Origin of the sequence: Massilia sp. Root418, assembly GCF_001425265.1 — a bacterium.
Lineage (GTDB): Bacteria > Pseudomonadota > Gammaproteobacteria > Burkholderiales > Burkholderiaceae_D > Rugamonas.
The window spans coordinates 57,317-114,987 of record NZ_LMEC01000020.1 but is presented as its reverse complement, the minus strand read 5'-3'; the positions used below and the strand labels follow the sequence as shown (position 1 = coordinate 114,987).

Annotated in this window: 50 protein-coding genes and 1 pseudogene (1 of these 51 cut by a window edge); 40 read left to right on the top strand and 11 right to left on the bottom strand. The window is 60.9% G+C overall.

Going from position 1 to position 57,671, the window contains the following annotated elements; all coding sequences use genetic code 11:
- Window positions 1–1,581, top strand: partial view of an ATP-dependent helicase gene (locus tag ASC94_RS13060; RefSeq protein ID WP_056395239.1) — the 3' portion only. 252 nt of this gene lie to the left of the window's left edge; only the last 1,581 of its 1,833 coding nucleotides appear in the window; the start codon falls outside the window, past its left edge; its stop codon occupies window positions 1,579–1,581.
- 341 nt (window positions 1,582–1,922) lie between these two features.
- On the opposite strand, the pseudogene ASC94_RS34290 reads toward ASC94_RS13060, so the two are convergent.
- The 3 genes and pseudogenes from ASC94_RS34290 to ASC94_RS13055 form a co-directional block, all read right to left on the bottom strand.
- Window positions 1,923–2,148, bottom strand: a pseudogene (locus tag ASC94_RS34290) (DNA translocase FtsK); the annotation flags it as partial.
- Window positions 2,149–2,219: 71 nt separating this feature from the next.
- Window positions 2,220–2,408 (bottom strand): hypothetical protein, encoded by a 189-nt coding sequence (locus ASC94_RS32605; protein ID WP_157201437.1) that lies wholly within the window; start codon window positions 2,406–2,408, stop codon window positions 2,220–2,222.
- A 484-nt stretch (window positions 2,409–2,892) separates the two neighbouring features.
- A complete protein-coding gene (locus ASC94_RS13055; protein ID WP_056395237.1) occupies window positions 2,893–3,588 on the bottom strand; it encodes a hypothetical protein in 696 nt (231 codons plus the stop codon).
- Window positions 3,589–3,996: 408 nt separating this feature from the next.
- On the opposite strand from ASC94_RS13055, the gene ASC94_RS13050 reads away from it, so the two are divergent.
- From ASC94_RS13050 to ASC94_RS13040, 3 genes are all read left to right on the top strand, one after another.
- Complete coding sequence (locus tag ASC94_RS13050) at window positions 3,997–4,512, top strand: hypothetical protein (protein ID WP_056395234.1); 516 nt, start codon at window positions 3,997–3,999, stop codon at window positions 4,510–4,512.
- A 15-nt stretch (window positions 4,513–4,527) separates the two neighbouring features.
- Window positions 4,528–5,541, top strand: coding sequence for a toprim domain-containing protein (locus tag ASC94_RS13045; protein ID WP_056395232.1), 1,014 nt, complete (start codon window positions 4,528–4,530; stop codon window positions 5,539–5,541).
- 153 nt (window positions 5,542–5,694) lie between these two features.
- Window positions 5,695–6,762, top strand: a complete 1,068-nt coding sequence (locus ASC94_RS13040; RefSeq protein WP_056395231.1) for a DUF932 domain-containing protein — start codon at window positions 5,695–5,697, stop codon at window positions 6,760–6,762.
- A 103-nt stretch (window positions 6,763–6,865) separates the two neighbouring features.
- Here the strand turns inward: ASC94_RS13040 and ASC94_RS13035 are convergent, their stop codons facing one another.
- Entirely contained in the window at window positions 6,866–7,564 is a 699-nt protein-coding gene (locus tag ASC94_RS13035; protein WP_056395230.1) for a S24 family peptidase, read from the bottom strand.
- A 317-nt stretch (window positions 7,565–7,881) separates the two neighbouring features.
- Between ASC94_RS13035 and ASC94_RS13030 the strand changes: the two genes are divergently transcribed.
- From ASC94_RS13030 to ASC94_RS32600, 6 genes are all read left to right on the top strand, one after another.
- Entirely contained in the window at window positions 7,882–8,211 is a 330-nt protein-coding gene (locus ASC94_RS13030) for a flagellar transcriptional regulator FlhD (protein WP_056395229.1), read from the top strand.
- 10 nt (window positions 8,212–8,221) lie between these two features.
- A complete protein-coding gene (locus tag ASC94_RS13025; RefSeq protein WP_056395228.1) occupies window positions 8,222–8,833 on the top strand; it encodes a FlhC family transcriptional regulator in 612 nt (203 codons plus the stop codon).
- Between the two features lie 74 nt (window positions 8,834–8,907).
- The gene (gene mobH / locus ASC94_RS13020; RefSeq protein ID WP_056395226.1) at window positions 8,908–10,725 is read left to right on the top strand and encodes a MobH family relaxase; all 1,818 of its coding nucleotides are present in this window, start codon (window positions 8,908–8,910) and stop codon (window positions 10,723–10,725) included.
- A gap of 26 nt (window positions 10,726–10,751) precedes the next feature.
- Window positions 10,752–12,659 carry a conjugative transfer system coupling protein TraD gene (gene traD / locus ASC94_RS13015; protein WP_056395224.1) on the top strand — a complete coding sequence of 636 codons (1,908 nt, stop codon included), beginning with the start codon at window positions 10,752–10,754 and terminating at the stop codon, window positions 12,657–12,659.
- Entirely contained in the window at window positions 12,656–13,294 is a 639-nt protein-coding gene (locus ASC94_RS13010; RefSeq protein ID WP_056395222.1) for a DUF4400 domain-containing protein, read from the top strand. Before traD ends, ASC94_RS13010 begins: the two co-directional genes overlap by 4 nt.
- A 398-nt stretch (window positions 13,295–13,692) precedes the next feature.
- The gene (locus tag ASC94_RS32600; protein ID WP_157201435.1) at window positions 13,693–15,597 is read left to right on the top strand and encodes a hypothetical protein; all 1,905 of its coding nucleotides are present in this window, start codon (window positions 13,693–13,695) and stop codon (window positions 15,595–15,597) included.
- Between the two features lie 517 nt (window positions 15,598–16,114).
- Here ASC94_RS32600 and ASC94_RS13005 read toward each other — a convergent pair.
- From ASC94_RS13005 to imuA, 4 genes are all read right to left on the bottom strand, one after another.
- Window positions 16,115–16,921 carry an SOS response-associated peptidase family protein gene (locus ASC94_RS13005; protein WP_162251422.1) on the bottom strand — a complete coding sequence of 269 codons (807 nt, stop codon included), beginning with the start codon at window positions 16,919–16,921 and terminating at the stop codon, window positions 16,115–16,117.
- A gap of 183 nt (window positions 16,922–17,104) precedes the next feature.
- Window positions 17,105–20,275: an error-prone DNA polymerase gene (locus tag ASC94_RS13000; protein ID WP_056395218.1), complete on the bottom strand. Its 3,171-nt coding sequence runs from the start codon at window positions 20,273–20,275 to the stop codon at window positions 17,105–17,107.
- A gap of 3 nt (window positions 20,276–20,278) precedes the next feature.
- Entirely contained in the window at window positions 20,279–21,751 is a 1,473-nt protein-coding gene (locus ASC94_RS12995; RefSeq protein WP_082616490.1) for a DNA polymerase Y family protein, read from the bottom strand.
- A complete protein-coding gene (gene imuA / locus ASC94_RS31870) occupies window positions 21,684–22,430 on the bottom strand; it encodes a translesion DNA synthesis-associated protein ImuA (RefSeq protein WP_082616489.1) in 747 nt (248 codons plus the stop codon). The genes ASC94_RS12995 and imuA overlap by 68 nt, the downstream gene beginning before the upstream one ends.
- A gap of 1,013 nt (window positions 22,431–23,443) precedes the next feature.
- Here imuA and ASC94_RS12990 point away from each other — a divergent pair.
- The 30 genes from ASC94_RS12990 to ASC94_RS32580 all read left to right on the top strand — a co-directional run bounded on the left by ASC94_RS12990 (window position 23,444) and on the right by ASC94_RS32580 (window position 54,426).
- Window positions 23,444–23,755 carry a hypothetical protein gene (locus ASC94_RS12990; RefSeq protein WP_056395216.1) on the top strand — a complete coding sequence of 104 codons (312 nt, stop codon included), beginning with the start codon at window positions 23,444–23,446 and terminating at the stop codon, window positions 23,753–23,755.
- An 85-nt stretch (window positions 23,756–23,840) separates the two neighbouring features.
- A complete protein-coding gene (locus ASC94_RS31865) occupies window positions 23,841–25,412 on the top strand; it encodes a DUF262 domain-containing protein (RefSeq protein ID WP_082616488.1) in 1,572 nt (523 codons plus the stop codon).
- Between the two features lie 286 nt (window positions 25,413–25,698).
- The gene (locus ASC94_RS12980; RefSeq protein WP_056395213.1) at window positions 25,699–26,202 is read left to right on the top strand and encodes a hypothetical protein; all 504 of its coding nucleotides are present in this window, start codon (window positions 25,699–25,701) and stop codon (window positions 26,200–26,202) included.
- 131 nt (window positions 26,203–26,333) lie between these two features.
- Window positions 26,334–26,846, top strand: coding sequence for a lytic transglycosylase domain-containing protein (locus tag ASC94_RS12975; RefSeq protein WP_082616487.1), 513 nt, complete (start codon window positions 26,334–26,336; stop codon window positions 26,844–26,846).
- On the top strand, window positions 26,843–27,490 hold the full coding sequence (locus tag ASC94_RS12970; RefSeq protein WP_056395209.1) for an OmpA family protein: 648 nt from the start codon (window positions 26,843–26,845) through the stop codon (window positions 27,488–27,490). The genes ASC94_RS12975 and ASC94_RS12970 overlap by 4 nt, the downstream gene beginning before the upstream one ends.
- Before the next feature lie 200 nt (window positions 27,491–27,690).
- The gene (locus ASC94_RS12965; protein ID WP_056395207.1) at window positions 27,691–28,050 is read left to right on the top strand and encodes a hypothetical protein; all 360 of its coding nucleotides are present in this window, start codon (window positions 27,691–27,693) and stop codon (window positions 28,048–28,050) included.
- Between the two features lie 18 nt (window positions 28,051–28,068).
- On the top strand, window positions 28,069–28,368 hold the full coding sequence (gene traL, locus ASC94_RS12960; RefSeq protein WP_056395206.1) for a type IV conjugative transfer system protein TraL: 300 nt from the start codon (window positions 28,069–28,071) through the stop codon (window positions 28,366–28,368).
- Window positions 28,369–28,377: 9 nt separating this feature from the next.
- A complete protein-coding gene (traE, locus tag ASC94_RS12955; RefSeq protein ID WP_056395203.1) occupies window positions 28,378–28,941 on the top strand; it encodes a type IV conjugative transfer system protein TraE in 564 nt (187 codons plus the stop codon).
- Complete coding sequence (locus ASC94_RS12950; protein WP_056395201.1) at window positions 28,931–29,746, top strand: type-F conjugative transfer system secretin TraK; 816 nt, start codon at window positions 28,931–28,933, stop codon at window positions 29,744–29,746. The genes traE and ASC94_RS12950 overlap by 11 nt, the downstream gene beginning before the upstream one ends.
- A complete protein-coding gene (locus ASC94_RS32595; protein WP_056395200.1) occupies window positions 29,743–31,119 on the top strand; it encodes a TrbI/VirB10 family protein in 1,377 nt (458 codons plus the stop codon). The genes ASC94_RS12950 and ASC94_RS32595 overlap by 4 nt, the downstream gene beginning before the upstream one ends.
- Window positions 31,103–31,912 carry a DsbC family protein gene (locus tag ASC94_RS12940; protein ID WP_056395198.1) on the top strand — a complete coding sequence of 270 codons (810 nt, stop codon included), beginning with the start codon at window positions 31,103–31,105 and terminating at the stop codon, window positions 31,910–31,912. The genes ASC94_RS32595 and ASC94_RS12940 overlap by 17 nt, the downstream gene beginning before the upstream one ends.
- Window positions 31,878–32,468 carry a TraV family lipoprotein gene (locus tag ASC94_RS12935; RefSeq protein ID WP_157201434.1) on the top strand — a complete coding sequence of 197 codons (591 nt, stop codon included), beginning with the start codon at window positions 31,878–31,880 and terminating at the stop codon, window positions 32,466–32,468. The genes ASC94_RS12940 and ASC94_RS12935 overlap by 35 nt, the downstream gene beginning before the upstream one ends.
- An 18-nt stretch (window positions 32,469–32,486) precedes the next feature.
- Window positions 32,487–35,048, top strand: a complete 2,562-nt coding sequence (gene traC, locus ASC94_RS12930; protein WP_056395195.1) for a type IV secretion system protein TraC — start codon at window positions 32,487–32,489, stop codon at window positions 35,046–35,048.
- The gene (locus ASC94_RS12925) at window positions 35,045–35,398 is read left to right on the top strand and encodes a hypothetical protein (RefSeq protein WP_157201433.1); all 354 of its coding nucleotides are present in this window, start codon (window positions 35,045–35,047) and stop codon (window positions 35,396–35,398) included. The genes traC and ASC94_RS12925 overlap by 4 nt, the downstream gene beginning before the upstream one ends.
- Window positions 35,395–35,928, top strand: a complete 534-nt coding sequence (gene traF, locus ASC94_RS12920; RefSeq protein WP_056395191.1) for a conjugative transfer signal peptidase TraF — start codon at window positions 35,395–35,397, stop codon at window positions 35,926–35,928. Before ASC94_RS12925 ends, traF begins: the two co-directional genes overlap by 4 nt.
- Window positions 35,929–35,938: 10 nt before the next feature.
- The gene (gene traW, locus ASC94_RS12915; RefSeq protein ID WP_229417258.1) at window positions 35,939–36,619 is read left to right on the top strand and encodes a type-F conjugative transfer system protein TraW; all 681 of its coding nucleotides are present in this window, start codon (window positions 35,939–35,941) and stop codon (window positions 36,617–36,619) included.
- Window positions 36,620–36,738: 119 nt separating this feature from the next.
- Window positions 36,739–37,680: a TraU family protein gene (locus ASC94_RS12910; protein ID WP_229417314.1), complete on the top strand. Its 942-nt coding sequence runs from the start codon at window positions 36,739–36,741 to the stop codon at window positions 37,678–37,680.
- The gene (trbC, locus tag ASC94_RS12905) at window positions 37,667–38,311 is read left to right on the top strand and encodes a type-F conjugative transfer system pilin assembly protein TrbC (RefSeq protein ID WP_082616485.1); all 645 of its coding nucleotides are present in this window, start codon (window positions 37,667–37,669) and stop codon (window positions 38,309–38,311) included. Before ASC94_RS12910 ends, trbC begins: the two co-directional genes overlap by 14 nt.
- A 29-nt stretch (window positions 38,312–38,340) precedes the next feature.
- Window positions 38,341–39,624 carry a conjugal transfer protein TraN gene (gene traN, locus ASC94_RS12900; RefSeq protein WP_229417257.1) on the top strand — a complete coding sequence of 428 codons (1,284 nt, stop codon included), beginning with the start codon at window positions 38,341–38,343 and terminating at the stop codon, window positions 39,622–39,624.
- Entirely contained in the window at window positions 39,624–40,019 is a 396-nt protein-coding gene (locus ASC94_RS12895; RefSeq protein ID WP_157201432.1) for a hypothetical protein, read from the top strand. The genes traN and ASC94_RS12895 overlap by 1 nt, the downstream gene beginning before the upstream one ends.
- A gap of 20 nt (window positions 40,020–40,039) precedes the next feature.
- Entirely contained in the window at window positions 40,040–40,852 is an 813-nt protein-coding gene (locus ASC94_RS12890) for a conjugal transfer protein TraF (RefSeq protein WP_229417256.1), read from the top strand.
- 9 nt (window positions 40,853–40,861) lie between these two features.
- Window positions 40,862–42,280, top strand: a complete 1,419-nt coding sequence (locus ASC94_RS12885) for a conjugal transfer protein TraH (RefSeq protein WP_082616483.1) — start codon at window positions 40,862–40,864, stop codon at window positions 42,278–42,280.
- Window positions 42,281–42,299: 19 nt separating this feature from the next.
- Window positions 42,300–45,116 (top strand): conjugal transfer protein TraG N-terminal domain-containing protein, encoded by a 2,817-nt coding sequence (locus ASC94_RS12880; RefSeq protein WP_056395183.1) that lies wholly within the window; start codon window positions 42,300–42,302, stop codon window positions 45,114–45,116.
- 886 nt (window positions 45,117–46,002) lie between these two features.
- Window positions 46,003–46,998, top strand: a complete 996-nt coding sequence (locus tag ASC94_RS12870; protein ID WP_157201431.1) for a S49 family peptidase — start codon at window positions 46,003–46,005, stop codon at window positions 46,996–46,998.
- A 643-nt stretch (window positions 46,999–47,641) separates the two neighbouring features.
- Complete coding sequence (locus ASC94_RS12865; protein WP_082616482.1) at window positions 47,642–50,002, top strand: DUF6531 domain-containing protein; 2,361 nt, start codon at window positions 47,642–47,644, stop codon at window positions 50,000–50,002.
- Window positions 49,999–51,402, top strand: coding sequence for an RHS repeat protein (locus ASC94_RS12860; protein WP_082616481.1), 1,404 nt, complete (start codon window positions 49,999–50,001; stop codon window positions 51,400–51,402). The genes ASC94_RS12865 and ASC94_RS12860 overlap by 4 nt, the downstream gene beginning before the upstream one ends.
- Window positions 51,399–52,910: an RHS repeat-associated core domain-containing protein gene (locus tag ASC94_RS34160; RefSeq protein ID WP_082616480.1), complete on the top strand. Its 1,512-nt coding sequence runs from the start codon at window positions 51,399–51,401 to the stop codon at window positions 52,908–52,910. Before ASC94_RS12860 ends, ASC94_RS34160 begins: the two co-directional genes overlap by 4 nt.
- Window positions 52,864–53,346: a hypothetical protein gene (locus ASC94_RS32590; RefSeq protein WP_157201430.1), complete on the top strand. Its 483-nt coding sequence runs from the start codon at window positions 52,864–52,866 to the stop codon at window positions 53,344–53,346. Before ASC94_RS34160 ends, ASC94_RS32590 begins: the two co-directional genes overlap by 47 nt.
- A gap of 130 nt (window positions 53,347–53,476) precedes the next feature.
- On the top strand, window positions 53,477–53,854 hold the full coding sequence (locus ASC94_RS32585) for a hypothetical protein (protein ID WP_157201429.1): 378 nt from the start codon (window positions 53,477–53,479) through the stop codon (window positions 53,852–53,854).
- 266 nt (window positions 53,855–54,120) lie between these two features.
- Window positions 54,121–54,426, top strand: coding sequence for a hypothetical protein (locus ASC94_RS32580; RefSeq protein ID WP_157201428.1), 306 nt, complete (start codon window positions 54,121–54,123; stop codon window positions 54,424–54,426).
- A gap of 1,330 nt (window positions 54,427–55,756) precedes the next feature.
- On the opposite strand, the gene ASC94_RS32575 is transcribed toward ASC94_RS32580, so the two are convergent.
- From ASC94_RS32575 to ASC94_RS12845, 3 genes are all read right to left on the bottom strand, one after another.
- The gene (locus ASC94_RS32575) at window positions 55,757–56,026 is read right to left on the bottom strand and encodes a hypothetical protein (RefSeq protein ID WP_157201427.1); all 270 of its coding nucleotides are present in this window, start codon (window positions 56,024–56,026) and stop codon (window positions 55,757–55,759) included.
- Between the two features lie 99 nt (window positions 56,027–56,125).
- Window positions 56,126–56,377, bottom strand: a complete 252-nt coding sequence (locus ASC94_RS31850; RefSeq protein WP_082616479.1) for a hypothetical protein — start codon at window positions 56,375–56,377, stop codon at window positions 56,126–56,128.
- A complete protein-coding gene (locus ASC94_RS12845; RefSeq protein WP_056397773.1) occupies window positions 56,370–57,437 on the bottom strand; it encodes a PRTRC system protein D in 1,068 nt (355 codons plus the stop codon). The genes ASC94_RS31850 and ASC94_RS12845 overlap by 8 nt, the downstream gene beginning before the upstream one ends.
- Between the last annotated feature and the right edge of the window lie 234 nt (window positions 57,438–57,671).

Genomic DNA, 57,671 nt, shown 5'->3' with positions numbered 1-57,671 from the left:
GGAACCCTTCATAGCTTTTGCCTGGTCATGCTCTCGGAGCGAGGCAAGTTCGTGGGCGTCGAGGGAACGCCCAATATCTTCGAGCAGTTTAAGGACCGCAAGGATGTGTTGATCAAAGCGATCGCGGACGATCCTTTGCTGGACCAAGAGATCAACAACGTCGAAGACGCCAAAGAGCGAGGCAAGCGAGTTGATGATTGGCTGCAGATGATCTCCCGCATCAAAGCCCACCCCATCACCTGCGCGGTTCTGGACGACGAGATGGAGCAGCGCGTTGTGGACGCCTACGACGCGGGCATGCGGGCATGCAACGCATACGACTTCGACGATCTGTTGTTGCTTACGTATCAGCTTCTCACCAACAATCCCAAGCTAGCGGACTTTTATCGGCGCCTGTATCGGTTTATCTGCATCGACGAGGCTCAGGATCTCAACGAGGCACAATACGCGGTGGTGTGCGCTCTATGCGGGGAATCCTTCAAAAATGTGATGCTGGTCGGAGACCCCAAGCAATCCATCTATGGGTTTAATACGTCAAGCCCGAAATACATGAAGCGTTTCGGAGAGGACTTTGGGGCGAAGCGAATCGAGCTCACAGAGAACTTCCGATCCTCGCGCGCGGTTGTGGAGAAAGCGAAGTCCTTGGACCCCAACTATTCAGTAGCTGGCCAAGTGCCAATAGCTGGCGTGTGCGAATCCATGGTCGGCTCCACCCCGGAGGACGAGGCCCGAATCATTGCCGACAAAATCGAAGAGCTCTTCGCTTTGGGACATCCCGATGTGGAGGGGCAGATCACGGCGTCAAGCTGCGCGGTGCTGGGGCGGACGCGCTTCGCGTTGATAGAGGTGGAGAAAACTCTGAAAGCCCGCTCAATTCCGTTTTACAAGCGCCTGACCGCCAACCATGAGAACGAGTCGGATTTGGTTGAGGATTTTCAACTGGCGCTACGGTTGCTGGCGAATCCAAGAGACAGGTTGCACTTTGCCGCGCTGGCTAAGCGCTGGGGCGTGAGCGCTCCGCGCGATGTGATCGAGGCGATCCCCGCTATCGAAGCGATGGCGAGCTCGTCGTCTGAGGCGCGGGCTCCGCGCGTAACGGAGGCGATTAGGGCGGTGATATGCGACGCGTTAAAATTCGACCTTATGCCCGCGTTTGAGAAGTTGAGGAATTACGCTGACATGCTGGAGGAAGCCCCGCGCCAGGCGATCTATGAGGACGCCGCGGTGTTCAGCTTGGAATGGGATCAGTATCTCAGGGCGGGGCGGCCCGGTCGCTCCATCGCGAGCTTTATGAGTAACAAGGCGTTGGGTTCGACCCAAAAAGCGACCCGTGAGGGGGTCGGCCTCTTGACCGTCCATTCGGCGAAGGGCTTGGAGTTCGACGTGGTGTTCTTAGCGGGGATGGCAGAGGGGACGTTCCCTGATTTTCGAGCTCGGCCCGGCCCGACGATGGAGGAGGAGAAGCGCAGCGCTTTTGTGGCGGTCACTCGGTCTCGGCGGTTGCTGTATCTCACTTTCCCACGCCTAAGGCAAATGCCGTGGGGGGATTGGCGCCAACAAGCCCCATCACGTTTTCTTTGATAATCGTGTTGAGTTACTGAAAGCTGACCCGTTTTCCCCCTAGTAATTTGCAAACGAATCTGACCCACGTTTGAAGCACAATCCACCTGTCTCATCGGCAGGAGATCGGAGTGATCGACGTGGCATTGCTAGGCATAATTCGACGCTGGCAAGCGCCAGGCTGTGGAAATTGAGGCGATGCGAGTGCGGGATAATCGGCTCCTGTTGCTCGCGGCCGCACGCCATCAGGCGGACCGACCCGGCCGGCGACTGATCGCCGACCAGCCAACTGGTCGGGCCCGGAATTCCACCGCAGTTGGCGACTGGCGAGTGCTTCATGGATTGAAGGGAGGTCAGGGCGGTCATGCCGCGCTCCCGGCCGCAGCCAGCAAGTCGCGATTGCCGTCCGGCTGCATCGCCCCGACCACCTAGCCGCCCATCATCTCCAGTAGCCGCGCCGCCCGGTTGTAGCCGATATGCAGGTGGCGCCGCACCGACGATATCGACGCGCTGGTTGGTGCGCACCACCGTGACGGCCTGCGCACACAGTGGATCGCTGGTGCTGCCGTCGCCGACGGGCACGTCGCCCAGGACTTGGCCATTCAACGGGCGCTGCTCGCGCACTGGCTCGTTGCCCTTGGCTGACGCGCTTGGCTCCATCATTTAACCAGTAGCATCTGGCCGGCGGACGAGCCGGCGGGCAGCGACTTGGCCAGATCGATGGCACACTTGATTGGGCTTTCGCCGGTCGCCAGCATCTGTTCGCGCACTCGCTCATCGCTGTGCGCAGCGTTGGCGTAGGCCAGCACGAGAAATCCCGAGCAGGCGACGGCGCGGAGCCAGTTCATGACAGCACCCGGATGGTTACTCACAGCGCGCCGGCGGCGTAGGCGGAGCCCAGCAACGCGCCAAGGTTGCCGATGGCCGGGTACGCTGGCCAGGCGGCACGGGGCGAGTGCGACGCGGGCATTTCAGGTCCCACTGGTTCGGCAATTCGTCCCGTCCCTGGCTAGCCGGATGGTTGCCGCACATGGCGACCGCTGTTGCGCGTTGGCGGCTGAAGACAAAGCGCTGGATACAATCCTACTGAATCCGCAGTGTGCGTACCTGGCGCCTCTGAAGGGGATCAAGCCGCTCTGGTGCGAGCTGCGCCAACAGACTATCTACAGAGTCAGATCGTACGAGTGGCGGATGGCGCCTTTTGATAGTGGGCGTCCTTGTTGAGGACGTGTGCCCTGCGCGGACCGTAGAGGCGAAGGTTAAGTGCGTCGTGTGATGTGCGAAATAACGCGCCGGCATCGCCTACCGCTGCAGCGGCGAGTGACGTGCGGATTATGACTCTATCAGATTGCCAGTGCCCGCCAGTGGTGCCCGTGAGGCATGCGGGGTATCGGCGGCCGCTGCAGGTAATTGGGCGGAAGGCGTGAGTACGGTGTTCGCTCGGCGCTCCAGCGACGCCCGGATCATGCGCGCCACTTTGGTCGTTCCGCGCACCGTCTTCTTGATCCTCGATTTCTCGACAAGCAATTGGCTGGGTGTGACGGCCTCGTCGATGCACAATGTTTCCAGCATCGGCATGAGCTGGTCCACCTTTTCAATCAGCTCCAGCAGTCTGCGATCCAGCATCGAGAACACCTTCGCTTCGAACCGTAATGGCTCGACATCATAGGTAGCGAGGGCGCTGATGCCGTGCGCCGTGCATTTGGCTTCCGTATCGACCAGCGCCTGGTTCAAGCGCGCGAGCCGGCTATCTAGCATGGTGCGTAGTTCCTGTTCGATGCGTCCCACTTCGGCGTCGGCCACTTTCATGCGGGCAAACACGGTGATGTAGTGGAAGTTGATCTGGGTGATCTCAAAGCAGCGCAGATACAGGCGCTTTCCTTCGGGGCTCGAGAGGGTAACGCTCACCTTCCTACTGGCCGATTCGATGCGGTCCGTTTTCGCCGCCGCTTGGCGCGCCAGTAGCTTGCGATTGGTGGCGCTATGCTCCGCGCTGACGAGGACTGGGGTGTCGGCATGCGAGTTCATTGGGTCACCTTCCGAAATAGGGACGTTGGCAGAAGGTACATGGGTATCGCGACGACTCATAGCGGAAACGTCGCCGAAAACCATACCGTTTTCGCCTTACTCCAACCAGCATCGATCATCGGGTGTATCGGTGCAAATCCGGTGCACAAAATTTGACGCGCGTTGCCATGCCGCCTAGATTTCCTTGAGCGGCACAATTGTGTTCCAGTCTGCAAAAACTGCATTGTGCGGATGGGGCGCCGACTTCAGATTCTTCCGATGGTAGCTGGCAGCCCATCGAACGCGGCATTCGCCGCGGCAGCATAGCCAGCATCTCAATTATGGGTATCCAACCCCTATCACCCCCCATGGGACAAGCTCCCGTGCGGGCGATTGTCCCGTTCATTCATTTTTGTTACGGAGGCAATCATGGAAGAAGTCTTCCTGAGCAATCAATCCGATTCCGGCGTGGCCCCAGTTGTGCCCGACGAGCGGCTCGACGAAGGGCCTGTCGAGGAGTTCACCGAGGAGGAGGTCGTGTGCCTGCACTGGTGGCTGCTGCGCAAGGTGCGCCTGCTTGGTGTAGCCAGTACGCCCTTGAGCGAAAAGTTTGAGATCGTACGCTGGGTATTCACCGATCCGTCGCGTGACCGCCAGCCGTTCTCGTTCGTGAACTGCCTGCGCGTGGTCGCGTGCAGCCCGTTGTCCCAATTGCCCTATGTCGGGGCGTGCGATGCCGAAGAAGTCCGTGCCTGGATTGGTGCGCAGTTGCGGCGCTGGTTCGAGGCGTCGTTGGCAACCTATCCGGCTTGGGTGCGGCACGCCGTGATGTCGAACCCGGAGTGGATCGCCGATCGCTTGGCCGCCAATCCGCAGTGGATCAACGAGCAGATGCGCCGCCACGATGAACGGGGCGACCTGTTCTCGCAGGACCACGCCGCGTGAAGCAAAGGAGGCGCTATGACAAAGCATCAAGACGATTTCGAGCGGCGCTTTCAGGCGGCGCGTGCCAATGCCTACGGGCGCTGGACGCCGTTGCTGCTTGCGCTGGGCGTCGATGAGAAGGTACTGAACCGGCGCAACCAGCCATGCCCGCTCGCGGCATGCGGTGGCACGGATCGGTTCCAGTACACCGACAAGTTCGGCGACGGCAATTACATTTGCCGCGGCTGCGGCGCCGGCGGCGGCTTCAAGCTGCTGATGGGCTATTTCGGATGGGGCGCGGGCACCGCGTTGCGCCATGTCGAGCGCAGCCTCGGGTTGTTGCCGGCCTCGCCGCAGGTGCCGGGACCGGTCAAGGATGCGCGCAGGCTGGTGCATCGAATACTGGCCGAAACCGGACCGATCGCCGCGGGCGACGAGGTGGACCGCTACCTGCGTTTCCGTGGCCTGGGTATGGACGGCTACCCGGAGACGCTGCGCATCCATCCGGCGCTGGGCTACTACGAATTGGAGCAGGGCACCGGCAAGGCGCGTCTCGTGCGCCACTTTCCGGCCCTGGTGGCCGTGGTGCAGGACCAAGGCGGACAGGTGGTGTCCCTGCTGCGCACGTATTTGCAGGATGGCCGCAAGGCGCTGGGGACGCAGTCCAGGAAGCTCCTGTGCGGCGGCGTCAACGGCGCGGCCATCAGATTGGGCGAGCCTGATGGCGAGCTGGCGGTGTGCGAGGGCGTCGAGACTGGCTTGGCGATTCTGAAGCGTACCGGCCAACCGGTGTGGGCCGGGATTTGCGCCAGCAACCTAGAACGCGTCTGGGTACCCGACCAGGTGACCCGGCTGCGCATCTACGGCGACAACGATGCCGACGCCATGTTCGACGGCCAAGCCGCCGCATATGGTCTGGCGCGGCGCTACATGAAGTGCTGCCGCCACGGGGAGGGCCGTCAGGCCGAAGTGTTCATCCCCCGTATCGCCGGCGCCGACTGGGCCAACGTGTTCGAGCGCTGCGCCGCGCAGGAGGGATTGGCGGCGTAGCACGCGCCAGGAGGTTGATGTAGGCAGGCCGCAAGGCCAAGGAGGTGGCGCATCCGCGCCGATGCGGCAGCGATGCCGCGTATTGCAACCCTGCGGGGGACCGTCCCCGGCAGGGGAGGTCCGTCCGCTTTTTTTGATGACTGGAGAAATATCATGAAAACAGGACGTTCCCTGATGGACCTGGCGGCAGAACTTGAACGCCAGGCGGCGGCCAAGCGCGATCTGATCGTGCCGGCCAAGAAGATGCGCGGTGAAACCACCGCTGCCGGGCAGTTTCGTCTGGTGATCGACGAGGCCGGCGGCGAAGCGCGCTATCCGCTGTGCGACTTTGTTTGCGGGCAGCTGGCCAAGAAGCTCGACATTCCGCTGACCTACTTCAAGCGCATGCGGGAATATTATCCGGAGCTGCTGGACCAGAATGTCAACGGCTGGCTGCGCATCAATAGCCCCGATAGCTATTTGGTGCGCACGCTGGACGGCTATGCCCGCGCATTTTTGTCCACGCGCTACCGCCGGCTGGACAACTTCGATTTGGCGAAAAGTATCGTCCCGGTTCTGCAGCAGCTGCCCGGGGCGCGCTTCGAATCGGTCGAACTGACCGCCAGGAAGTTGTACATCAAGGTGGTGAGCTCGAAGATTCAGTGCGAGGTGGCGCCGGGCGACGTGGTGCAGGCCGGGGTCATCGTCAGCAATTCGGAAATCGGTTGCGGCACGCTGCGGGTCGAACCGCTACTGTTCCGCCTGGTGTGCAGCAACGGCCTGATCATGGCCGACCGTGCCATGCGCAAGAACCACGCCGGACGCAACCTGGTATCCGACGATGACGAGGTGCTGGTGTACCAGGACGACACCCTGGAGGCCGACGACAAGGCCATTTTCCTCAAGGTGCGCGACCTAGTGCAGACGGCGGTGTCGGACGTGACGTTCGAGCTGATCTCGGAGAAGATGCGCAAAACCATGGGCATCAAACTGGTCGGCAACCCGGTCAAGGCGGTCGAGTTGCTCGCCAACCGCTATGCCTTGAACGAGGCCGAGTGCGCCGGCGTGCTGCGGCACCTGTTCGGCGAGCGCGAGTTGACCGGGTACAGCTTGGTCAACGCGGTTACCGGTTACTCGCAGGAGGTCGACGATTACGATCGCGCGACCGAGTTCGAGGAGCTGGGCGGTAAATTGTTGGCGCTGTCGGCCGCTGAATGGCGGCCGATCGCCGAAGCGGCATAGCTTGTGATGCAGTAGGGAAGGGACCGGGCTGCCGGACGCGCTTGTCGGCGCGCCCGGCACGGCCCGGGACCTGCTGCAATCGAAACGAGTTGCTGGGCGAGGCCTAGAGTGCGGTGACGCTGACCACTAGCAGCACGCGACCCAGTACCGTCAGCTTGGCGGCGGCGCCGTCGGCGTCCTTGAGCAAGCTGTCGGCGTAGCGGGCGTTCTCGCAGCGCAGCAGCAGGCCTTCGCCGATGCGCCGTTCGACATGCCGGACCAGGGTCTGGCCGTCGTAGGCGAGCAGGTAAATGCCGTTGCAGGAGATGCGTGCCTGGGTAGCATCGTAGAAGAACGGGGTTCCGTCGGGGATGAGGGGGGCCATCTCTGCTCCCCGCATGATGCCGGCCTTGCGGGCGGTGCTGGCGCCGATCGGCGGCAGCAGCGCGCCGATCCAGTCGGCCGATGGTGGGCCGTCCGGATACAGCTCGGCCAGGAGTGGCTGGGGCATGCGGTCGTACGGGCAGTCCAGCCGGTGCTGTAGCAGGCCAAGCAGCCACTGGGTATCCACATTGAGCTGCAGGGCCAGGACCGCCAGTGAAGCCAGGTCCGGTAGTCCCGGCTGGTCGGCGTCGATCCAGCGCGCCACGGTCTGCACGGCGCGGCCGGTCAGGATGCTGAGGTAACTAGCGTACTGGTGGGCGGGGATGTCGCGTGCAGCCAACTCAGCAATAAGCCGGTTGCGCAGCCCCGGCACCAGGCGTAGGTCAAGGTTTCTGGCTTGGTCGCGGGTGAGCGGTGCGCGGCGCTGGTCGGGCTCCATGAGGCGCTTTGGTCCTATTTGCAGGATGGATCGCGGGCAATTTGTAGCAGTTGCTAGCTTTCGCAGGCGGTGCGTTTCAAGTTGCTATATGGCCGTAGGATCTACCGATCCGGCCCGTGTCGTCAAGCGGCCTTCGTTTTTGCAGTGCACAGCGGGAGCAGTTGCTATTGACCGGTAAAACGGTGCGGTGTAGCCTGCTTTCGCAGGTGGCGGCCTATGCTGCAACGCATGGCGAGCGCCCAGCATACGCCGTTGTTTTTTCAAAAAACCAGTGATGTGACCATGCCCGCACGCGCGGGCTTCACGGAGTAGCCATCATGGATAACGCCATACACCTGACGGACGTGCAGCAGTTGAACCTGAACTTCCTGTTGACGATCCAGGCGGGCCTCAAGCATGACCGAATTGCCGCCAGCTACAAGTTCCACCTCGACCCGGATTGCGCGGCGCTCCTGGGCGCCATGAGCGCCAGCGATCTGGTCGCGCTGGCGGCGAACATGCCGCACGAAAGCCTGTTCCAGCCGATCGGCAATCTGACTTCCCTGCTGGCCGCGCCGCATGGCCTGGCCGTGACGCTGTGCACGGTCGGGGCGGGGCGTCCAAGTTCCTCCGCTCCGAACGCGGTGGTTGCCGTGGCGAACGCGTGAGGCCGCCAACATGGCCGCCCCTGAAGCCGACCAATTCATCCGAGCGCTGCATCTGGCCCGGGAATGCATCGCGCTCGGCGCTCGCCTGGGTACGGCATCCCAGGTGACCGGCCTGCGCTCGTCAATGCTGCGCACCTATTTTTTCCGCCACGGCGGCTCCATTAACGGCCGCCGGCCGGAATCGAGCGAGTGGGTCCACTGGGGCAATCTCTGCCTGCGCGCGGAGGCGTCCGAGTTCGCCAGCATCTTCTCGACCCTGCATGAACAGTACCGCTGCCTGCCGGCCGACGCGCTGGTCATCGCTTACCGGATGTACGCCGAGCGCTGTCCGCGCAAGCCCACGGTCTCGTTCGACCGAGCATTCGCGCTGGTGTGCGACTTGCTCGGCATCTGGCTGCGTAAGGAGGCGCGCCTGGCGATGCATCGCTGTCCGCAGTGCCGAGCGCGCTACGTGGCTGAGATCGGCGCGCCGCCGCCGCGCGAGTCAGGCTGTGTGTTCTGCCATCTGCTGCAGCGTTACCCCCTCGACGCGCGCGTGCAGGCGCACTATGTGGCCAGGCGGGCGGACTTGCCTACCATCCTGGCCCGGCCGGACGGCGCCGGCCCGGAAAAAGCGGCGTAATCTCCTGTTTTTCCGCATGGACGTGCGCCCAGGCCGGGCCGACACTGGAAGCCTGCCAACTACGGAGCCTTGCCATGTCGATCGCGAATTGGTGTGCACGGCTGTGGCGCAGCGCCGCTCGCGAAGGGGCAGCGGGCGCGGACCCGAAGCCCGCAGGCATTGAGGCCCCGTCACCTGGCGCGGGCCTACGCGCCCGCAGCGTGGAGGACTTGCTGGCCGAGCACAAGGACGTGATCGCCCGCATCAAACTGTGCTACGGGTGCGACAACGCCACCTTCCACGCCGACTTGCTCCAGCCAGTGCAAAACTATGCAGCCTACGTCAACGCGCTGCCGGCCACGCGGGCGAGCTACTACTGCGGTTCCGGCGGCCTGCTGCGCCTCGGCCTGGAGACGGCGTTCTACGCGCTGCAGGCGACCGATTCGCAGATCTTCGCGGGGCGCCAAACCATTTCCAGCCGGCGCGTGCTCGAGCCGCGCTGGCGGCGCGCCGTCTTCCTGGCTGGCCTGTGCGGCGAACTATACCGCTGCCTCGGCCAGGTGACGGTGCGCGATGCGCAAGGCGGCGCCTGGCAGCCCTACCTGGCGCCGTTGACCGCCTGGCTGCGGCAGCGCCGGTGCGCCACCTTCACCGTGCAATGGTCGGCCGGGCCGGAGCGCCGGGCGCTGGGGCTGTTTGCACTGCCGATGATCGTGCCCGCCGCCATGCTGGACGACCTGGCGCAGGACAACGAGGTGATCGTCCCCAATCTGCTGGCCTCGGTGTCGGGCATGGCCACCTACCATGAACACAACCTGATGGATCGGCTGGTGCGCCATGCCGCGGCGCTCGTCATTGCGCGCGAGCGCCACGCGCCCGGAAGCGATGTGCCCGAGGAGGACGTGCCGGTGCATCTGGCGCGGCACTTGGTCGAGGCGATGCGCGAACTGGTGCAGTCGGATCACAACTGGCTGCCGAACGCGCCGCGCTCGCGTCTTTGGTACGGCCAGGATGGCCTGTACCTGGTATGGCCGAACGGTGCGGCCGACATCATCCGCCTGCTGGCTGACGAACGCCTTCCCGGCGCGCCGGACAATGCCGCGGCGGCACTGGTAATCCTTGTTGCAGGCGGGATCGTGGCGGACGTCGGTCCGGGCGAGCGCATTGTTCTGATTCGCCCGCCGGGCGCGCAAGAGCCACTGGAGGCGGTGCGGATCGTGCCGCCCAGCCTGTTGCTGGCCGACGTGGTGCCCCCACCAAGGCCCCTGGAACAGAGATTGGCGGTGCCGATGAATGCTGAACGGACGCAGCGAACACAACCGGCAGGCGACCAGACGGATTGCCAGTCTGCCGAGACAGAGTCTACGTCACCGTTACCCCAAGCGGTCTCGATGCCGGCGCCCATGCGCAAGCGGTCCCCAAAGCCGCATGTGGATGGGGAGAGCGGGCAGGCGCGGTTGCCGCTGCAGGACCTCCCGTCTTCCGACGAGGCGGTGCAAAGAACGCGCCGCGCTACGCCTTCCCGGCGCGCAGGTCGGCCGAGGCCTGGTGAGCACGCGGCGCATGGGAACGATCAGGCGACGCCATGCGCTGGGCATCCCGCCTTGCGTGCCCCACTACGCCTGAACACCACGGTGGCGGGCGCGCTGTCCGCCATCGTGGGCACATTGCACGGGGACCGTCCGCAATGCCATGTGGTCGCCGGCGCGGTGTTCGTTCCGCTGGCCTCGCTCGCCGCACATGGCGTCGATGCGCGCCAGACGTTGCGCTCCCTGGACGATGCGGGCATGCTGTTGCAAGACGACAGCGGCGAGGGCGTGCAGTCGGAGCTGATCGCGGGAAGCCGCGTCCCGGGTGTACGCATTGCCGCCCGGTTCGTGGCCGGCTTGGAGGCGCCGGTGAACGCCGGTTGAGGAACGGCAACGGAAGGGGGACCGCGATGCTGATGCGCGACTATGAGATGCCGTGGCGCAGCCCGATGGAGCTGCTGGCGAGCGCCGTGTGGTGCGCGGCCAGCTTGGGCATCGTGGTGTTCACCCCGGACGTGGTGCCACGGTTGCTGGGCCTGGCGCTGCTGGCGGTGATGCTGCCGATGGCGGTGCTCAGGGCGCGTCAGGGCCTGCGCATCATCGCCGTGCGAGCGGCGCTGTCCGGGCGGGCGATGGAAATGATCACCACCAAGCGCCTGGCCAAGCTGGCCCCCGACATGGAACTGGTGGTGTTCGGCTTCGGCTTCGAGTGGCAGCCGGTGCACTCGCAGCGGCTCTATGAGCTGGCCAAGGTCGATTACCGCGACCTGCGCATTCCGCCGCCGCTGTTGCGGCTGCTGGGCTACGTCGACAATCCGCAACCCGACGACGAGATCGGGCTGCCTTACATCCACGGTGTGGAGCGGCACGAGACGTTGCTGGCTCGGCCGCTGCACAATTTCGAGGGCGGCACCCTGGTGGTGGGCACCACGCAGTCGGGCAAGGGCGTGTGCCTGGGCTGGCTGATCACGCAGGCGATCCGGCGCGGCGACGTGGTCATCATCCTCGACCCGAAAAACTCCAAGCGCTTAAAACGACTGGTGGAGCGTGCCTGCGCCGATTACCGCGAGGCCGATGCCTTCCTGTGGTTCCATCCGGCGTTCCCGGAAACCGGCGCGCGGCTGGACTTCACCTTCAACTGGCAAAAGCCGACCGAAATTGCCTCGCGCATCCAGTCCATTTTGCCGCCGGACACGGCGGGCGCCTTCTCGGCATTCGGCTGGGACGCGGTCAATGTGGTGACGCAAGGCATGGTACGGCTGGAAAAGCGGCCCAACCTGATGAAACTGACCAGGTACATCGAAGCGGGGATCGAGCCAATTCTGGAGGCAACGCTCAAGCGCTGCTTCGAGGAGCTGCTGGGACTCGGCTGGCGCACCAATCCCGACCTGGTGCGGTTGCTGGAGAAGACGCGCAAGGGGGCCATCAAGTCGCCGTCGCCGGTGGCCAGCTCCGAACTGGTGGCGTTCGTCGAGTACTACGAGCGCCACGTGCACGAGTCGCGCCACGACAAGGTGATCGACTCGCAGGTGCGGGTGTTCCGCCACAACCGCGAGCACTACCAGAAGATCACGGCCAACCTGTTGCCGATCCTGTCGATGCTCACCTCCGGCGAACTGGGGCGCACGCTGTCGCCCGACCCGTTCGACGCGGAGGACGAGCGGCCCATCATGAACCTGGAGAAGATCGAGCGCGGCGGGCATGTGTTGCTGATGTGCCTGGACTCGTTGCCCGATCCTGCGGTGGCCTCCGCCATTGGCGCGATGTGCCTGGCCGATCTGGCCGCCCGCTCGGGGATCCGCTACAACCTGGGCGGCTACCGACGCATTTCCCTGTTCGTCGACGAGGTGTCGAACGTGATCAACCAGCCGCTGATCGAGATCATGAACAAGGGCGCGGAAGGCGGCATCTACACCACGGTGGCTATGCAGACCATCGCCGATCTGGCCAAGCGTCTGGGCAGCCAGGAAGCGGCCCGCATGGCGTTGGGCAACCTGAACAACCTGATCGCCTTCCGCACCAAGGACCAGCCCACGCAGGAGTTCATCAACGAGACCTTCGGCCAGACTGCGATCCACAACATGAAGGTTGGGCGCAACACGGCGTGTGATGGGCACATCGGCGACTTCACCATGGTGGAATCGACCCAGATCGCGGAGGAATTGAACGAGCTGGTGCCGACCTCGCTACTCGGAAAGCTGCCGAACCTGCAGTTCTTCGCATCGGTGTCCGGAGGGCGACTGTGCAAGGGCCGCTTTACCTTGCTCGATCTGGGTGAATCTTCTTCTGCCGCCGGCAGCGCGCAGGCGGCGCCATGATCCGCGTCGTCTCGATCGCCTCGCTGCTGGCTCTGTTGGTGCTGGTGCTGTATCTGCCGTCGGCCACGTCGGCATCGGCATTTTTTGATCGGGTTCGTGCCGAACATGCCTTGCATGGGGCGGCATGGGGCCAAGGGCATGCACAGACGGCGCTGGCGCGGGCGTTGGCGGTGGTGGAGCGGCCCGTGGCTGCGCCCTTGATGCAGGCGGACTCGGCCAAGCAGGGCAGGGCGGGCACCGCCGCGGGCCGCCAGCTGGACACGGTGGGCCATCGCATCCTCGGCAGTGGCTATTTGCGTTCGCTCAATGCGCTCTTGCTGCTGGCGGTGTTTCGCTTGGCCGTGTTGGCGCAGCTGGCGCCGGGCCTGCTGATGCTGGCCGGCGCATGCCTGACCGACGGTCTGGTGCGGCGCTGGGTCAAAAGCCGGGAGTTTTCCAGGCACCATCCTGAAATCTGGATCGCGAGCGTTTCCCTCGGGTGGCTTGCGGTATGTGGCGCTGTGATCTGCTCGGTGTTGCCGATCGCGGTGCCGGTTGCGTTGTTGCCGCTGCTGGCGGGGCTGTTCGGCGTTGGCATCGGAATGGCAATCGCCAACTATCCGGCGGGTGCCGGGCGTGGAAACAGGTTGGCTTGAGTGGCTCGCGGACACAGTTCCACAGCATGTGAAAACTACCGTTCTTTTCTAGCACGTGAGAATCTGTGTATTTTTTGTTTAGATAAGATGGTATCCTGTTGGAAATCCCGATTACTGGAACGCAAGTCATCGTTTTTAAATGCATCCCTATTGTTTTAATGATATGGTCGTAGAGCTAGAGCAGTTATTTTAGGTAAGCGTAAGTTCCAAGCGCAATGCAAATCGCGCGAAAATATGGGCCGAAAAGAGATTTTTCCCCACATCATTAGCGGGTTGCAAAGGCTTGAATGCTCTTGTATTGCGCTAAAACGTCTTGAAATTCTGAGAGCTCTCTTCCTATGAATCGGACTGTTTGCTCTTTTGCATGTAAGTCCAAAGTAAAAATTTCCTACATTTCTATGAGTTCTAACCCTACATTTTCGACCTCCACAGCGGGGCAAGTCAAAGATTTGATTGATGGAACGCCATTTCTTGACCTATCTTGGCATTTTGAGCCGATAATTAATATCAAGGACAGAATAGGGTATGTAAGTGAATTCGAGGCTGCAATAAATGTGGGTGGCGATTTTGATTCATTTAAGAATGTTCAACTCGAAAAACGGTCGAGGCTAAGTAAGGCTTTGATGGTCACTATGTTTGATGGTGATCTATATGACGAGATCGATGCGTTTGGAGATATTGATTTATTGTGTGAATTTTTACTTCAACTCAATCCAGATGATTCCATATCTTCTCATGTATCCTCCTATTATTCCAGGATTTGTGAGTTTCTAGAAAAAAATCTGGGTGCCTCTCCGGTCGAGGCAAAGCTGGGTCGCACATTGCTGCCATTGCTGCTCAATCCTGGTTTGAAATGGCGTGAGCATATTAAGAAAGACAGTGATGTGTCGATCGGTATCCTAAAATCGATTGAGTCGATTGTTTCAATTGTATCCGCGCGACTTCGGTCTAAACTATTCAGCGATGATTTGTTGGAGACGCAAAACTTCCTCATTTATTGCTACCTTGTACTAGCTTCTGTTTTTAAAGGAAGTATTCACCCCTTAGTCGTTAGTGAGCATCTTCTTGTGTTTCGGTATGTCAGTCCCGCTGCGTGGTCCGTTGTGGATGTACGTACGAAGATGCAATTTTATACTTTGATACTTCACTTAGTCCGGGTTTTTTATCCGGTAGATAAACCGTTCAAATCAAAGTTGGGTTTTAGTAATAACACTCTCGCGGATTTACGCAACTTATATAGAGATGCTGCGGGAAATGCTCCTGACGCGCCTTTTACTACGCATCAATGGGTTTTTCGTTGGTTTGCTGAAAAACTTGATGCTGAAGTATTTTCCATCAGAGGGTTTCGAGGGAACCTAAATAGTTTAACTGTGCTAAGTGAGGGCGAGCAAAATTCCATAGTCGATTTAAGCATGCGGTTTGGCAACTATAGACTCCCCGTGACTACTCAGCATCTCGCTGCGTTTTTATTACAATTCGGGACCACCGAACGTATTCGAGGAGTATTGAGAATGCTGGTTCATAGCCGATTTTTCCCGATGTGGGAATTAGGCGCCTCGATGGAGAAACTGCTAACTACCGAACTAAGCTCATCGTGTGGAGGGAAACTTGTTATTGCTCCTCTGGGGGATCAAACAGGAAGTACAGCAATCATAAAATATTTAGCATCCCATTCATCAATCGCCGAAAATTTACTGTTCGCAGATGACCTTTCGACGGCATTGCTACAAACAAACGTAAATGATGAGATCTATTTCGTGGATGATTGCTTGCTGAGTGGGACTCAAACGCTCAATATTCTCGGCGATTTGATGGGGACCAGAGAGCGTAAGCCGCATCATACTATTCATTGTGAGCCATTGAGCAGGGCGGAGCGCGTTGCATTCCAGAAGCGAAAATTCGTATTCTCGTATTGCGTAGTAACGGATATTGGTGAGGATCGGTTCTTGCGAGAGATTGAAAAGACCGGAATAGATCCGGGAATGGTCAAGCTAAAATACGGGGTAAAGGAACATAGCTCATCGAAGGCATTTGAGCCCTTGGGGCCGGTCGCATGGTCTAGCGCTACTGAGCGAGATGCCGTAAAGCAGTTCTCCTCAGATGTTGGATACGAAATTCTCGCAGCGCGTGCGACGGAAAAAGGGTGGGACGATGATCGTAGAAGAGAGAGTGCTTTAGGGTACTCAAATTTCCAGCGATTGTTAATATTTCCTTATAATGTCCCAAAGACAACACTGACACTTCTCTGGGAACATGGTAGAGGCTCTCGTGAGTGGTCTCCTTTATTTCCAGGATTTGATTAAAAAATCTTTTATTGCATATAAGGAATATTGCACTGAGGAATACGGGCTGCGATTTTAGTGTGCCCCGGGAGGAAGATTTGGCGATCTATTGGTAGATTTGGCCTCGCATGTGGATTTCAAGGCGCTTGGCGCACGTATTTATTCCGCCGCACTGCTCCCATCAAGTATCAGTACGAGGATATGCACTGATGGCATAGGTCAAGCGGTCGAGTGATTTAAGATCTTTTCGATTCAGTGCCAATCAGAGCCGTCTAAATTTAGGGAGAGCCCCCGCATTCGACTGTTCATGGCTGTGGATGCAACCGGTCGATGCAACACTCCCCTGCGTAACAGTTAGTGCAGCATAACATCTTGCTCCGACGAAAAATGCGCAGATTCTTACACTTCAGTTCGCCAAGCTGTACCTGTGGAGTATCTGCACACCGATAATGGCGAGGAGCGCCAGCCAACATCTTCCTTGTTGCGATCTAAGCCGCGGGTAGCGTAAGGGGCGGGAATTGGACTGACAATTCGACCTTCAAAATCCAAACAATGAACCTTGCTGCGGCTCATCCTCAGTGATTCGTTGCACCCGCGCGTCTTCCTGTTTTAGTTCGGCAGCGTCGGACCTTGCCGTCGTCTTTGATTTAGGTGCGGCGTACGCGCTCAATTCTTCAGGGCGGTACAGCTCAATGAGCGCGCGCGCAAATTCCGGATTTTTGGAGCCGAGCCAGTCGTCGTAGTGCTCAGGCCGCAGGATGGCCACGCCGCGCTTCTCCTCGTTTGGGCGATGGAACCGTTTTAGCAGAGGGTGGTCATCGGCATTCAGGGTGAAGTGGGTAAAACTGTTTGTAATGGTCCCGTCTTCCTCTTCCCAGGTGCGCCACATACCGGGCAGCCCGAAGGGCTCCTTGCTGGCCAGTTCAAGCGCCCAGCGCTCGTGAACGCCGGTCTCCCAGTTCGGTTCGAACACGGTGAGCGCCGGCACAATGCATAGGTGCTGAGCGAGCCAGAAGCGCTTGTAGTTGACCTTGCTCCCAACTTCCTCGGCGCGAGCGTTCATGGTATCCATGGCGATGCGCTTGGGCTTGGGCAGTGCTTTGCCTGCGGCCCTGGCCTGCTGAACCTTCGCTTCCTCTTCCTTGGTGAGCTTCTTGAAAGGCCGATGGCGTTGCGGGACGAAGCCATAACTTCCGACCATGCCTTTTCGCTGGCGGTGCTCGTCATGCACGATAAACAGCCCCTGGTAGTCGCGATACATCTCTTCCCGCCAGTCCTCATTCATTTCCATGGGCGTGCGGAACCATTCGAACGCCAGTTGACGACTAACGGTGACGTAGTTCACACACATGGTTCCTCCGGAGTTGCCAGGCGCTGGTTGTGTTGCCTGGATACGAAAATTACCACAATTGGGAAGTGCCCGGGTGGTGGCCATGTGCGACAGCGCCGTTGGCCTGCATGGGTTGGCGAAGTCCCCCGCGTCCATAGACGACAGGGACTGTTCTCATGCTGTTCTTGAACTGCGGTATCAGTGAAAATCCCGGCTACGGGTGTCCAGCTCGCCGAGCAGGTGGCTCAGATCAACCAGGCGTTTGGCGACCAGGTGACGGACGTTGCTTTCCGACTGCCACACCCCGTACACCCCAAGCAACTGTGCGCCCATGACCTCACGGCGGAATTGCTCGACCAGACTCGGCCAGCAGATGACGTTCACCGTGCCGGCCTCATCCTCGAGCGTGATGAAGACCACGCCGGCCGCCGTGCTTGGCCGTTGACGCACCGTGACGATCCCACAGCCCCGCGCCAACTGGCCATTCGAAAAACCAGCCAGCACATCGCTCGGGATAAACCGTAACTTCGATAAGCGCTCACGCAGGAAACTCAAGGGATGGCGTCCGAGCGTCAAGCCGACATACCGGTAGTCAGCCGCCACATTTTCCGCCTCGGTCGGCGCATCCAGCTCGATCGTCTCTTCACTGATTGCCGCAGGACGCAGAAGCCCCTTATCCGGCACGCTGGCAGCCGCCTGCCACATTGCCTGGCTGCGGTTGCCTGACAGGGATGCCAACGCATTGGCACTGGCCAACGCCCCCATGTGGCCGGCATGCAGGTTGGCGCGGGCCGCCAGGTCGGCCGTGCTGTTGAAGGCGTCGATAGCACGGGCCTCCTCGATGCGCCACGCCGCATCCTGCTCTAGACCCTTGACGTTGTTCAGGCCAAGGCGTACTGCCGGTTGTGGCCCTGTAGTGGGCGCCTCCAGCGTCGCCTCCCAACTGCTGACACACACGTCGACCGAGCGGACCTCAACGCCATGCCGGCGCGCATCCTGCACCAGGGACGAGCGCGAATAAAACCCCATCGGCTGGCTATTGAGCAGCGCCGCCAGGAATGCCGCCGGCTGATGGCATTTGAGCCAGCTGGAGGCGTAGGCCAGCAGCGCAAAGCTGCTCGAGTGCGATTCAGGAAAACCGTATTCCGCGAAGCCGCGAATTTGGCCGACGATGGAGTTGGCGAATTCAACGGTGTAGCCACGCGCGGTCATGCCGTTGAGCAGGTCGGCTTCGAATTGCTCCAGATTGCCTTTCTTTTTCCACGCGGCCATCGCCCGGCGCAGCGCATCGGCTTTGCCCGCCGAGAAGCCGGCGGCCACCATGGCGATGCTCATCACCTGTTCCTGGAAGATGGGAATGCCCAATGTCCTTTCCAGCACGCCTTCGATTTCCGGGCTCGGGTACGTGACCGGGTCCAGGCCCTGGCGACGGCGCAGGTAGGGATGTATCATCCCGCCCTGAATCGGGCCGGGGCGGATGATGGCCACCTCGATGACCAGGTCGTAGAACGTCCTCGGCTGCAAGCGCGGCAGCATCGACATCTGGGCGCGGCTCTCAATCTGAAAAACGCCCATCGTGTCGGCCTGGCAGATCATGTCGTAGGTGGCCGGGTCCTCGGCCGGGATGTCGCCCATTTCGAAACGCGCACCGCGCTGCTCGGAGACCAGCTCCAGCGCGCGCCGGATGCACGACAGCATGCCCAACGCCAGCAGGTCGATCTTGAGTAGGCCCACGGCATCAAGGTCGTCCTTGTCCCATTGCACCACGCTCCTGTCCTCCATCGCCGCCGCCTCGATGGGCACCAGGCGCGACAGCTTCGTGTGCGAGATCACGAAGCCGCCCGGGTGCTGGCTCAAGTGCCGGGGCACGCTCATGAGCGCGTCGGCCAGGTCGTTCCACTTTTCGGCGATGGACGATTCGGGGTCGAAACCGCAGTCCAGGAGGCGCTGCTGCAGGTCTGCGCGGCCACCCCACGAGCTCGAGGCTTTTGCGACTTTGTCGACCACGCTCAAGTCGACGCCGAGGGCTTTGCCGACGTCGCGCAGCACGGATTTCGGCCGGTACGAGATGACGACGGCCGTCAACGCCGCACGCATCCTGCCATATTTTCTATAGACATACTGGAGGACCTCCTCGCGGCGCTGGTGCTCGAAATCGATGTCGATATCGGGTGGTTCGTTCCTTTCTTTCGACATGAAGCGCTCGAACAGGAGCGTGCCGCGCGACGGGTCCACCTCGGTCACGCCCAGGCAGTAGCACACGGCGGAATTTGCGGCCGAACCACGGCCTTGACACAGGATTTGCTGGGACCTGGCGAAACGGACGATGTCGAAGACGGTCAGGAAATACGGCTCGAACTGCAGTTCCCCGATGATGTCCAGTTCGTGCTCCAGCTGCGCCTGGACATTGTCTGGAATCCCGCCGGGGTAGCGCCAGTCGGCGCCGATGTAGGCTTCCTTGCGCAGATAGGACGCCGGCGTTTCACCTTCCGGCACAAGTTCATGCGGATACTCGTAGCGCAACTCGTCGAGCGAGAAATTGCATAGCTGTGCCAGGCGCACGGTCTCGTCCAGGGTCTCGCGGGGATAGAGGTTGCCCAGCCGCACGCGCGAACGCAGGTGCTGCTCGGCGTTAGGCGGCAGCTTATAGCCGCACTGCGCCACGGGCACCCCGTGCCGGATGGCCGTCATGGTGTCGTGGATGGGCTTATACGAGCGCACGTGCATGGCCACATCACCCGTGGCGACGACGGGCATGCTGAATTCCTCCGACAAGGCCTGTACCAGCTGGCGGTGTGCCGCATCCTTGTTCCTGTGGTGCAGGGTGAGCGCGATGCGCACCCGGCCCGGTGCGCATTGAACCAGCCACGCCGCCTGACGCACCACTTCCTCGTAGGCGCCGCAGTACTTGGGGGCCAGGATGAACTGGCAGTCGGGCAGGCCGCGCAGATGCACCAGGTCGCCGACCGGCGTGGCGATATCGCGGGGCCGAACTAGGTAGTGTCCCTTCTCGGCACGCATCCGCCCGACCGTGATCAGCTCGCTGAGGTTGCCGTAGCCGTTGCGGTTCATCGCGATGATGATGATGCGAAACGGTGCACTGCCGTCTTCCGGCGTCACGTCGAGCTGGCTGCCGATGAGAAGCTGCAGGCCAAGCTCTTTCGCGGTGACATGCGCGCGTACGACGCCGGCGAGTGAACACTCGTCGGTAATGGCCAGCGCCACATACCCAAGTTGATGCGCGCGCTCAACCAGCTGCTCAGGCGCGGACGCGCCGCGCAGAAAGGAAAAATGGGTATAGCATTGCAGCTCCACATAATCTGGCAGCCCGGCCGCGGCGGCTGTTGGTCTGGACGGAATGATGTGCATGGGTCACGCAAACAGCCCGTGCAAATACCACCGGGGGTCTTCGGCGACACGCTCGAAATAGATCCAGTAGCACGCGGCATTGGCCGCTTGCGCAACGTAGTAGTCGCGCGCGGCGGTCTGGTCGTTCCACCAGCCTGCCTCCAGGCGTTCGGGACCGTCGATGATTTTGAGCGGGCTGACGTAGAACGGGCGCTCGTCGCGCATCAGCAGCCTGATGGGCTTGGGCAAAAGCCAGAAGGGCCGGCCCTCCAGAATCTCCTCTATCTGTGTTTTCGGGCGCTTGGCCGTCGCCGGCACCCACGCGTTGCACACCTCGGGCCGGTAGTCCTCCAGGTCGGCGGGCACAAGCACATTGTCGGCTCCCAGCCTGGCGGTCAACAGCTCAAGCAAGCGCGCGTAGTCCTGCGGTGACCCGCCGGGTTCCGGGAACAGGCTTGCGTTCGGCGGCAGCATCGATTCAATCTTCACCGCTTCGAGCCGCAGTGCAATCACGGGCCGTTCTAGTTCCGTTTTTGCCAGGCGCTCCTTGAGCAGGCGGAGCAGATGGGCCTCGTGCCAGACTGGCTCGGCAAGTGCCACCTCAAGCACCGTTGGCGCGATAGCCGAATGGCCCCGCTCATGCTCCAGGGCGAGGGTGAATACCCGTACCGCCCGTTGCAGCGAAGTGAGCCAGCCGACTAGTTGAAGGATGAGTCCGGTGGCACCGTGCAGCAGCGCTTCGGCGCTCTCAACACGGTCAAAGGTCTCGATGCGTGCGGAGAAATGCAGCGGCGGCTTGATCCATTCATGCATCTCGGGCGCTTCGCCGTAGGCGCGGTCCAGCGCTGCCAGGAGTTCCTTGCTGGTGCGACGTAGAAGACCAGCTCGCGGAAGCCTTCGCAGGGCGCCGATCCGCTTGGCACCGATGTCATTGAGCCAATCATGGAAAGGGGCCGCTGCCGGCACCAGAGCGCAAGGCAGCAGGTCCAGCCGTTGCTGCATGCTCGCCACGGACACCATGCGGCGGCGAAACACGACATTTTTTGTCCGGACGCTACGGGCGAGCAGCCATGCGCCTTCGGCCGTTGGGGCCGCGCCGAGTTGCACGGTAAAGCCCAGCGCTTCGATGCTTTTCGTCACACGTGCGCATAAAGCGTGCGGTCCGCGAAAGAGCGCGAGGCTGGCGCTGACTTCCAGCAGCACCGAGAAGTCCGGTTGAAACGTGACTTCCGGCGTGTACTGCATCATCGCAGTCGCGATGGCATTGAGTGCAAGGTCCTCTTTGGCAAGGCTGCGTTCAAGAATAGCCGTGTCAGGCGATACAGCCATCACACCCCCGCTGCGCATCCCAAGCCGCACGCCCGCCCGGCCGGCTTCCGTCGACATGGATATGACGATTCCTTTGTCGGTGACTGCATACAGCCCCGGCTCAGACCAACATGGGCGCAGCGACTCGAGCGGTAGAAGTGGCAGGTGTGCGCTGAGCAGGAGTTTCATGTTCTTTTTCCCACAGCTGGCGACCAGCGGGCATATCAATCAGGGGTACGAAAATCGGTGATTCACAATGCGGGCCTCGTCGCTTGATGATGTCCACCGAGACGCCGCCCAGCGCGGGCCGCAGTGCAAGACGCAGCGGAGAGGGGGACGCGTCAGCGGCGGCCGTCAGTGGCCGAACCAGCCATAACCAAGTATCCGTGGACTGCGCGGCCAGGTTGAGGCGCCGCAGTGCTTCGGGTCGCACGTTCGACTGCCAAAGCACTACGCCACCGCAACTTCCATTCTTCAGGATTTGCTCCGCTGACCAGAGCGCATCTGCCGAGCTCTGGGGGCGAAGCCAGAGCACATTCTGTTCATTCATCCGCCATGACCGGCATGCCATCGCGTGGGGAAGATACGGCGGCTGTATCAGGGCGACCCTATGTTGTCGAGATAGCGACGCCAGTGCGGGCTTCAACAACTGCATCTCGCCGATACCGTGTTGCTGGACCAGCAGTTCGACCAGTGCCGACCTTGGCCATCCTTCGTTGGGCAGCTGGCTATCCAGAACTGGATGACCGGTCGTCGTCGTCGTGGCACGTGATACGGCAAGTTCGCTTGCACGCCACACGCTAGAACGTACCGCTAGATCCAGAGCAGCTTGGGCAACAGGCGTAACGGTAAATGGTGGAACAAGCATGATAACTCCGGTACTGTGATTTTATACAGTGTTTCATGAAGTATAGTCGGCCATCCGGCCAACTAGCAAGAGGATTTTCATTGCACAGAAGTAACTTCTCTGAGTGCAATTTTTTGCTCGAGACAAACACTCGCAGGCAAACGCCTTGTGGAGTGCCCAGCAGAATCTGCTCAAATTACGCGGCTGATGCAACTACGGCCGCAGGTGGTTTGCTGGACGTGCACCGGTGCTTTGCTCGGTATTGCCGATCACGGTGCTGGTGCTGGTGCTGCAGCTGCCCCTTTTGGCTGGCGTCGCCAGCGTGTGCATTGCAGTTGCGGTAGCCAACTATCCGGCGGGCGCTGGAGGTGGAAATGCGTCAGCTTGCATGCGGCATGGCTGACATACAAGTACGGATCAGGGAACTTTCGGCGATTCTCTGCCGTTGTGAGAATCTGTGTATTTTTCATTTGGGCAAGATGATATCCTGTCGTTGGTAGGCCGTTCTCGGCCAGGAGCGGTCGCTCAAATTGTTTAGGCTATCTATTTCAAACAATGGAATTAAATGGAAAACGGAACATTTAGGTTACTCGTTGATGCGCTTTCTCTATATTTTGGCTCACCGAGCCCACACGACAGTGGAAGTGGAGTTCGCTTCAAATCGCAACCCAAGGGCAAGGCTACTGTGTACCATAGCAACATCGCCTCGGGAAACCAGGCGGAACTTGCATTTGATGTCGGATCAATGGCCAATCGTCTTGGCATGACAGATGGAGAATTTCGGTCTTTCGTTGTGGAACTTCGAGCATTAACTGGACGTCCAGTCGAGTCGAACATCCAATACAACTGGCCACGAGTGGGGATATCCTCGGAAATACATGTCACGTTAATTAAAGAGGCGCTACAGAGTCGGTTACGGCCTACTTTGCCTTGAGCATTGACAACGTAAGTCGAAGTAGCTTCTTGCACCATTTTTGATACCGAACTCGGCCAAAAGCAGACAGACATTTGTTTTCAAAAACAGGATAGGATTTATGGTTTACAGCGCTGAAGTAGAGAAGAGAGAAACTATCCGAAACGAATTTCGCGCGCTCTTCGACGCGCTCTCGAAGGTTCTCTTTGAGGCCGACCCAATCGGCATTAATTTTGAAGCGAACACTGACGAATACGAGCCAGAAGTTGGAACCATAATCCCTCGGCTGAAGCACGCAAAATCGGAGGACGATGTGCGGCGAATAGTCCATGAGGAATTTTGTAAGTGGTTCGACGTTGCGACCGCAGGCCCTGTGGAAGCGTATGGCGGCATCGCTTCGAAGGTGTGGGCTGAATGGCAGCGATATCGATGAAGCACTGGCTTAGCCAAAGGCCACACTCGGCCAGAAACGGACCTCCCCCAAGGTATCGCCATCAACCTAAAGTATCGGAATAAGAATGGACAATCTGACGATTCGTGAGATATTAGACGCAGTATATCGTGGCCAAATTCGGATACCTGCCTTCCAGCGCGGGTTTGTTTGGGAGCCTGATCGCGTCGCCTTCTTGATCGATAGCATTTATAAGGGCTATCCGTTCGGCTCCCTTCTCTTTTGGAGAACTAGTGAGCGGCTGAGGACCGAGCATACGCTTGGCCCTTTTGATCTGCCAGACCCACACGCCGATTTTCCAATCGATTATGTGCTTGATGGACAGCAGCGTATTACGTCGATCTTCGGAGTCTTTCAAACAGAACTTCAGGGAGATTCTGCTGCGTGGAAGGACGTTTATTTCGACTATCATCAGGTTGCGGATGTTCAGGAATCTCAGTTCTTTGCACTTTCCCCTGATGAGGTTGACGCTGCTCGCCATTTTCCACTTCGAGCAATTTTTAACACCACCGAATACCGAAGATTGACCCGGCCCATGAATGATGATTTGGCGCTAAAAATTGATGCTATGCAGACCGTCTTCAGGGAGGCGCGGATTCCAGTTCAAGCGTTTCGAACAGATGAGAAAGAAAAAGTTGCGATCATATTTGAGCGGATCAATAGGCAAGGAATTCCTCTCGACACACTTCAACTTTTATCGGCATGGACATGGAGTGAAGAATTTCAGCTTCAGTCCGAATTTGAAGATTTGATTTCTGAGCTTGGTGACTACGGCTTCTCCGAACTTTCTAATGACATTAGCTTGCTCTTGCGTTGCACAGCTGCAATATTAACTGGATCGTCCAGGCCCGAAAGCCTAGTTCAGTTGAACGGTGCTGCGGTCCGACAACGGTTCCGTGAGGTGGTCAACGGGATTCGTGGTGCGCTAGACTTCTTAGAAAACACCTTCCATTTACCATCTATCGAGAATTTGCCGTTCGAAAACATTCTTGTTCCCTTGTCGGTATTTTTTGCCGCTCCCGGAAATGAGGAAGTGGCGGTAAATGACAACCAGCGCGAAATTTTGTCTCAATGGTTCTGGCGATCTGCTTTCTCTGGCCGCTACAGCGCTGGAGTTTTAAGGCACCTTGATGCTGACATAACAGAAGCTCGTAACCTGCGCAACGGGGTGGTGTCGCGCCTTGCTGACGTCGCTGTCAACATTTCGCGAGATTTTTTCCTTGAGAATCGTTTCTTAATCGGATCGGTCAACACAAAAACGTTCATTGCACTGTTAGCTCAATCATCTCCTCTAAACTTCATAAGTGGTACCCCGGTCAACCTTCGCCAAAAGCTTCAACAATACAACCGCAAGGAATTCCATCACCTCATGCCTAAGGCATATTTAACGGCGTCCGCTCAAACTCAACGTGGTGAGAGTATTCTTGCGAACTTTTGTTTTATTGCTCGCGCAGATAACCGCGCGTTGGGTGGCGATGCTCCAAGTCAATATCGAGAGAGAATGGGGGGAAATATTGATAAAATCCTTCAGTCACACCTTTGTCCAAATGAGCTTTTCAACGATAACTACGAAGAATTCGTCGTCCGTCGTTCCGCAATCCTAGCTGATAAGGCGCTCTACCTATGTGGCATTGCCTAGCCTATTGCCTTACGTCGTCATAAAGGCTTCTATTGTTGAGGGGCTGTTTGTTGACTTGCGACCGGCGGCTCAGGGGCGGTTTTGCCCATTCCGGCGCTGTACTTCGCTTCAAGCTGGACCAGCGGCTTCGTACCCGGAGGCAAGAACCTCGGTCCCGGGCATGAAGCGATAGCCCGATTTGAAAATGGGCGTCAAATTCCCACCATTTCGGGGCGAAGATTTAGCGCGGAGCCGATACGATCATCGCATCAAGTCCCAATGCAGTATCCATCGGGAGGTGCACACTATGACTACCGCCTACGATTCAATCGGCCACATATCGCGGCTCGCGCCACGTGACCCGGCTGCCATGCCAGCGGACACGCACAGTGGCGACACGGTGGGCACGCGCGTCTGGCTGGACGAATTTGCCTGGCTGGAGACGCTGTTTAACGACACCGCCAACCGTTCGCCCAAGCTGCGCTATCCGGATCTGATCAGTGCCTGCGTGTCGCTGGTGTTCGACGCACCGATGCCCGAGCGGCGTATCTTCGCCTTCCTGCACACACGGCTGGTGCTGCGTGACCAGGATACTGCCCGCAGGCAGGAAGACATGTGGCGTGGGCAGTACCAGTTGCTGCTGGCGCTGCAGAAGTCCGAGCAGAATCGCCATCCTCATCCGCAGTTCAAGCTTGATCATTTCACCACCGCGTGCGTGGCCCTAGCAATGGAGCAAGACGGCGCGAAAGAAAAGCTGTTCGAACAGGCGCGCCGCAACATCGCCCGCCGCGCCGCACCATATTCCACCTGACGTTGTCCCGCGCCTAAACGGCGCCACCTTGCAATTCACCGCGCCAGGCTAATGCCGGCATACCTGAATCCACCTGGTTCCTCGCGAGTACGCGAGGCTGATTCCATGTCGGGCTATGCCGCGAGGTGAGCATGCGCATTCTCATTCATTCCATATTGCCGCTGCTAGTCATGCCGGGACTGGCAAACGCCTGCTGGGAACAAGCGGCGCGGCATCGTAACGTGCCCGTCGTCTTGTTGCAGGCGATGGCCGACGTCGAATCGGGCATGAATCCGGCCGCCGTCAACAATAGTCACTTTCAGCGCACCGGCACGGTCGATATCGGCTACATGCAGGTTAATTCCAATGCGCGCATGTTGCGGAACCTGGGCCTCACCCAGCGCGCGCTGTTCGATCCCTGCACCAACATAGACGCCGGCGCGCGCATTCTCGCCGAAAAGATGGGGCGTTATGGACGCACGTGGGAAGCAGTGGGTGCCTACAACGCATCGTGCGTCACCATGAGCGCAGGGCAGTGCCTGCGCGTGCGCATGCGCTACGCCTGGCGCGTGTACCGTTCGCTGGTGCGGCGATCAGCGCCAGTGAGCGGGGAACCCGCCCGGCTGGCGAGTTCCGCCATCGTTTCCTCTGTGAGCGTGCGATGATGCGCCGCATTATGCTGGTGTCGGCGCTCATCGCCGCCGCAACAAGCGGGCCAATGCTGCTTGCCGGCTGCGCAGGCGCGGTGACGTATCCCACCACCATGCCTGCGCGCGTAGAGCATTCGGCGACGCGCAATCGCATCGCACAGCTCGGTCAATCCCAAGGCAGCTATTTCGCGCTATGTCTTGACCCGGCGTGCCCATCGGTGACGCTCAAGACGCCATCCGAGTCGACGGGCCCGACAGCCCATGCGGGCACCGAGGCGGCTACTTCATTCACCGGGACGCCTGCAGCCGTGCCCGACACGCTGGTGATCCAGTTCCCAAGTGGTTCCGCGGCGTTTGGTCCCGGCGAGGCGAGGGCGTTGTCCCATCTATCCGGGGTGATGCGCGAGGCCGGCCGGATCGCCATCGCCGGGCGGACGGACAGCACCGGCAGCGATGCGATCAATCACCGCCTCGCGTGGAGCCGGGCGCGCGTCGTTGCCGACCACTTGCGTGACCAGCTGGGTGTGGCGCCCGGGCGCCTGTCATGGGAAGGGCGCGGCGCGTGCTGCTACGTGGGGGATAACCGCACCAGCATCGGACGCCAGGCCAACCGCCGCGCCGAAGTCATGTGGCATCCCGCCCCGGAGGCCCGGCCATGACCACAGCACATGTACTCAGCACAAAGTGGCCGAATGCGCTTCGCAGGCCCTGGACGCGGCCTCGCGGCAGGCGCTTCGCGCGCGGACGCCAACGCCGCAGGGCCATGGTACGAGGACCGCCTGGGCCAAGCCGGCTGCCAAGGGACGCGCATGGCGCCGCATCAAAGAGCGCGTCGAATGTAAATTTCAAGGAGGACTGAATGAATATGTTGAGCTCGTGGGCACCGCTGCCCACATCCTGGCGCCTGCCGCGCAAAGGCATGAGTGCCGCCGCGCTAGTGACACTGATGTTGCTGGGCCTGCTGGTTGCAACGCCGGGCCAGGCGATCGATCTGGTCGCGTTTTCCGGCCTGACTGGACCGCTGGTGTCCGCGTTGGCGCAAATGGCCGATCTGGCACCGGGCATCAAGGCGATGGTCGGCTTCATCGGCTTCGTCGTGGCGCTGATCTCGCTGGCGGCGCTACGCAACTTCGGACCGGTGCTGTTCTATATCGGTCTGGCAATTTTCGCCGCGGTAGGCCTCGTCATTGCGGGCGCCATCATGGGCGCGGTCATTTAACGGGGCAGGGAGGACGGGATGCTTGCCGATACCTACATTCCACGCCGCTTGGACGATCAATGGAAGATTGGCTTGTGGGACGTCGATGTGGCGGCGCCCGTCCTGTTCATGCTGTTCGTCGGCTACCTGGCCAACACGCTATGGGGCTTTGCCTTGGCCAGCGCCATTGGCCTGTATTTTGCCCGCCTGATGGCGCGCACCAAGGCCGACAAGCATGCGGCCTATGCCTTGCATTGGCTGTATTGGTATCTGCCCACCAATCCCGTGAGTTCGATGCGCGCCACGCCGCCGTCGCACATCCGGCGCATGGTGGGCTAAGGAGGGAACATGGACAACACCCGGTACCAGGACGATCTGCGCGACCTGCGCGCGCGTATCCGCGTCCATCGACTCGCCTTGGGCGTGCTGTGCCTGTGCCTCTTGGTCACGCTCCTGATCACGTATTCGCTGGTGGGCGCGCAGCGCGTGGTGGTGACGCCGCCGCACGTGACTAAATCCTTCTGGGTGTCCGGCGAGCGTGTTGGCAGCGCCTATCTGGAGCAGATGGGCGGCTATGTCGCCTGGCTGATGCTGGACCTGACGCCCGCATCAGCCGGCTGGAAAAAGGACGCTCTCCTGACCTTCGTGGCGCCGGAAGACTATGAGGCGCTCAAGGTGCAGATGGAGCTGGAGGCCGAACGCCTGCGCAAGATAAACGGCGCCACCTATTTCCAGCTGCAGCAACTCGAACCCGACGAGGAGACGCAGACGGTGCTCATGACAGGGCGGCTCCGCACGCTCATCAATGGGCAGCAAACGTCGCTGCTGCAAAAGCGCTTCCGCGCAAGCTTCCAGTTTCGCGGCGGACGCACCCATCTGAAAACATTCAAGGGGGTCGGCAATGAACAGTAAGCATCCGGCCGTGCTGCTCGCATTGGCATGCTGGGCGGGCGGCGCCGGTGCCGCGCAGCCGCGCGAAGTGCGGGACGGCGAAACCATGGAGGCGGCGATTGCCGCCGATGCGCCGACCCGCGTCCGGCTGGAGGGGCAGCGCATCGTCAACGTGGTGGGCAACATCCATTCCACCAGCAACTGCGACAGTGCGCCGCCGGCAGGCAACGCGCCGCTGGCCCCGTCTCAATTGGCGGCGCCCGCCGTCAACCCGCGCGGCGACGTCATCCTCAACTGCGACCTGGACAAGGGCGAAATCTATGTGCGCCCGGCCGCGACCGGCCATGCCGGCCAGATGCGCCCGATCAGCCTGTTCGTGTCGTCGCCGCGTGCGACCTACACGCTGCTGCTGCGCCCCGCCCAGATGCCGGCCGACAGCCTCGTTTTGCGCGACCGGCGCAGCGAAGCGGGCGAACCCGCTGCCAAAGCTGCACGCCCGCAAACCACCAGCCATGTGCGCGCGTTGAAAACCATGTTGGCATCGATGGCGCAGGGGCGGCCAGCGGACGGCGTGCGCGCCCAGCAGTTCGATGTGGCGCAAGCGCTGTGGCGGGAGGCCGAGTTCCGGCTGATTCGCCGCCAGGAAGGACGGGCGCTGCAAGGGGAAACCTACCGGCTGCGCAACACGAGCGCGGCGACCATGGTGCTGGCCGAGCAGGAATTCGATCAAGATGGCGTGCTGGCGGTTGCCATCGAGCAGCACACCCTGCCGCCGGGCGCCACCACCCTGGTGCATGTGATCCGCCAACAGGAGGACACGCCATGAAGCTGCGTGAAAAATGGCGCACCGCCACCGGCCGCCTCAGTACCCGGCAGCGGCAGTATCTGATGGCGGCCGGTATCGTGGCCGGCGGCATTGGCACGCTCTGGTTGGTGCTCACGCTCGCAGGCAGCGACAAGAGCAAGGCGGCGCCGCGCGCGGACCGCACCAAGGAAAAAGTCGTGATCAAGCCCGAACAGGAGGGCGTCACGCCGCTGCGCGTCGACCCGCTCGACCAGTGGGTGGGCACGGCCGGCAAGACCTTGGCGCAATACAAAGTGGACAAGGAGGCGCAGGACCGGTTCAACCTGGACCGCAAGGCGGGCGAGCAATCGCTGATGCAGCGCCTGGCCGACCTGGAACGCCGCCAGCAGGAACAAGGCCTGGGCGGTTCGACGGGCGCGGCGGCAGCGGCGCCGCAGGTGCCGGCGCCCGTCGCGGCATCCCCGGGTCCGGCGCCAGCTCCCGTGCCGGCCGCATCCCCACGGCCTGCCATGCCTCCGCTGGACATGCCGGGGTTCCCGCCGGGTTCACCGGTGGCGCCCGTCGTGGCCATCGGTATGGGACCAGGCGCCCAGACGGCGTTGGCCGAACCGCCACCGGTACTGGTGCGGGTCACTCTGGCGGTGCCGGCCGCCACAGCAGGAAAGGCGGCATACGGCGAGGCCGGTACCAAGGACACGCAAAGTGAGCCCGAGGAGAAGGAGGGCGAGGGCGGCATGCTGGAGAGCTATTTGCCGGTCGGCTTCATCCGGGGCGAGACCTTGAGCGGCATTGCTGCCCCGACCGGCGGCCAGGCGCAGGCCAACCCGCTGCCGGTATTGATCCGGCTGCTGGACAACGCCGTCCTGCCGAACCACTATCGCGGCGAAGTGAAGGAGTGCTTCGTCATCGCCTCCGGCTACGGCAGCATCAGCGCCTCGCGCGCCTATCTGCGCACGGTGAACCTGTCCTGTGTGCGCCGTGACGGCCGCGCCCTGGAGGTGAAGATCGACGGCAACGTCCACGGCGAGGACGGCATGCTGGGGTTGCGCGGGCGCCTGGTGACCATGCAGGGCCAGATGCTGGCCAACGCGCTGCGCGCAGGCATCGTCAGCGGCATCGGCCAGGGCTTTGCCCAAGGCGGCGCGACGTACTCGGCAACGCCGTTCGGCACGCTCACCACCGGACCTGAGGGCATGGACGAACGCATGCGGCGCGGTGTCGCGGGCGGTGTCGGCCGCGCGCTGGACAACCTGGCGAACTACTACATCAAGCTGGCCGAGGAGACCTTTCCGGTCATTGAGGTTTTCGCCAAGCGGCAGGTGGACATTGTGCTGACCAAGGGCATTCGGCTGCCACGGCTGGACAAGGAGGCGCGCGATGACAATACCGATTAAGTGGCTGCCGATCGTGCTGGCGGCGGCGCTGCAGCCGGCCATGGCGGGCCGGGCCGAGGATGCGCTGCTGGCAAGCCTGCGCAAGGCCCATCCAGCGACCCGTTTCGACCGCGTGGCGCCGACCCCGGTTCCGGGCCTGTACGAGGTGTGGATGGGTGAGAACGTCGCCTATGTCAGGGGCGGGCATGTGCGCTACATGGTGTTCGGCCACCTGTTCGACACCCGCCGCATGCAGGATGTGACGGCGTACCGCAGGGCCGGCGGGATGGCCAGGCAGGCGGCCCCTAAGGCCGTTGCAGGCGCATCGGACGGCGCCGTGGACATGCTGGCGCTGCCGGCCGAGGACGCCATCACGCTGGTGCGCGGTACCGGTGCGCGGCGGCTGCTGGTGTTTACCGATCCCGCCTGCGCCTACTGCCGCCAGCTCGACGCCACATTGCGGCGCCTGCGCGACGTCACCATCCTGCACTACCTGTTGCCTTTCCAGGGACGACAACTGCCCGAGGCGATCTGGTGCGCCCCGGACCGCGACGCGGCGTACGCGCGCGCCATGGCCGATGGCGCGATGCCTGCGGACCCCGCGTCCCCATGCGAGACCCCTTTGGAGCGCAATCTCGCGCTCGCGGCCCGGCTGGGCGTGCAGGCCACGCCCACGCTGGTATTCGCCGACGGCAGGCGGGTTGCCGGAGCACTGGACAGCGACGAGATCGAAGCCGGATTGGCGCGCGCCGCCGGCGGGACTGACAAGGCCGACAGCCTTGCAAGGAGCGCACATGAAACACATCGACAGTAACAAGACCGTGGCGCGCAAGCTGCGCGCGCTGGGCCTGCTGGCGCCAGTGGCGCTGGCCGGTTGCGGCAATCTGTCGGGCCTGGACGGCTCGCCCAAGTTGAGCTGCCAGGCGCCGGAGGGCGTGCACTGCGCCTCGGTGTCCGCCAACTACTACAACCGTTCTCCCGCAAGCCCCGATAGCGCACCTCGCCCCGAGGGCGCATCGGTCGGGCCGCTCGCGACGCAGGCGTTGCAGAGCGCCGCGCCGCAGGGGCTGGAGCCGGTCGCCCTGCGCTCGCCGGTGCGGGTGCTGCGGCTGTGGATCAAGGCCTGGGAGGACAGCGACCGCGATCTGGTCGACCAGTCCTATGTCTATGTGCGGATCGACGATGGCCAGTGGCAGGTGGCGCATGCCCAGCGCGCTGCACGCGAGGCCTACGCGCCGCTGCGCCCGCCGCCATCGCGGCCGCCCGGCCACACGGAAGCGGTCACCACGCCGGCGGCGGCCAGCGACGGCGCCGAGGTGACGCACGCCGCCGCAACCGCACCACCTGCTGCCGCGCCGGCGCATCGATAGTAAGCCAGGGAGGACATCATGCTTGAGATCGCAGACGGGCCAGCCCAGCGCGGCCCGCGCCACATCCTCGACTGGCTCGGCCTACGCGCCGGCAACGATTCGCCCCCGGAGCAGTTCGCCTCCTGGCTGCCCTATGGCGCCTACATCCCCGACGTGCAGCTGTTCGTCAACCGCAACGGTTGCCTGGGTTTCGTCCTGGAAGTGCTGCCGCAGTGCGGCGCGGACGAACGCATGGTCGAAGTGCTGGTGAGCCTGTACATCAACTGCCCGGTGGGCACCGGCATCCAGTTCCACCTGTTCGGCGCGCCCCACGTGCGCAACATCCTGCGCGAGTACGCCAACCTGCGGGTGGAGGACGTCGACCAGTACGAACAGGGCAGCCGCTACGGCCGTCCCGCGCGCAACAGCAACCTGTACCGCGCGCTGGCGCGCCAGCGCGTGCAGCACCTGCTGGCCGGCACCATGCGCTCGCTCAGTGCGGCCCACCATTTCACCATGCGCGACTTCCGGCTGCTGGTCTCGGTGACCTTGCCGGGCCACGGCGCGGACGAGCGGCGCCTGGGCACGCTGTGCGCGCTGCGTGATTCGATGTCGGTGACACTGGCCTCGGCCTCGCTGCCGAACCGGCATTGCGACGCCGACGGCCTCATCAACTGGTGCGCGCAGTTCACCAACCCGGACCGCATGGCGCGCACCGACCTGCCACTCCTGCACTACGACGAGGGGCGCGAGATTCGCGACCAGATCGTCGACTTCGACACCATCCAGGATGCCGGCCCGGAAGGCCTCTGCCTGTCCAAGCTGGCCGGCGGCGCGCCGCTGGAAGCGCGTTTCCTGTCGATCAAGTCGTTCCCGCAGCGTTTCGCGTTGTGGCGCATGGGAAGCCTGATCGGCGACCTGATGCAGCCGCCACTGCAGTACAGTGCGCCGTTTCTGCTGACCATGGGGGTGCACATCCTGGACCACGCGGAGACGCGCAGCGCCATTGCGTCCAACCATTTCCGCGCCAATCAGAACGCCGGCAGCAAGCTGGCCGACATCATGCCCGACGTCGAGCAAAAGCGCGAGGACTGGAAGGCGGCCGCCAGCGTGGCCGACGCGGGCGGTCGCCTGGTGTCGATGTACCATCAATTGGCGATTTTTACCTCACCCGACGAGGCGCCGCAGGCGTGCGAAACGGCGCGGGCCATCTGGCGCGCCAGCGGTTTTGAACTGAACGCCGACGTCTTCAAGCAGCGCCAGGCCCTGTTGGCCAGCCTGCCGATGACGCTTTCGCCGGCCTTTCACGGCGACTTGCGCAAGATGCGCCGCGTGACGCGCAAGACCACGGCCAATGCGATCCACCTGGCGCCCCTGATCGCGGAGTGGCGCGGCACGAGCACGCCGACGCTGGTGCTGGCCGGGCGGCGCGGGCAGGTGACCACGCTCGACCTGTTCGACAACGACCTGGGCAACTTCAACGCCGCCGTGGTGGGCGCGCCCGGGTCGGGCAAATCGGTCTTCCTCAACGAACTGGCGTGGTCGTACCGTTCGGTGGGCGCCAAGGTCTGGATGATGGACCTGGGCCGTTCGTTCGAAAAACTGTGCCGCAAGGCCGATGGCGCCTACATCGAGTTCACCGCGCACAGCGACATCAACCTCAATCCATTCTCGGCCATCAACGACATCTGCGATGACATGGACATGCTGGTGCCGGCGATCGCCAAGATGTGTTCAATGCAAAGCCGGCTTGAGGAGGTGCAGTATAAGGCGATCTCGGCGGTACTGCTGCGCCAGTGGCAAAAATACGGGCGCGACATGACGATGACGGCCATGCGCGACGCGTTCAAGAGCGGCGCGATCCCCGATCTGGGCATCCGCGACGACCAGCGCATCCGGGATCTCGCGATCATGCTCAATCCCTACTCGAAGGACGGCCAGTACGCCCGCTTCTTCGAGGGCAAGAACAACGTTGATTTTACCAACGACTTCGTCGTGATCGAGAACGAAGAATTGAAGCGCCGCCCCGACCTGCACGCGGTGGTCAACATCCTCATGATGTACCAGATCACGGGGGAAATGTATTTGACGCGCAACCGCAAGAAGCTGCTCGTCATGGATGAACTGAAGCAACAGCTGGGCGAGATCGGCAGCGACGATCCGCTGAAAGCGGCCGTGGTCGAGGAGGCGGCGCGCCGGGCGCGCAAGTACGGCGGCGCGCTGGTGACCGCCACCCAGGGCGCGGACGACTATTACGGCTCGGCGCAGATGGAAGCGGCGTTCAACTGCTCGGACTGGGTGTTCCTGCTGCGCCAGAAACCCGAGTCGATTGAACTGCTGGACCGCAAGGGGCGCTTGCTGATGGACGCGGCCAAGAAACGGCTGCTGAACTCCCTGCGCACCGAGGCCGGCGCCTACGCGGAAATGTACGTCTCGTCGCCGGTCGGCGAGGGCGTGGCGCGCCTGGTGCTCGACCCCGCCACCCATTTGCTGTTTTCCAACAAGCTGGAGGACAACAAGCCGATCGACGCCCTGCGCGCGCAGGGCTACAGCATCGATGAGGCGATCACGCGCATCCTGGCCGAACGGGGGCGCGCATGAAACCGGTATTGGCAAGCTTCTTGGCCGCCGTGCTGCTTAACGCCGCCGCGCTGGCCGGCTACCACTACTGGCTGGTCAAGCCCATCCCGGTGGTCGGCGTGGTCGACGCTTGGCAGGTATACCGGGAGGAGCAGACGCGCCATCTGCGGGCCATCTCGTCCAGCACCGACGCGCCGGCGCGCGACAAGGCGCTGGCCGCCGCCGACCGGTTTGTCGCGGCCTATCCGGCCCGCCTGGCTGAACTGCAGCGCGACTGCGCCTGCCTGGTGGTGGACCGTTCTGCCGTCGCGGCGCTGCCGGCAGGCGTAGCCGACCTGACGCCGCTCCTGCGCCAGCGGGTGCGGCCATGAAGGCGTGCCTGACGCGGCAGCTGCGCCGGATGCGCGCCGACTGGCCGTGCTACGCGCTGTTGGCGGCGGTGTGGCTGCTGGCGTGTGTGCGGGTGCTGGTCGATCCCGTCCCGCGCCTGCCCATTCTGTTCAACGTCACGCCCAGCCTGCCGTACCTGGTGGCCGTGGTGGACTACAGCGCGCTCGGCGTGGCCAAGGGCGACTACGTGATCTTCTCGTTCCGGGGCGAGGCCGTGCGCCACGTGCCGGGCCTGCGTGGACAGCCCTTCTTCAAGCGCGTTGCCGGCGTGGCCGGGGACCGCATCGAGGTGCGCGGGCGCGCGGTACTGGTCAATGGCGTCGACGCCGGGCTGGCCAAGCGCTACGCCGTGGTGTCGCGCCTGGCGCTCGAACCCATCGCCGCGACGGTGATCCCGGCCGGCTATCTGTACATGCAGGGTGTGGATGCTGACAGCTTCGATTCGCGCTACCGCCTGTGTGGGCTGGTGGCCGAGCGCGATGTGCTGGCCGTGGTGCGGCCGCTGTTTTGAGGAGTGCGCGATGAGCATGCGACAGATGCGATGGCAGCTGCCGGCGGGACTGGCAGCTTGGGCGGCAGTGGCGGCAGTGGCGACCCCGGTCGCGCAGGCCGGTTCGCTGGGTGTGATCGGCCCGGTCTACCGCATCGCGGAGGAAGACCTGCTGGCCATGATCGAACGCCGCTTGCGGGAGAAGGAAGCGAGCGGCGAACTGGCGCAACTGCGCGGCCAAGCCGTCGAACGTGCCCGGCAGGGCATGCTGCGCCCCGCGCCGCTGGGCCTGCCGGTGGCGCGCACGGCCCGCACCTTCCACTACGACCCGAGCTATACGCTGGAGCGCAACATCGTTGACGCGTCGGGCAAGCTGTTGTTCCCGGCCGGCACCCGCGCAAATCCGTTCGACATCGTGCCGCTGACGCGCCGCCTGCTGTTTTTCGACGCCCGCGACGCGCGCCAGGTGGCGCTGGCGGCCGGCCTGGTCGGCCAGTACGCCGGCGCGGTGAAACCGGTGCTGACCGGCGGCTCCTACCTCGAGCTGATGCGGCGCTGGCGCGTGCCGGTCTACTACGACCAGCGCGGCCTGCTGGTGCGGCGCTTGGCCATCGGGCACGTGCCCGCGCTGGTGTCGCAGGAGGGCAACCGGCTGCGCATCGACGAGCTGGTGCCGCCAAAGACAGCTGCAGCCGAAGAGGCGACGCCATGAACCTGCTGACGCACTGCCTTGCCGGTTTCGCCCGTCGCTCCGGTGGCGGTCGCCGGCTGTGGCCCACACGCGCGGTTGCCGCCATCGCGCTGGCGGCGGCCTGCCATAGCCCGCCATCAATGGCGGCCGGCACTTGCAACGGACGCTTTCCCAATCCGATCACGGAGATCTGCTGGAGCTGCCTGATGCCGATCACCCTGGGCGGCGGCACGCTGGCCGACCTGGGCGGGCAGGGCGACATCCCGAACCCGGCCAATCCGCTGTGTTCCTGCGGCGTGAACCCGGCCGTCGGGCTATCGATCGGGTTCTGGGAACCGGTGCGCCACGTGGAGGTGGTGCGGCGCCCGTTCTGCCTGGTTTCCCTCGGCGGCGTCGACCTGAACCCCGGCATCGCGGCGCCCGACGCCGGCCGCACGGTGGACGCCAGCGGCGAGCAGAACAGTTTTTACCAGGCCCACTTCTACGCCAATCCGGTGCTGTACTGGCTGCAGGTGGTGGCGGACTTTCCGTGCCTGGAGCGCGGCGGGTTCGACTTGGCCTACCTGACCGAGGTCGATCCGCTGTGGAACGACGACGAGCTGACCCTGATCCTCAACCCGGAGGCGGTGCTGTTCGCCAGCCCGGTGGCGCAGGCCGCCTGCGCAGCCGATTGCGTCGCCGCCACCGCCGGCTTCGGCCGTCCCGAGCTGTTCTGGTGCGCGGGTTGCCAGGGAGCGCTGTATCCGCTCGATGGCCATGTGCCATACCACTTGGGCGGGGTGCGCACCGCCGAGCTGCTGGCCCAGCGGCTGACGGCAAAGCTGCACCGCGAGCTAGTGGCCTGGGGCCGCCACGGCGAGCGGGGCCTATGCGGGCCGTACTTCCTGCCGGTGATGGACAAGCGCGCCTACAAGAGCCAGCTGACCTACCCGATTGCCGCCACCGCCAAGGACGCGGGGCGCTGCTGCCAGCCGTTCGGCCGCAGCACGGCGCTGTGGGGCGCCGGCAAAGAGTATCCCGTGCGCGGCGAGGATTTCGCGTTCATGCTGTTTAGAAAGGGGAACTGCTGTGTCGGATTCTGACTGCATCGTTTTCAATAGCGCGCGGCCCGCGCTGGGGCTGCTTGCCGCGCTGTGTCTGGCCATGTTGGCCGGCCCGGTCGCCTCGGCCGAACCTGCCCCGACTGCCGCCACCCATCGCTTTGACCGGCTACCCCAGCCGCAGGCGGGTGCCGGGATTGACTTGGCGCAGGTGGCTCGCGGTTACGAGATTGCCGGCGTGGGCACGGCGCCCGCGAACACGGGACCGCGCCTGCTGGTGTTCATCAGCCTGTCCATGCCGGAAGGGGCGCTGCGCCGCTTGGCGGCCGATGCTCCGCGCGCCGGCGCCGTGTTGGTGCTGCGCGGCCTGCAGGACGGATCGATGACGAAGACCGCCGCGCGCATCCGTCAGCTGACCGGCGGCACTCAATCGGTCGTTCAGATCGATCCGAAGGCGTTCGCCCGCTTCGGGATCGCGCACGTGCCGGCCGTCGTGCTGGCGCGCGAGACGGCCGCAGCAAGCGGCTGCCAGGAGAACGGCTGCGCCGCGCCCGATGGCTACGTGGCGGTCGCGGGCGACGTGACGCTGGGCTATGCGCTGAACCACGTGGCGCGCAGCGCCCCGGCGTTCGCGGCAGAGGCGCGCCGGCTGCGCGCCAGGCTGGAGCCGTGAACATGCGCCGCCTGACCGCCTGGCTGACCTTGTGCGCCCTCTTGACGGGGCAGGCGCGCCTGGCGCTCGCCCAGCAGGACGACCTGGCCGCCGCGCGCGCCGCCAACCTCGCGGCACGCGGTGCGGTCAACGCCGTGCCGGCCGCCGCCGTAGTGCCGGGCTACACCGACACGGCGCCGCAGTCGGCGCTGTACGGCCAGGCCAACCTGGCGAGCCAGGCGCGTGCCCAGCTGGCGCAGTGCGCGCTGCATCCCGACCCGGCGGCGTGCGAGGCGGGCCGGCATGCCGTCGCCTCCGCCGCCGCGCCCCGTCCGGCGCTGCCGCCGGGCGACGCCCAGATCGCCGGCGCGGCGGCCGTGGCGAGAAACCCGCTCGCCTCCGAATCGGCGCTGGCGGGCCTGTACGCGGGTTGCCCCGGACCGGGGCCGTGCCCGGCCAACACCTTCTGCCTGGGGACGCAATGCTTCGACACGGCGCAGGTACAAGATCCTGACTTCGCGCTGGCCATGAGCTACCTGGAGGCTGCGCGCGAAGCCGGCGTGTATCTCGATCCGGCCACGCTGCGCGTGTTCGCCGGGGAGGACAACCGTTGCCGAGACCGTCTGCTCACCAATTGTTGCCAGAGCAATCGCGCCGGGGCCGGCTATAGCAACGGCTCGCTGTTCGGTGTGGGCTCGCATCTGGTGTTCGACGTGCTGATGAACGCCAACAATCGCAGCTTCATCACGGCCGGCATCAAGTCGATGCTGACCAGCTATGGTTTCAGCGGTACCTTCACCAGTTACGGCGTGACCGTGGCCGTGAACGGGGTTGCGCTGCCAGCCGGCTCGGTGACGATCGCCGCCGGCGATAGCATCGCGGTGGCTTTCACCCCCTGGTCCCTGGCCATTACCGTGGTGTTCGCGGTGGTAACCGCGATGATGTCCTGCAACGTCGAGGAGGGGCAGCTGGCGATGAAGGAGGGCGCGCGCCTGTGCCGCAGCGTGGGCACCTGGTGCTCGCAGTGCATCCGGGTCCTGGGGCGCTGCGTGCGCTGCATCGAGCGCACCACGTCCAAGTGCTGCTTCAACTCAGTGCTGGCGCGTCTCGTCAACGAACAGGGTCGGGCGCAGCTGGGCATGAGTTGGGGCGCGCCGCAGAACCCTGCCTGCGGCGGCTTTTCCGTCGCGCAGCTGCAGGCACTGGATTTTTCCCGTTTTGATTTGTCTGAATTCTATGCCTCGATCGCGCCGGCACAGCCGAATGTCGAAGCGCTCAAGGGTGCGGCCGCCGCTAAGGCTCCCCAATGCTACGCGCGGGGTGGAAAATGCTGATGCCTCGCGATCTGGCTTGCGGCCTTGCCGCATTCGCGCTGCTGCCGGTCTGGGCGGAGGAAGGTCCGCCGCAAAGAGCCCCGGTGACGCAGTTCGCGCCGCTGCTGCGCGCCGCGCTCGACGCCCCAGGCGGGACGGCGCACGGCGTGCTCGCCGGTCTGGTGGCCGCCGCCTTCAAGCGCCAGTTCGGCACTGGCGGGGAGATCGGCATCGACGTCTCGACCATCGTGCGCTACGCCCAGCCGGGTTGCGCCCGTCTGCGTGTCGACGTGTCGCAGGAAGGCGTGAAGCTGTCGGCTCAGGCGGCGCCGCAGCGGCAGCAGGTGCGCTTTGAACTGAATTACTGCAGCGACGGCCTGCCGCCACGCAGCCTGGCGACGGGGGCGGCGCGATGACACGGCCGGCCCCTCTCTGTGTGTGCCTGGCATTGGCCGCCTGTTGTTGCGCCGCGCAGGTGACCGACACCGGCGAGTCCGCCGATGGCGAACGCGCCGGCCTGTCCGATCCGCGCGCCGGCTGGCACTTCCATCTCGATCCGCCGGCGCCGCCCCGCAAGGCCGCGCCGCGCTTGCCGAGCGCCGGCGACGGCGATCAGGCCGCCTTGGCCAGGTTCCGGCAACTGCAGAAGGAAGTCGAGGAGCGCCGTGCGCTGGCGGTGATCCAGCCGACCGAGCCGAATGTGCGCCGCTACATGGAGCTGGAAGCCAAGGTGGTCCACAACGCCTCGCGGTTTGCCGACGTCGCCCAGCGCATCGCCTGGTCCCATCCCGAGCTCGATCCTGCGACGCAGGGCCGGCCGGTGAACGCCACTGCCCTTGAAGTGTTCGAGCAGGCGCGCATCCGCGAGCGCAATACCGTACTGGCGCAGGTGGCCAGGGAGCACGTGCTGATGTTCTTCTTCCGGGGCGACTGCGGCTACTGCCATGCGATGGCGCCGGTGCTGCGGGCTTTTTGCGACCGGCACGCCATCCGTCTCGTGCCGATCAGCGTGGACGGCGGCGCGCTGGCGGGGTTCCCGCAGGCGCGCAGCGACAACGGTGCTGTGCGCGCGCTCAAGGTGCAGCAGGTGCCGGCGCTGTTCCTGGCCCAGCCGTTCTCCGGGCGCATCGAGCCGGTGGGCTTCGGGGTCTTGTCCGAAGCGCAGCTGGGCGAACGGATCGTCGCGCTGTTCGAGGGCCGGGACGGCAAGGGGACGCCCCCACCCGTGTTTTGGGGCGATCAACGATAGGAGAAAGCCATGAGGACATTTGCGAAGTGGATTTGCACCGCGGCCGGGGCCGGCGCGCTGTGCGGCGGCGCCAGCGCCGGGGACCTGAACGCGGCCATCAACACCATGTTCAACGACCTGGGGGCGATCGGCAACTACACCGCGCCGGGCGCCTTCAAGGGGCAGGTCTTCAATACCTACAGCGGCGGCAGCCTGATGCTGCGCAATCAGAACCGGACGTACCAGTTGATGGCGATGGATTTCCCGGCGGTGAAGGCCGGCTGCGGCGGCATCGACATCTATGGCGGCTCGTTTTCGCACATCTCGGCGGCCGAGTTCAAGAACATGCTGAGAAATATCACCGCCGCGCTGCCGGGCGTCGCGTTCCAGCTTGCCGTCGATTCGGTTTCGCCACTCTTGGGCGGGGTGACGAAGTGGACCAAGAACCTGGAAAGCATGCTGACGCAGGCGAACATCAGTACCTGCAACACCGCGAAATCGCTGGTCAGTTCGGCGATGGAGGCCACCGGCGTGAGCGGCGACCGGCTCTGTGAGGACCTGGCGGTGACGCTCGGTCTGGAATCCGATTATGCGGCGGCGAAAGTGCGCTGCCAGACGGCCAAGCCGTCGGTGCTCGCCACTGCGCGCGCATCGTCCGATTCCCAGGTCAGAAACAAGGCGCCGTTTGTGGGGAATCTGACTTGGAAGGCACTGAAGCTTGCGGGCACCAACTTGGACGATCAGGAGAGAGAACTGATCATGAGTCTGGTAGGGACAGTGATCTTCTACGAGGATGGTCGCGATCCGGAACCCTTTGCACCGACGATCACATCCATTAACCGGCTTCTTTACGGTAGTGGCGGCACGCCAGGCGGCAATGTCGTCCAGGAGCTACTACGCTGCAACAATTTTTCCGAATGCGATGCGGTCACTATCCAAAACAATTATTCTCACACGCCATTTACGTTGAAAGTTGAGAATCTGATGCGCTCCATTGCGAACAAAATTCTTACGCGTACGCCGATTCCGAACAATTCACCAGAGATTGGCTTTGTGAATCAGACCACGGAGCCTGTCTATAGGATGCTCTCAATAACTACTGTTGTGCCGACGGCAGATCTTTCGGAAGACCTAATCGCCAGATTTCGCGAACTGATTGCCGCTGATTATGCCTACGTCTTCCTTGAGAAGAACCTTCGTCGAGGAATATTCGCGTTGGAGAAGGATTACTTGCTTGATCTGCCACAGGCTGAACGCGCTAGAGAACTGCGTACACGAGCGCAGGATTTGCTTACTCAGCTTTCGCAGGAGAAGGCACAACTCCACCAGAGAGTGGGTTCGATAAATGCAATAGCATCCAGCCTTGAGCAAATGGAGCGGCAAATGAGAAGCGCGATGCCCCAGCACATCCTTGATATGCTGGGCCGCCGCGCGGCCTACATGCAATAGTTGATCGTAGGAGCCCGCGATGTGGGAAGTATACGCCTATCAAAATAATGACAGCTTGTTCGGCGTCTTGAATGCGATCGTGGCCATCTGCGGTTCCGGCTCATATGCGAGTGCCCTCGGCGTGGTTGCATTCTGCGGATTCTTCGCGGCGCTTGCGGCATATGCAATTGCACCGCAGAAGTTGCATGGCTGGTACTGGCTGGCGTCGATCACGCTCGTCTTTTCGGTGCTGCTCGTTCCCAAGGTGACAGTGGGAATCGTGGACAAGACTGGCGGGAGCGCGGTGACGGTTGTCGACAATGTGCCATTTGGCCTTGCCGTGTTTGGATCGTTATCGAGCACGGTCGGAAATACCCTGACTGAGCTGTACGAAACGGCGATGCAGGTGCTGCCAGGCGCCGCTGGCCTTCCAAGTGAACTTGCATACCAAAAGAATGGCTTGGTTTTCGGGAATCGCATGATCCGTGAGACCAGTCGGATTGTGTTTCAAAATCCGAGCTTCAGAACTGATCTGATCAACTTCATCAATAACTGCACCATGTACGACTTGGCATCAGGGGCGCTGGAGCCGGAGGTATTCGCTGCGTCGGGCGATATTTGGCCTCTGATGGCGTCGCCAAATCCGGCAAGGTTCACGCCAGTATCCGACGGAGCGGGAGGGATGGCAGTAGCGCCTTGCACCGAAGCGTATACTAATCTCAACAGCAGATTGCCTGCCCAGTTGAGTCGCGTTCAAGCCATGCTGTCGAGCCGGATGAATCCAACCTTGAGCGGGCCGGCGGCCGCCGCGGTGATCGCCGGCCAGATCCAGCAGGCCTACATCAAGAACGGAATCGCAGATGCAGTCGCGTCGGCTGCCGACATCATTCGCCAGAATGCCTTGATCAATGCGGTGAACGATGCATCCCTATTGGCCGGCCAAAAAATCAACGATCCCGCATCGATGCTGCTTGCTGTTGGACGGGCGCAAGCGGTGGCGCAGACGAACGCGGCTTGGATCAACAATGGCAAGGTCGCAGAACAGGCGTTACCGGTGATTCGAAATACAGTGGAGGCTTTGGCGTACGCCATCTTCCCAATCGTAGTTCTGCTCCTCATGCTGACCGGTGGCCGCGAGACCGCGGTGGCGCTGAAGAATTACGTTTCGCTGCTGATCTGGATCCAGTTGTGGCCGCCGTTGTATGCGATTCTAAATTACATGGCGATGGTGTATGCGGCGAAAGATCTGGCTGCTGCGGCCAGTGTCGGCGGCGGCGCCACCGCGCTGTCATTGCTGACGGCCCCGTCGATCTATTCGAACGCGATCTCGGGCGAAGCGGTAGTTGGTTACATGACGATGAGTATTCCCATGATTGCCTGGGCCGCGCTGAAACGCATGGAAACGCTCGGCAGTGCCCTGGTGTCTGGCGCACATTCGCTTCAGTCCATGTTGACTTCGACGTCATCTGCCGCAGCAACTGGCAATGTGTCGATGGGGAACACGAGCATGGATCAGGTCAATCTCGCGCCTGCGCGTTCTTCCGCCTTTTTTGGAAGCAGGCAAAATGACGGCAGCGGCACCACATATACCTCAAACGTGTTGAGTGGGCTGACTGCTGCCAAGGCGCTGGCCAACGAGGGGCCAGTGTCGCGCATTGTGGACGCCAAAATATCCCAGCAGCATGTGGAAGCGTCTTCCAGATCGGTCGCTTCAGCGCAAGCCGAATCGGTGGCCGCGTCTAACGAGAAGGCGGCAGCATTGAGTAATGCTCTGGTAAGTGCGAATGCACGAATACGTGCGCATGGTCGTACGGAGGGATCTAGTGTGTCAAGTGACGAGAGCGTTGGAGAGCGGATAGGCGAATTGGTGCAAATTGCCAAGTCTGTGGCGGCCACCACCGGCGCGAGCGAACAGCAAGTGGCATCAGTAGCATTTGGAGGGGCATCGCACGTCGGAGTTGGCGTAGGAGGTGCCATGAAAAGCTTATCTCCGTTTGATGTGGGCGGGCAGATCTTCGGCGAGGGACGAAAACACTACTCTTCATTGATACAGAAGCAGGACCAACTTATCAACAATGCGCTGAGCAGCGAGGATAAAGCGAAGTTCAAAGCATTTTCGGACACGGTTTCAAGAAACAAGAACTCTCTTCTATCTGTCTTGGGGGAGAATCGAGATGGTAAAGAAATTGCCGCACGACTGACGGAGAGTTTGTCTCGCAGCGAGCGAGCGGACGCAAGTCTGCGCAAACAGTTGGAGTTCTCCGAGAGCGTTGCGGATGCATTTCAACGGGGAGAAACAGTTAGCAAGGACTTGGCCAAAGATCCGCAGAATGTCTCCTTGTTCGAGCAATTACTCCGCTCGGAAAAGGTGGGCAGTGCCGCAGAGTTAGTGAAATTGGAATCCTTTCTTGGAAACGTCGCACGTGTTCCTGCGCCGGTTTCGAAGTCAAGTCGTTTACCTAGTTCATTTGATGAAGTTAGCTCGGATTATCGCGAAGCAAAGAGCGCACTGGATCGTGGCGCAATCTCAAACTTAACTACAACGGCGGAGGCGTATCGCAATAGGGTAAAAGACGCGCCGGGTGAAGATACACGTTCGTCGGCCGCTGGGGAATCGTCAACGCGGGGCGACGCTATACGCAAAGAGATAGACCAGAATGCGACGAATTTGAAGGCAAAGGCGAAAGAGCACGAGCAGAGATTTGAAGCGGAACAGGTGGGCCGGACGAAAGATAACCACGTGTCGACTGAACGCTCGCTTTTTAACAGTGTCAATGAGCAAGTCAAAGACGATCCGGACATTGTTTCGATAAAATTGAAGGATCTAATAGAAAAGATTGAGACTAAATGGAAGTAACCCTTACCAGCGGCGTTGGTTGCTGTGAATGCGAAGCCGCCCGCGTGAATCGTGACCAAGTAAGGAGCTGCTGGCAAGATGCCTGTCGACCTTGCCGCACAAAAGTTGAATCAGCCAAAAGACCAAGACTAGGGCTAGGTACAGCGTGACAAAGCTAGCAGCGATAATCGAGCCCGCAATCAGAGGGACCGTCGCAAGACCGAACTCGACCATTGCCCATCCGCTCGCCAATCCGATGCTTGAAATTAGAATAATGTGTCTTAGCATGTGCATGATGCCCTCTTACGTGGAGAAGAAAATGTTGATCCTTCAGGCTACGCTTCTTGCTGTCGTGCTAGTTCTCGGTTCTAATGCCCACGCCGTTTCGTTGGCAGGGCGTCCAACGGATGAAACTGTCTGCGATCTCTCGCCACTTACGAATTATCGTTTGACTCGAAAGACATTTGTGCCGCAAGGCACAAGCAGGGTTTGGGAAATATATTCACGACTTGCTCTGCAGTTCATCACTTCCGAGTGTAAGAATGGACAAGTTTTGATTTTGCACTCAGACCTTGGCAGTTCGGTCGATGAACGATCCTTCCGAGATGTAACGGGCGAGCTCTGTAGTCCGGCCGATGTGACTCGCGACTCCGTTGCCACTAGAGAGTATCCGCATGCGTTTCAGGTTAAATGTAGGTTGGTGAAAATTCAAGGTGCCACGCAACGCTTGGCCGCATCGGAACGCGTCCAGACGGTAGCGGAAATGATCCAGGAGCGGGCGCCGGCACAACGCAGCGTCGACGTAGGCGAAAACGCGCCGAAACCCAAGGAGTGCAACCAGAAGATCGGCCTTGGCCAGATTCTGCTCGGGTTCGGAGGAAATTGCAGATAGAGTTTGGAGGAAGACATGGCGATTGAAAAGGATGATGCGGCGCCAATCGCACCGCAGGAGGTCTTATTGCAGTTGCTCGCGGATCTGCATGCCCAGCAACTTGCGACCCGCGAAGAGCAGCGCCAGAGCGCCCGGGAGCGCAAGTCGGAGCGCCGATGGAGTATCGGAATCAAAGCCCTGTTGGTCGTGGCACCAATCGCCGCCGGGGCGATGTTCCTGAACGTTTCAGGCATTTCCTTCGGCCCGTTTCGCGACGTGGTCGGCGTCGTGCGCATCCAAGGCGAGATCGCACAGGGCACGCTGGCCTCTGCGGACAAGGTCATACCGGCGCTGGAGGACGCGTTTTCCAGCTCGCGTGTCAAGCATGTCGTGGTGGCCATCGACAGCCCTGGTGGCGCCCCTGCGGAAGCGGAGCGCATCACGCGCGCCATCTCGGTCCTTAGGCAGAAACATCCGAAACCCGTCACCGCGATTATCGGCAACATGGGCGCTTCCGCCGCGTACATGACGGCGATGCATGCCGACCGCATCGTGGCCGGCAAGTATAGTCTTGTCGGGTCGATCGGCGCGATCATCGCGCCGTGGCAGCTGGACCAGGCGATCGCGCAGTTTCACGTGTCGCAACGCGTCTATGCGTCCGGAAAATTGAAGGCTTTCCTGAATCCATTTACGCCGGTGTCGGAGGAGTCCGATGTGAAGGCACAGCAACTGGTCAGTCATGTGGGCGAGATGTTCGTTCGCGAATTGGTCGCGCAACGGGGACCTCGTTTAAAGGCCGGTATCGATTACGGCACCGGTGAGGTCTGGAGTGGAGAAGAAGCCAGGTCGCTTGGCTTGGTAGATGAGATTGGCAGCCTGGAGTCGTTGGTGCGGAGTGCCCCGGATCTGAAGCCGTTTCATTTTGGGCCGCAGGAATCGGCAATCATGCGCTTTGCATCCGCCATCGGTCGAACAGCGGCAGCAACGGTAGTGGGCGTTTCTTTGCGTGATGCCGGGCAAGGCCTGCGGTAGCGATCCGCGGCACGACCGTGGGAACTCGAAGCGCGGCTTCGGCGGGTAGGCGCGTTCGAATTTGTCCCAGCTGAGTCGCCGCGGGTTTTACTAAGTCAACTGCCGCCACCCCAAACATCGCGATGATTCTGGGCATTCTGTTAAATATCGTGGCCCTCCGTATTAATCGTTGTATTTTCGTCCACTGTGATTTTTGGTGAGAATTTGAGTCCCTTTTAAGAGCAAACTAACTGCTGAGATACCTCATCTGTATCCCAAATAAGCGGTTAAGAAAAAGACTCCACATGAGGGAGAGTCACGATGCCAAAGCAGCAATCGACATCAGTAGCGACAACGCTTGACCCTTGCCGGCAAGCACGGATCACCGACGTAGTGCGATGTCCGCTGCTGAGACATCCTTTAAAACGTCTTCTGCCTAGCGAGTCGACGAAGACATCCCCCACATCGGCGGAACGCACTTTTCGGACACCCGACTCGCTGTTCGTGGGAAGAGCCGCCCTTGCGGCGCTGACAAGCTCATAGAAGCTCACCCAGAAATCTCCTGTTCCAGATAGTCCGCAGGCTTGCCGCCATGCAGCGGCGCGTCTTTCGTATTGCCAAGAAGCTTCCTTCAATTTAGCGCTTTCTTTTGGAAAGAGTTTTTATGCGGAACGATAACACTTGCATGCATGCGCTGATTCGTGGTTCCAGAAGATTTGCCTTATTCATCGCGAGCTTGATCGCACTCGGCCAAAACGTGCATGCCCAGACGGCGATGCCGGAAGGGACGATCGGCTGGTGGTATTTAGGTCCGGGAGGTGGTAATCATGCTGTCGATGCCGGCAAGGCTTGTGAACATATCGCCGCAAACCACATGGGCACCTTGCTGGTGGCGATACGCCCTAGCGCAGGCGCGGTATATCCCACTTACGACTGCAAGTATCCCCATTTCGTTGCAGCAGGCGGTGTTCAATGGTACGGCATCACCTGGCTCGATTGTGCCCCGGGCTATGTTGCCCGTTGGCCCGGGGTGTGCACAAAGACCGTGGAAAAGCCGCTTCCGCTCACCTGCTCCGCGTCCGCGGCAGGGTACGGGCTTGGTAACCCAGTGGTCGTTTCAACAGGGGATAAAGTACAAGTCGAAACCGACCCCATCGGCAGCCCGCAAACTCCGCTGCAAGTGGAACGTACCTACCGTACTTTTACCGTTCAAAGAGGGGCGCTGGGAGACAACTGGTCATTCGCCTTCGATCGCACCCTGACCACCTCGTCCGATACGAGTGGCCAGCCGCCTGCGCAGGTATCGGGAATGGGGGAGCAGGGCGGCTACTTCATTTTCTTCTACTCCAACGGCATTTATAGGTCGGCCACGCCCGGCTTCGGGACGCTCGTACCCGTCAACGCTTTGTATGACGAGTGGCTCTACAAAAATGCCGCCGGGCGCATGTTTCATTTCAAGAAGATAAATGGTGTCTACAGGCTGGCAAGCTCGCACACCAAGGAGGGCGTTGGGCAATACTTCAGCTATGACGCCACCGGCCGCGTGCAAACCATCACTGATTCGTTCGGCAGGGTGCTGCAGGTCGTCTGGAAGAACGAGTTTGTCGTCGATTCGATCATCGGCCCCAATGTCACGGTCTTTTACGAATACGAACTTGCCGCTATCGCGTCTGGCGCGCTGATAGACGGCTCGGAACGTTTGGCCAAGGTTGTGGTGAAGCAGGCAGATGGCACGCTACTGTCGTCAAAGGAGTACCACTACGAAGATCCCAATTTCAGTTTTCTGCTGACAGGCATCACGGATGAAAACGGAAATCGCTATGCAACCTTTGCTTACGACGGCTCTGCAAAGGCGGTGTTGTCCGAACATGCCGGCGGCGCCGACCGGCACAGCTTTTCCTATGTGGGCGAAACGAGCCGAACGGTTACCGATCCGCTTGGCACGGTGCGCACCTTTAGCCTCACGAATCTGAATGGCTTTGGCCGCGCAACCTCGGTCAATCAACCAGGCGGCGCTGGCTGCAGCCCGGGGTCCAGTTCATTTGCTTACGATGCCCAAGGAAATCTATCCACGGCATCGGACTTCAATGGCAATAAGACATGCTACGCGTTTGATCCTGTGCGCAACCTCGAAACCGGCCGCATCGAAGGCGTCGATGCCGCCGCAGCCTGCCCATCCCTGGCAACGACCAGCCTTGTGGGCACGCAGCGCAAGATTCTGAAGCAATGGCATCCAGATGCGCGTGTGGAGGTTAAGATCGCCGGCCCCAAAAAGCGCACCAGCTATATCTACAATGGGCAGGCGGATACGGACGGGCAAATCCTGACCTGCGCGCCCCCCACGGCCCTGCCCGACGCGAAACCCATCGTGGTCGTCTGCAAGCGAATCGAACAGGCCACCAGCGACAGCAATGGCGCCGCCGGATTCAGTGCCGCACCTGTAGGGCAGGCAAGGATATGGACTTTTACCTACAACGCACTGGGTCAGGTGCTGACGTCCAATGGTCCCGCAGGCGAGAGCGGCAATGTGGAGACGACGGCCTACGCCTATTATGCCGATACAACGGCGACACATACCAGCGGGGACTTATGGACCGTGACGAATGCAAAAGGACATGTCACCGAATACTTGGAGTACAACAAGTCGGGGAAAAATACCAGGATGAGTGACCCGAACGGAAGTATCGCTGTACTCGCATATGACCCGCAATTGCGGTTGACGAGCCGCACGTTGGGTGCTGGCACTGCCGCGGCACAGACCACCACGTATGACTATGACGGCGTCGGCCAACTCATCAAGGTAACGGCCCCGGATGCCTCGTTCATCACCTACACCTACGATGCTGCGCACCGGTTGACTGATGTCACCGATGGACTTGGAAACACCATTCACTACACATTGGACAATGCCGGCAACCGAGTCCGTGAGGAAGTGAAGGACGTCAGCGGGAACCTCAGTAGACAGGTCATCAGAACGTATGACGCTTTGGACAGGTTGCAAGACGTGACAGGAGCGGCGCGATGACAACCCCATATGACTTCCTGCGCCGAATCACGGCTGCCGGCGCTTGTACGATTGCCGCAACGGCAGGCGCACAGGTTCAAAATACCACCACCAGGTACGAATACGACCGCCAGGGCAACGTGACGAAGATGAGCGATCCGCTCAATCATGCGACCACGTTCGCTTACGATGCGCTATCGCGTCGCATCTCTGCGACCGACGCCACCGCGACCGGCGTAACGCTCTACGGATACGATGGCATTGACCAGTTGACTCAGGTGAAGGATGCGCGGCTCGTTACCACCAGTTATGCGATCGATGGTTTGGGCAATCAGACCCAGGCCACCAGCGCGGACACCGGCGTGACAACCAGCACCTATGACGGCGTGGGGAATCTCACCAGCCGCACCGACGCCAAGCTGCAGACGACGACCTATCAGTATGATGCGCTCAACCGGCCAACCTTGACCACGTACGCTGACGGCGCAACCGTCGCCTACCAGTATGACCAGGGCGTCAATGCCATCGGCCGCCTGAGCCGGATCACGGACGCGAGCGGCCGTATCGATTACAGTTACGATCTGCAGGGAAACGTAACGGCCGAGACGCGCGTCATTGGCGGCGCCACCTTTACGACGGACTACCGCTACGACACGGCCGGCCGGCTCTCCGGCATGACATACCCGAGCGGGCGCAGCATCGACTATGGCCGGGATGCTATGGGCCGCATCAGCCAGATTAGCACGGGCGGCGGGATGGTGTCTGTGGTGAGCGCGGTGCTGTACCAACCGTTCGGCCCGGTGCAATCGATCACCTTCGGCAACGGCCGGACCCTGACGCGCGGCTACGACCTGGACGGACGCCTGACCAGTTTCAGCTTGGCGGCACAAACGATGGCGGTGAGCTATGACGCGGCTAGCCGCATCACGGCCATTGCCGACGCCGGGAACGCGGCCAGCGGCATCAGCTACGGCTACGACGTCCTGGACCGCCTGACCAATGTGCTGACACCAACGGCAGGACTCAGCTATACCTACGATGCGGTTGGCAACCGCACCCAAAAGGCTATCAACAGCTCTATGACCAACAACAGTTACGCCGCCACCAGCAACCGCCTGACGCAGGTAGGCGCGCAAGCGATCATCACGGATGCGAACGGCAGCATCACCGATAAGGGCAGCGCCAGTTTCAGCTACGACGCGCGCGGGCGCTTGGTCTCTGCCAACACGGCCATAGGTTTGGTGCAGCACACGATTAATGGCCTGGGGCAGCGGGTGCGCAAGGTGACGCCTGCGGCGACGACGGTGTTCCACTACGACTTGGCTGGCAAGCTGATTGCCGAAGCGATGACCACGACCGGCGTGACCAAGGTGGTGGAGTACATCTATCTGGGCGACTTGCCAGTGGGGGTATTCAAATGAGCAGCATTGCCGCCCCCATGAGAGCCAACCACGATGGTGTGCACATCCAGTTTATGGAGATCGCCCGAATGTTAATACGCCTATTTGCCATGCTGCTGCTCAGCATTGCCATGTTCGACGCCCGCGCTCAGCTCGGTGAGCCCAGCACTGAGCCGAACGTAGCGCCGGACATGATTAGCTTATCTTACTCCGCGGCCAAAAGTAAGCTTGTCGCGCCGGGCTACATCAAGTTGATTGCCAATGCTGTGGACGTCGACGGCACGATTGTCAGCATTTCCTTCTATAGCGGCAGTACCCTCATCGGCACCATAACCAATGACGACACATTCATATGGACCAACGTTCCCGCCGGCACTTACACCCTGACTGCGATTGCGAAGGACAACAGAAATGGCTTGTCCCTCCCCTCCACAGCAGTGACCGTGACAATGGCAGGCAATGTGGCGCCAACTGTCACGATGACGGCGACGCTGACCGGTGCAACTGCTCCCGGCACAGTTAGCTTAAGCGCCGCCGCGGGCGACAGCGATGGCAGCATTTCCAAGGTCGAGTTCTTCAACGGCACGGCCTTGCTGGCAATCGTGACCCAGGCGCCGTTTACCTACATCTGGTCGAACGTGGCTACTGGCAGCTATAGCCTGACCGCGCGCGCCACCGATAACTCGGGCAGTACAACGTGGACGCAACCAAGCGTCGTCGCGGTCGCAGCCGGCGCTCCGCAGCTCTACTATGTGTACGCAGACCAGGTCAACACTGCACGTGAGGTCACGAACTCGGCTGGTGTGCCCGTTTGGCGTGCCGATACCACTGAGCCGTTCGGTGCGAATATGCCAAATGAGAATCCATCGGGCCTGGGCACGTTTTCCTACAATCTGCGTTTCCCGGGTCAGTATTACGAGCAAGAGAGCAACCTCTACTACAATTACTTTAGAGACTACGATCCGCAGATGGGGCGGTACATCGAAAGCGATCCAATAGGTCTGCGCGGTGGAATTAATACCTATAGCTATGTTGAAGGAAATCCTCTTAGAAGGAGTGACCGTTTTGGTCTATTTGGTCCCGCCGAGCATCGTTGGATTACAGCGGCAGCTATGAATAGTGCGGAGAAGTGTAAGGATGGCCCATCTCTTCCGAATGATCTTCCCAGTTTGGTTTCTGGCGTTGATCGTTGGCCTCATAGCCAAGAGCCAGAAAATTCCTATTGGCATGCCATGAGCGATGGCACCAGCGACCAAACACCGCAGCAGGCAGAAGATTTATACAGCAACTATGTGAACGAAAATATAGCATCTGGTACACCAGAAGGCCTTGCCAGAGCTTTACATGCGGTACAAGATAGTGCAGCATCCGGCCACAGAGGATTTCAACCTTGGGCTGGTGGAATTCCTGGCCCCCATCATCTAAGAGGGGATTTACTACCATCCTCGTCGTCACTTGACTTAGCAATTAAGAAGTCGAAAGATGTTATTGATCGTTATAATGAGCGATGCGGTTGCAAGAAAAGGTGAGGTGTGTATGCGTGTCCGACTTATATCAACAGCCGTTCTTCTTCTCCTTGGGGGCGGCTTTTCTACCTTGGTTCTGGCGTTTGGGGATTGTCAAAAATTTCCTTCAGACCGGGCGGCAGTTATCGAGGATCACGGATATTTCTTCTTTATATATCCGCGAACGATAAGTGCTAATTTTAGTGGTTGCCAGACTATGTGGGACGAAAACGGAAAGCAACTATTTGTGCTAACCTTCGAGCAAGGAAATTTGATTAGTTATGAATCAAATGATCCGTCAGGAAAGGAGAAAAATCAAACTTGTTTGTATAAGCACGGAAAGCTTGCACAACATGGTCCAACTGATTGCCCCGACTATGGCGATGTAAAAAAGGGACTTCAATCATTACCACAAAGCGATGAGCCGATTGTTCCAGCAGAGAGGGACCCTCGCAAGTAGGGAATAAGTCCGCGGGTTCGGCTAGTGTTTCTGAATTGGTGAGTTCGCCCTTCACTTGTGGGGGCGATCCATAAGGTCAAAGACGGGTCCATAGGGGTATCGAATATTGCCAATGCATCGGATAAAAAAGATGAAATTTCAAGTTCGAATGGTTTCTATCTTATGCGTCGCGATCGCCGCAATCTCTGGATGTTGGGGCAGTGATTGTAGAAATTTTGTTATCAAAGAAAGCGCGTCGCCGGATGGGAAAAGGGCTGCGGTTGTTTTCTCGCGAGATTATGGAGCTACAACCGATAGTGTGCAGGCGGTTGAAATTCATGAGACAGGTACAGTGTTTTCTTCGAACGACCCAAGTAAATACATTTTTACAATGCGTGGCGAGCACAAGATTGATATTCAGTGGCTCGCGAGCGACCATCTCAAGATTGACCGGCCGCGAAATCGCGATGATATTTCTTACGAGAAGAAGGAATGGAATGGTGTAAGTATTACCTATGAACCGGAATAGCGCTTCGCGGGCCGTCCTCCGTGACATTGATTATTCGCTTCGGAATTGCGGTTTAACCAGCAGCCCTCTGAGAACACGCCGTGACCCGTGCATCATGCCGCACCGCCTCTCGAAAACTATCAGACTCAGCAAACTAAATGAACTGAACCGCGCGACATGCTGGTAGCGTCTTCTGGCGCGGTGGCATGGGGAGCAGGTTATTGTGATGAACGTTTGTGAGTTCGGAAGGACCTTGGCCGATAAAGAAGCCATGATAGGGAGGGCACATGACTAAAGCGAAGCTTGGATTGGTACTGTTCATTACGTCTCTATTTTGGGTATTCGCAGGTTGGTCCGCTTGTGCATATTGGCAACAAAAAATGCGGAAGACTCAAAGTGTGATGGCTTTGGTAACTGCTAATGATGCTGCAAGGATCGGAAACTATGACGCTGCAGTAGAGTATGCGGCATACGCATTCGCCTATGATAACGATTTTCCAATTGCGGAAATGCAGATCAAAGAGTTTACTGCGAAGCGAGCAAGCTCGAAGTGTGATGGAAATCTTTCTGGAACTAAGGAGGCGAAAAGATAAAAAAATGTGTTTGATCGGTAGAAATCGGATGAAAAAATATGTTGATTGGCAATGAAAGTTGATCCGGTTCCCCGATAATTTGAAACGAAGGTTAACCACATTTGAAGAGAAATCCTACCAGTTTCATTGGCAGGAGATCAGGGTGATCGACTTGTCATTGCTAGGGAAGTGCTGACTTATTCCCCTTCTGAAATTCAACGTGCTAAAAATTATAAAAACTCATGTGCTGCTTCTTCGCGGAAATGTCTATTAATCACCGCCTACCTAGGCATAATTCGACGCTGACACCTTCATGAGCAAGTCCCATTCAGAGAAAACGCCAGGTTGGACGCAGGATGGGCTGTGATATGAGTAGTGAAACCGCGGCAGCAATGTCCCTGTACACACCTGGTGCGCCAAACCCATGAAATATGACATCGATTTCTCGATCTTCGAAACGTCAAACCACCCGTATGGAAATGTGACGGGCGAGTTGGATTGAAGTTCCTGCCATCTGTGGGTGCTGCCGTCCGAATTTTGGAGGAAATGCTAGAGCTGCGTGTGCAATTCATTAATGTCGTCAATGGGCGAACCATAATAGGATTTGATGATGTGGTCGCAGATTCTCCAAGTCACGCAGCCCAGCTTGCTGAACGGTTGGAGCGGGACGAGGGACTATTTTGCCCCAAGTATGCTCGCCATAGCGAAAAGATTACATTGAATTACTGATGCCCTGGCGTTCCCCCGGTAATCCACCCCATTCTCGCCGGCAATCGAAAGTGGACGGGGGGACGATGGCGGCCAAGTCGACACCCGACGTCATCTTATTCGAACACCTCATTTTTTGACTACCTGGAAAGGCCATATCAGCCACCGTATCGGTTCGCCCCCGGCCTCGTCCATAACAATTTAGACCTGCGGTGGCGGCGAGAGTTCTGGCTGATCGGCGCCGGTCGCCCACCTGGCCGACCAGCGCCGGCGCAAGAAGAAGCATTTAAGCGGATCAGCACCGACTCAATCTGGAGCATGTCTCCGGTCTGTCGCAGTTGGCCGCGATGCATGACTTCGCTGAGAAAATCCTATGCGATAACGTACGAGCTGTGGTCACTGCGGCCGCGTACACCGCAGTGCCCGCTGTCCCCCACACGACGCATCAACCGCGCTGCGGCTCATTCCGTTCTGGAACCATTGTTGCCGGCGCTGTTGCTCTTCGCCGATGCCGCTGCGCGCTTGCTTGATGCCTTACAATTAATGCCAAACAGGAGGGCCGCAATGCCGTGCGCATGGCCAGCGGGCCCCTGGATCACGTTGCCCGCTCGCAGGGCGATGAGGGCAAGGGGGCGCTGGTTGCCTAGGAGTTGACCAGTGCGCTGCCAAGGATCACGGAGAACACCAGATGCATGCCAGCCGCCACATCGAGTTCGATCTCACCACCGTCTACTGCCATAGGGCGGTTGCGCATGCGCAGGCATCGCTGGTCCAAAGTCATAGGGCCGCGTCCGCGGACGAGTTTGTCGCCCAGCACCGGCAAGCCATCCAGCGTGCCGCCAGGGGGCGGCTGAATGGCCTTGCCGAGCTCGCGGCGCGAATGGCGCTCCGGGAGCTGCGGCTGATGTGCCAAGCGGGTAACCCGTGCGCTTGAGCGGGGGGCGTGTTCTTGAAAATCCGATCGGTACTGCAAGGCTGATCCGCGTCATGCCTGTTGCTGCATTGGCGTCGCTTAGCCTATGGCAGGCGCGAAAAGTTCCATGCTTGCAGCGGCATGGACCGGATCGTGCTCGCCATTCCGCGGTTGCGGTGTGACCGACGTGGTCGTTGCGGCGGCAGGTATCTGGGCCATCAGGCCTGCATGGGCGAGCGTCCGTAGACGGTTCACGCGCTTTGCGCCCTTGGTGAATCGGGCCAGTTCGTCATAGAGGGGCGGATTATCCGCACGATCCAGTTCAAAATTGATGCGCAGGCCCTTACTCATCGCCGCCGCTCCCAGCGTCGTTGATGTCGACGCGTACGCTGGCGCCGGTGCCTCCGCTAACCAGAGCGCGGGCCAGTTCCATTCCTGCTTGCTGAAATCCTTTCACGTTGGCGTTGATCGGATCCTTCAACTCGTGGATCGCATGGTTCGGGAAGGCTGCCTTGAGTGCTGCCCGGTAGAAGAACGCGCCGCCACCAACCAGGATGATGTTCCGGATATCGCTCGCGTCTCCGACGTAATGCATCATTTCGGCCACTGCCTGTTCCGGAATTTTCCTCGCCAGTGGCAGGTGGCGTGCCAGGTCGTACTCCTTCTGGAAGACCACCGGCTTCTTTCCTGTGCGCAGTGCCGCATCAACGGCTTCATAGTCCCGGTAGTGGGAGCCGGTGCTGCGGCTGATGCCCTCGATCATCGTGTGCAGCACGTCGTGCATGCCGCGCGGCACCGAGTGGCTGCGCTTGTCGATTTGCTGCATGCCTTGCGTGACCAGCCAGTCAAAGGTGCGCCGGCCCGGATCGACGATCAGGCTGCGCTCCTTGCGCAGTTGCGCGACCTTGCCGTGCGTCAGCCCGTAATGCATCAGCGCGCCGGCAGGTTGGGCGATGGCCTTTGCGCGCACCACCTGCACGCGCCGGCCCTTGGCCAGTTCGTGCTCGCCGGTGAGGCGGCGCTCCAAGGCGGTGACCAGCGACTTGAGCTTGTACGTGGCAACCGGCAGGCCCACCACCAGCAGGTCGATGCGTTCCAGCTGCATGTAATGCAGCGCACCGAGCAACAGCGCCAGATATTCCGGCGTGTCGCAATAGCGGTCGTGCTGCAGGACGTTGGCGTTGAACACATCGGCCGCGAGGTGGACGTCGGGGCCGACTTCGTACACCAGGCCGCCGGCGGGAATGCCGACGGTTCTCCGGCGTGCGCCCCATGCTTCGGCTTCCAGTCCCGCCTCCGATGGATGTGCCTGGGACGGGAACATGTCGCAGCGCAGCTCGCCGTTCCTGATGCCGCAGATGAACTTGGTGTTGCCTCGTCCGACATCGACCGCCCTCACGATGGGTTCCATGGCGCGCGCTCCTTCTTGATTGAACAGGGACAGCATATGGGGAAGGCGCGCGGCGATCCATGTGAAAGGCTTCGCATTGGGGAGGCATTTCGACTTTTGCTACTGATGCGGTACGTTTCTGGAACTGCCCGGTCAGGCGGCACCCTTGGGTTCACCTTCGCGGCACTCCGGTGCGCGCCTGTAGTCCGTGCCGGCCAGTTCCCGTTTTGCGGAGGTGCGCGAATGTGGCCTAGC

What these genes read in the sequence shown, in the direction of transcription:
- ASC94_RS13040 (WP_056395231.1), top strand. Translation starts at nt 5,695, where the DNA reads ATGAAAACAGGACGTTCCCTGATGGACCTGGCGGCAGAACTTGAACGC.
- ASC94_RS12950 (WP_056395201.1), top strand. Translation starts at nt 28,931, where the DNA reads ATGAACAGTAAGCATCCGGCCGTGCTGCTCGCATTGGCATGCTGGGCG.
- ASC94_RS13035 (WP_056395230.1), bottom strand. Translation starts at nt 7,564, where the DNA reads ATGGAGCCCGACCAGCGCCGCGCACCGCTCACCCGCGACCAAGCCAGA.
- ASC94_RS12845 (WP_056397773.1), bottom strand. Translation starts at nt 57,437, where the DNA reads ATGGAACCCATCGTGAGGGCGGTCGATGTCGGACGAGGCAACACCAAG.
- ASC94_RS12860 (WP_082616481.1), top strand. Translation starts at nt 49,999, where the DNA reads ATGACAACCCCATATGACTTCCTGCGCCGAATCACGGCTGCCGGCGCT.
- ASC94_RS12940 (WP_056395198.1), top strand. Translation starts at nt 31,103, where the DNA reads ATGACAATACCGATTAAGTGGCTGCCGATCGTGCTGGCGGCGGCGCTG.
- traW (WP_229417258.1), top strand. Translation starts at nt 35,939, where the DNA reads ATGAGCATGCGACAGATGCGATGGCAGCTGCCGGCGGGACTGGCAGCT.
- ASC94_RS13045 (WP_056395232.1), top strand. Translation starts at nt 4,528, where the DNA reads ATGACAAAGCATCAAGACGATTTCGAGCGGCGCTTTCAGGCGGCGCGT.
- ASC94_RS12880 (WP_056395183.1), top strand. Translation starts at nt 42,300, where the DNA reads ATGTGGGAAGTATACGCCTATCAAAATAATGACAGCTTGTTCGGCGTC.
- ASC94_RS32585 (WP_157201429.1), top strand. Translation starts at nt 53,477, where the DNA reads ATGAAATTTCAAGTTCGAATGGTTTCTATCTTATGCGTCGCGATCGCC.
- ASC94_RS13050 (WP_056395234.1), top strand. Translation starts at nt 3,997, where the DNA reads ATGGAAGAAGTCTTCCTGAGCAATCAATCCGATTCCGGCGTGGCCCCA.
- ASC94_RS32595 (WP_056395200.1), top strand. Translation starts at nt 29,743, where the DNA reads ATGAAGCTGCGTGAAAAATGGCGCACCGCCACCGGCCGCCTCAGTACC.
- ASC94_RS12980 (WP_056395213.1), top strand. Translation starts at nt 25,699, where the DNA reads ATGACTACCGCCTACGATTCAATCGGCCACATATCGCGGCTCGCGCCA.
- ASC94_RS12870 (WP_157201431.1), top strand. Translation starts at nt 46,003, where the DNA reads ATGGCGATTGAAAAGGATGATGCGGCGCCAATCGCACCGCAGGAGGTC.
- ASC94_RS13010 (WP_056395222.1), top strand. Translation starts at nt 12,656, where the DNA reads ATGATCCGCGTCGTCTCGATCGCCTCGCTGCTGGCTCTGTTGGTGCTG.
- ASC94_RS12965 (WP_056395207.1), top strand. Translation starts at nt 27,691, where the DNA reads ATGAATATGTTGAGCTCGTGGGCACCGCTGCCCACATCCTGGCGCCTG.
- ASC94_RS13030 (WP_056395229.1), top strand. Translation starts at nt 7,882, where the DNA reads ATGGATAACGCCATACACCTGACGGACGTGCAGCAGTTGAACCTGAAC.
- ASC94_RS12865 (WP_082616482.1), top strand. Translation starts at nt 47,642, where the DNA reads ATGCGGAACGATAACACTTGCATGCATGCGCTGATTCGTGGTTCCAGA.
- ASC94_RS31865 (WP_082616488.1), top strand. Translation starts at nt 23,841, where the DNA reads ATGGACAATCTGACGATTCGTGAGATATTAGACGCAGTATATCGTGGC.
- traC (WP_056395195.1), top strand. Translation starts at nt 32,487, where the DNA reads ATGCTTGAGATCGCAGACGGGCCAGCCCAGCGCGGCCCGCGCCACATC.
- ASC94_RS32605 (WP_157201437.1), bottom strand. Translation starts at nt 2,408, where the DNA reads ATGAACTGGCTCCGCGCCGTCGCCTGCTCGGGATTTCTCGTGCTGGCC.
- traE (WP_056395203.1), top strand. Translation starts at nt 28,378, where the DNA reads ATGGACAACACCCGGTACCAGGACGATCTGCGCGACCTGCGCGCGCGT.
- traL (WP_056395206.1), top strand. Translation starts at nt 28,069, where the DNA reads ATGCTTGCCGATACCTACATTCCACGCCGCTTGGACGATCAATGGAAG.
- ASC94_RS13055 (WP_056395237.1), bottom strand. Translation starts at nt 3,588, where the DNA reads ATGAACTCGCATGCCGACACCCCAGTCCTCGTCAGCGCGGAGCATAGC.
- traF (WP_056395191.1), top strand. Translation starts at nt 35,395, where the DNA reads ATGAAGGCGTGCCTGACGCGGCAGCTGCGCCGGATGCGCGCCGACTGG.
- ASC94_RS34160 (WP_082616480.1), top strand. Translation starts at nt 51,399, where the DNA reads ATGAGCAGCATTGCCGCCCCCATGAGAGCCAACCACGATGGTGTGCAC.
- ASC94_RS12885 (WP_082616483.1), top strand. Translation starts at nt 40,862, where the DNA reads ATGAGGACATTTGCGAAGTGGATTTGCACCGCGGCCGGGGCCGGCGCG.
- imuA (WP_082616489.1), bottom strand. Translation starts at nt 22,430, where the DNA reads ATGCTTGTTCCACCATTTACCGTTACGCCTGTTGCCCAAGCTGCTCTG.
- ASC94_RS31850 (WP_082616479.1), bottom strand. Translation starts at nt 56,377, where the DNA reads ATGAGTAAGGGCCTGCGCATCAATTTTGAACTGGATCGTGCGGATAAT.
- ASC94_RS32590 (WP_157201430.1), top strand. Translation starts at nt 52,864, where the DNA reads ATGTTATTGATCGTTATAATGAGCGATGCGGTTGCAAGAAAAGGTGAG.
- ASC94_RS12925 (WP_157201433.1), top strand. Translation starts at nt 35,045, where the DNA reads ATGAAACCGGTATTGGCAAGCTTCTTGGCCGCCGTGCTGCTTAACGCC.
- ASC94_RS13000 (WP_056395218.1), bottom strand. Translation starts at nt 20,275, where the DNA reads ATGCACATCATTCCGTCCAGACCAACAGCCGCCGCGGCCGGGCTGCCA.
- ASC94_RS12970 (WP_056395209.1), top strand. Translation starts at nt 26,843, where the DNA reads ATGATGCGCCGCATTATGCTGGTGTCGGCGCTCATCGCCGCCGCAACA.
- ASC94_RS32600 (WP_157201435.1), top strand. Translation starts at nt 13,693, where the DNA reads ATGAGTTCTAACCCTACATTTTCGACCTCCACAGCGGGGCAAGTCAAA.
- ASC94_RS32580 (WP_157201428.1), top strand. Translation starts at nt 54,121, where the DNA reads ATGACTAAAGCGAAGCTTGGATTGGTACTGTTCATTACGTCTCTATTT.
- ASC94_RS12995 (WP_082616490.1), bottom strand. Translation starts at nt 21,751, where the DNA reads ATGAAACTCCTGCTCAGCGCACACCTGCCACTTCTACCGCTCGAGTCG.
- ASC94_RS12895 (WP_157201432.1), top strand. Translation starts at nt 39,624, where the DNA reads ATGCCTCGCGATCTGGCTTGCGGCCTTGCCGCATTCGCGCTGCTGCCG.
- ASC94_RS12990 (WP_056395216.1), top strand. Translation starts at nt 23,444, where the DNA reads ATGGTTTACAGCGCTGAAGTAGAGAAGAGAGAAACTATCCGAAACGAA.
- traD (WP_056395224.1), top strand. Translation starts at nt 10,752, where the DNA reads ATGCTGATGCGCGACTATGAGATGCCGTGGCGCAGCCCGATGGAGCTG.
- ASC94_RS12975 (WP_082616487.1), top strand. Translation starts at nt 26,334, where the DNA reads ATGCGCATTCTCATTCATTCCATATTGCCGCTGCTAGTCATGCCGGGA.
- ASC94_RS12910 (WP_229417314.1), top strand. Translation starts at nt 36,739, where the DNA reads ATGGCGGCCGGCACTTGCAACGGACGCTTTCCCAATCCGATCACGGAG.
- ASC94_RS13025 (WP_056395228.1), top strand. Translation starts at nt 8,222, where the DNA reads ATGGCCGCCCCTGAAGCCGACCAATTCATCCGAGCGCTGCATCTGGCC.
- mobH (WP_056395226.1), top strand. Translation starts at nt 8,908, where the DNA reads ATGTCGATCGCGAATTGGTGTGCACGGCTGTGGCGCAGCGCCGCTCGC.